This is a genomic window from Pseudonocardia sp. DR1-2 (genome assembly GCF_023717215.1).
Lineage (GTDB): Bacteria > Actinomycetota > Actinomycetes > Mycobacteriales > Pseudonocardiaceae > Pseudonocardia > Pseudonocardia alni.
Map to the genome: position 1 here is coordinate 342,161 of NZ_JAMQOF010000006.1, position 56,101 is coordinate 398,261.

Here is a 56,101-nt window from a genome sequence, read left to right on the forward strand (position 1 = left end):
GCTGGTCGGGCCGATGCGCAAGCTCGCCGAGGGCTACAGCGCGCTGGTCCCGCACGACGTGCGGTCCTACTTCCGCGACGTCGACGACCACCTCGGCGGCGTCGCCGAGCAGGTGGCCGGTTTCAACGAGCTGCTGACCACCCTGGTCGACGCGGTCCTCGCGAAGATCAGCATGCGGCAGAACAACGACATGCGGAAGATCACCGCCTACGCGGGCCTCATCTCGGTGCCGACGATGATCGCCGGCGTCTACGGCATGAACTTCGACTCGATGCCCGAGCTGCACTGGGACTTCGGCTACCCGATGGTCCTGATCGTCATCGCGACGCTGTGCGGGCTGCTGTACCGCAACTTCCGCCGCAACGGCTGGCTGTAGGCGCGGGACGCCCGCCGGTCAGACCCGGCGGGTGCCCGTCGGCGGGGTCGGCGGCTCGTCGTCCCCGGCGGGCGGGGGCGCGTCCCCGGGGCGCGGCCGCGGGGGGCCGGGGCGCCGGAGCCCGACCGGGCGGCGCGGACGGGGGCCGGGCGCCGGGCGCCGGGGGCCCGCGGCGGCGGGGCCGGCAGGCCCGGGCTCGGCAGCGCCGCGGTCGGGTCCGGCGGCGCCGGGGTCGGATGCGGTGCCACCGGGCTCGGGTTCCGTGGCGCCGGGGCCTGCGGCGCCGGGGCCGGGTTCCGCGGCGCCGGGGCCGGGGGGCTCGGGACGGGGGTCCGGCAGCCCGTACCGCAGCGCCCGGGCGACGGCGTGTCCGCGCGGGCGGGTGTCCGGGTCGTCGTCCTCGGTCGGGGCGGGGTCGTCCGCCGCACCGGACGGGGCCGGGTCCGCGGCGACGTCGGCGTCACCCTCCCCCACCTCGACCCCGTCGTCCTCGAGCACCTGCTCCGGGAGCGTCTCGGCGTAGCCGGGGTCCTCGGGGCCGCCCTCGTCGACGGGTCCGGTCGTGTCCTCGGGAGCCGGGGCGGGCTCGTCCCGGAGGGGCCGCCACCCCGCGGCGGCGATGGCCGAGCGGCGGGCGCGGCGTTCCTGGCGCTCCCCCACCACGTCGGGCTCGTCGGGGCGCCGTCCCAGGAACGTGTGCACGAGGTGCTGCTGGACCCCGCCGACGGTCTGGACGCGGACGTCGTCGAACCCGGCCCGTTCCATCCGGTGCACCATCTGCTCGGGCCCACCGGCCGTCGCGATCCGCCTGGCCCGGTAGCGGGCGAGGTCCGCGGCCCCCCAGCGCAGCGAGGCCATCGGGAGCATCCAGGTCCAGTTCGCCGTCGTCCAGCGCATCCGGCTCCGGCCGCCGACGGCGTAGTCGTGCACCGCCAGCGGGGCGCCGGGCGCGAGCAGGCTCAGCAGCCGGCGCAGGCCGTGCTCGGCATCGGGCAGGTTGGACACCAGGAAGGACGCGAGGATCCCGTCGAACGGGCCCTCGATGCCGGCCTCGGCGAGGGTCTCCAGCCGGGAGTGCACGAACGTCACCCGGGGCGACCAGTTCTTCTTCCGGGCGACGGCGAGCATCTCCGCGGACGCGTCCACCGCGACCACCTCGGCACCTCCGACGCTGGTCAACAGCGCCTCGGTGGACACCCCGGTGCCGCAGCCGACGTCGAGCAGACGCAGACCGTGGCCGTCGCCCAGGCCCATCCGTGACGCCGACACCCGCAGGTGGGTGCGGTAGCCGGGCAGGGTCGCGACGAAGGCGTCGAAGCCCGCGGCACCCCGCCCGTAGGCACGGTGCACCGTGGCCGGGCGGATCTGGTCGCTCTCCTGCCACGCCTCGCCGCTCACGGGGCCTGATCCTGCCCGCAGCAGCCCGTGTCCGGAACCCGACGCGCCCTCCCCGGTGGGGTGTGACACCCACCCGGGAGGGCGCGCTGGGCCGAACGTGGAGCTCCGGCCACCCGTGCGGCGCAGCGGATCCGGCCGGAGACGGGGTGCCGCCTCAGCAGCAGCGGCCCTGCGGGTTGCTCTCCTGGTACGCGGTGCGGGCCCGCCAGTACTCCCGCTCGGTCATCGGCGGGTGGTCGTGCCCGCTGCGACGGTGGTGGTCGAGGTAGCGGTCGTACAGGTCCGCCCCGATCACCCCGCGCCACCAGCCGTGCAGCGCCCGCAGCCGGGCCAGCGTCGCGGCCGCCACGGTCGGTCCCGCCACGGTCAGTGCCCCGACCGGGCCGGGGTGCCGACCGTCTCGGTCCACTCCTTCTCCAGCTCCTTCTCCGCCGGGGTCGCGACCAGGCCGGCCGGGGCGTAGAGCCGCGAGGGAACCGGCTCCTCCTCGTGGTCCGGGCGGCCGCCCGTCGAGATCGACGTCCAGGCGGCCAGGACCGCGGCGACGATCACGACGAGCGCGAGCGTCACGAACAGGATCGACAGCGTGCCCTGGACGAAGGTGTTGCGGACGACGGCCGCCATCGCCTGCGGGGTTCCCGCGGTGCCGAAGCTCGTCTCCCCGGCGGCGATGGCCTCCCGGAAGGCGAAGTGCTGCGCCCAGTACCCGATCTTCGGGTTCGAGGAGAAGATCTTGTACATCGATGCCGTGACCGTCACGACGGCGGCGAACGCCAGCGGCACGACGATGATCCACAGGTAGCGCACGTGCCCGCGCCGGGCCGCGATCGCCAGGCACACCGCGAGCGCGATCGCCGCCAGCAGCTGGTTCGCGATGCCGAACAGCGGGAAGAGCGTGTTGATCCCGCCCAGCGGGTCGGTCACGCCCATCAGCAGGATCGCTCCCCAGGCACCGACCATCAGCCCGGTGCAGATCCAGGCGGCCGGCCGCCACGAGGTGTCCTTGAACCTCGGGGCCACGGTGCCGATCGCGTCCTGCAGCATGAAGCGCGCCACCCGGGTGCCGGCGTCGACGGCGGTGAGGATGAACAGCGCCTCGAACATGATCGCGAAGTGGTACCAGAAGCTCATCATCCCGGGCCCGCCGATGAACTGCTGCATGATGTTCGCCAGGCCGACCGCCAGCGTCGGCGCACCGCCGGTGCGGGAGACGATCGACTCCTCGCCGACCAGTGCCGCGGTCGTCGCGAGCTGGTCGGGGGTGACGTTCACGTTCATCAGGCCGAGCGAGTTCACGAACGCGGCCGCGCCCTCGACGGTGCCCTCGGTCAGCGACGCGGGCACGTTCATCGCGAAGTAGAGCCCGCGGTCGATCGACAGCGCCGCGACCAGCGCCATGATCGCCACGAAGGACTCCATGAGCATGCCGCCGTAGCCGATGAAGCGGGTCTGGCGCTCCTTCTCGACCAGCTTGGGCGTGGTGCCCGAGGAGATCAGGGCGTGGAAGCCGGACAGCGCGCCGCAGGCGATCGTCACGAACAGGAACGGGAACAGCGACCCGGCGACGACGGGGCCGTCGTCCCGGCCGGCGAACTCGCTGAACGCGGGTGCCGCGATCTCGGGGCGGACGACGATGATCGCCACCGCGAGCAGCACGATCGTGCCGATCTTCATGAACGTCGACAGGTAGTCGCGCGGGGCGAGCAGCAGCCAGACCGGGAGCACCGCGGCCACGAAGCCGTAGACGATCACGCCCCAGGCGATGGTGGTCCGGTCCAGGGTGAACAGCGCCTGGCCCCAGCCGGTCTCGGAGACCCAGCCGCCGGCGACGATCGCGCCGATCAGCAGCACGAAGCCGATCCAGGAGACCTCGGAGACCTTCCCGGGCCGCAGGTACCGCAGGTAGACGCCCATGAACAGGGCGATCGGGATGGTCAGCGCCACCGAGAAGACGCCCCACGGGCTCTCCCCGAGCGCGTTCACCACGACCAGCGTGAGCACCGCGATCAGGATGATCATGATGGCGAGGGTCGCGATGATCGCCGCGATCCCGCCGACCCGGCCGAGCTCCTCGCGGGCCATCTGGCCCAGCGAGCGCCCGCCGCGGCGCATCGAGAAGAACAGCACCAGGTAGTCCTGGACCGCGCCGGCGACGATGACGCCGACGATGATCCAGATCGTGCCGGGCAGGTACCCCATCTGCGCGGCCAGGACCGGTCCGACCAGCGGACCGGCACCGGCGATCGCGGCGAAGTGGTGGCCGTAGAGGACCCGCCGGTCGGTCGGCAGGAAGTCCTGGCCGTTCTCCTTGTACTCGGCCGGGGTGGCGCGCCGGTCGTCCGGACGCAGCAGCTTGTTCTCGATGTAGCGGGAGTAGAACCGGTACGCGATCGCGTAGGTGCTCACCGCGGCGAACACGAACCAGATCGCGTTGACCGTCTCCCCGCGCACCAGCGCGAGCATCACCCACGCCAGACCGCCCAGCAGGGCGATCCCCGCCCACACCGCGATCTTCCACGGTGTCCACGCCCGCTGTTCGGCGAGGAGCACCTCCTCGTCCACCGCCGCCGGCGGGAGCTCACGCCCCGCCGGTCCGCCCGACACCTGTGTCATCGCGCCCCTCCGATATGTCCGACGCGCGAACTATAGGAGGCGGTGTGCCCTGTGGGAACCGATGTCCGCTTGCCGACGCACGACGGCCGCCGCCACCCGGTCGGGTGACGACGGCCGCGGGGTCGTGCGGGCGGGGCGGGAGCCGGTCAGAAGCCCCCGCCGGGGCCGCCCATCGCCAGCTTGGCCAGCATCTCGCGGGCCCGCTCGGCGTTGCGCGGCTCGCACAGGACGTCGTAGCGGCCCGCCACCATCTGGCTGGCGGACTGGAAGTCCCGGCGGCCCTTGCTCGCGCTGTAGCTGACCGCGGCGAAGGCCATGAAGAACACCGCCCCGGACACCAGGCCGACGACGATGGGCAGGAAGTTGCCGTCCGGGGAGAACACGAACAGCAGGACACCGACGAACAGACCCAGCCAGGCGCCCTGCGCCGCGCCGGAGGCCAGCACGCGACCCCAGGTCAGGCGGGCGATGACCCGCTCGACGAGCATCAGGTCGACGCCGACGATCGTCACGTCGGCGACCGGGAAGTCGGAGTCGGCGAGGTGGTCGACGGCCCGCTGCGCCTCCTCGTAGGTGGCGTAGGAGCCCACCGGCCACCCGGTCGGCGGAGTGGGCAGCTGCGGCAGGCCCGGAGCCGGACGAGTCTGGCCGCCGAAGGGGTTGGTCATGGCGTGCTCCTCGTGGAAGATGTCCTGTCTCGTCGTCGGTGCAACGTTCGACCCGACCGCGACGTGCCCCGAACACTAGTCGCGGAGCCGCAGGTCACACCCCACCGACCGGACGACACGGCCCCGCACCCCGGGACGGGGTACGGGGCCGTGGACGCGGGTGCGGTCAGCGCAGCTTGTAGTCGCGCAGCAGACCCCGGGAGATGATCGTCTTCTGGATCTCCGAGGTACCCTCGCCGATGAGCAGGAACGGCGCCTCGCGCATGAGGCGCTCGATCTCGTACTCCTTGGAGTAGCCGTAGCCGCCGTGGATGCGGAACGCCTCCTCGGTGACCTCCTTGCAGTACTCCGAGGCGAGCATCTTGGCCATGCCGGCCTCGACGTCGTTGCGCTCGCCGCGGTCCTTGAGGCGCGCGGCGTTGACCATCATCAGGTGCGCGGCCTCGACCTTGGTCGCCATCTCGGCGATCTTGAACGCGATCGCCTGGTGCTGGACGATCGGCTTGCCGAAGGTCGAGCGCTGCTGGGCGTACTCGACACCCAGCTCGAACGCCCGGATCGCGATGCCGCAGGCACGGGCGGCGACGTTCACGCGGCCGACCTCGACGCCGTCCATCATGTGCGCGAAGCCCTTGCCACGCTCCCCGCCGAGGATCTGCTCACCGGAGATCCGGTGGTCCTTGAACACCAGCTCGGTGGTGTCGACCCCCTTGTAGCCCATCTTGTCGATCTTGCCCGGGACGATCAGGCCGGGGGCGACCTCGCCGTAGCCGGTGGGCTTCTCCACCAGGAACGTGGTGAGGTTCTGGTGCGGACGCTCGGCGCCCTCGTCGGTCTTCACCAGCACGGCGGTCAGGTTCGACGTGCCACCGTTGGTCAGCCACATCTTGGCGCCGTCGATGACGTAGTCGTCGCCGTCCTGCTTCGCGCGGGTCTTGATCGCCGCGACGTCCGAGCCGAGGTCGGGCTCGGACATCGAGAACGAGCCACGGGTCTCGCCCGTGGCCATCCTCGGCAGGTACTTCTCCTTCTGCGCCTGCGTGCCGTGCTGGCGGAGCATGTACGCCACGATGAAGTGGGTGTTGATGACGCCGGAGACGCTCATCCAGCCGCGGGCGATCTCCTCGACCACCAGGGCGTAGGTGAGCAGCGACTCGCCGAGGCCGCCGTACTCCTCCGGGATCATGAGGCCGAACAGCCCCATCTCCTTCATCCCGTCGACGATGTCCTGCGGGTAGGTGTCCGCGTGCTCCAGCGCCGTCGCGTGCGGGATGATCTCCTTGTCCACGAACGTGCGGACGGTGGACAGGATCTCGGTCTGGATGTCGGTCAGACCGGCGGTCTGGGCGAGCCGGGCCATGCTGGTTACTCCTCGGTGAGCGTCGTCGGTGGCGGGCGGTCGGGGCTCAGGCCTCCGGCGGGGTCCACTTGTCGGTGCGGGTCATGCCCGCCGCGCGGCCCTTGCCCGAGATCACCAGCGCCATCTTGCGGCTGGCCTCGTCGATCATCTCGTCGCCGATCATCGCCGCGCCGCGCTTGCCGCCGGCCTCGGAGGTGAAGTACTCGTAGGCGTCGAGGATGTTCTCGGCGTGGTCGTAGTCGCTCTGCGCCGGGGAGAAGGTCTCGTTGGCGGCGTCGATCTGGCCGGGGTGCAGCACCCACTTGCCGTCGAAGCCCAGTGCCGCGGACCGGCCGGCGACCCGGCGGAACCCGTCGACGTCCTTGATCTGCAGGTACGGGCCGTCGATGGCCTGCTTGTCGTGCGCGCGGGCCGCCATCAGGATCGACATGAGGATGTGGTGGTAGGCGTCGCCCACGTCGTAGCCGGGGGGCTGCTCGCCGACGACCAGCGACTTCATGTTGATCGAGGCCATGAAGTCGGCCGGGCCGAAGATGATCGTCTCGACCCGCGGCGACGCGGTGGCGATGGCGTTGACGTTGGTCAGGCCCAGCGCGTTCTCGATCTGCGCCTCGATGCCGATCCTCCCGACCTCGAGACCGTTGGTCTTCTCGATCTGGGTCAGCAGCAGGTCGAGCGCGACGACCTGCTCGGGGGTCTGCACCTTCGGCAGCATGATCGCGTCGAGGTTGGCGCCGGCGCCCTCGACGACCTCGACGACGTCGCGGTAGGTCCACTCGGTGGTCCAGTCGTTGACCCGGACGACGCGGATCTTCTCGCCCCAGCCGCCCTCGTTGAGGGCCTCGACGATCGTCGTCCGCGCACCGGGCTTGGCCAGCGGGGCGCAGGCGTCCTCCAGGTCCAGGAAGACCTGGTCGGAGTTCAGCGTGCGAGCCTTGTCGATGAACTTCTGGCTCGATCCGGGCACGGCCAGGCAGGACCGGCGGGCGCGGAGGGTGGTGCTCACAGGCGGGCTCCTCGTCGAGATCGTCCTCGCCCGCGTCGCGGCGACGACGTCGTCACGACACGGGCGCTCGGGCTGAGGACTGATGCTGGCACGACGACGGCCGCGGCGCCCCGTCCAGGTGATTGGTTTCTCACCCGCCGGTGGTCAGGAGGGGTTACCCGTCGGTCACCCCTGTTCGGGAGGTGGGGTCAGGGAACCCCTGGCCACCGCGACGACGGTCCCGCCGACCCAGCTGCCGACGGCCCGGCCGCCCTCGGTGCGGACGCCGGCGTACAACGTGGACGGACGGCCCATCTCCACCCCCTGGGTCACGACGAAGGAGTGCTCGCCGTCGTCGGTGACCAGACCGCGGTCGGCGAGGAAGATCCCGAGCGCGACGGCGGCCGAGCCCGTCGCCGGGTCCTCGGGAACCCCGATCCCGATGCCGAACATGCGGGCGTGGACCCGCTCGGCGGTGGCGTCGACGGCGGCGACGAGCAGCCCGGTCGCGCCGCTGTCGGCGACCGCGGCGGCCAGCGCCGCGGGGTCGGGCACCGCGCGGGCGACCGCGCCGGCGACGACGAGCAGGATCGCGAAGTCGGTCCCGGCCCCGGCCACACCCGGCACGGCGGCGCCGTCGACGTCGTCGGGGCCGAGGCCGAGCGCGGCGGCGAGGCGGACGGCGTTCAGCTCGGGGCCGACCGACGGCGCGCCGCCCCACACCCGGGCGCCGGTGTCGTCGACCCGCACGGGCAGCAGACCGGCCCCGCACTCCTGCACGCGGTCGCCCTCGCCGATGGCGCCGTCGCGGGCCAGCACCCAGGCGGTGCCGACGCTGGGGTGCCCGGCGAAGGGCAGCTCGGCGAGCGGGGTGAAGATCCGCACCCGGTAGTCGGCGCCGCCCTCGCCGTCGCCGGTCGGGGCCAGCGGGAACGTCGTCTCCGACAGGTTGAACTCGCGCGCGATCGCCTGCATCCGGGCCGTGGACAGCGCCTCGGCGCCGTGCACGACGGCGAGCGGGTTACCGGCGTACGGACGGTCGGTGAACACGTCGACGATGTCGTAGCGGAGGGGTTCGGGGCCCTGGCCGGGATCGTGCTGCGGCTCGTTCACGGCGGGGGAGCCTAGTCACACGGCCGGGGCGGTCGCGGTACCGCCGGGGGTTCTAGTCTCGGCCCCATGGCCTCGGTACGGGTGTTCGTCGCGCGGATGGCCGGCCTGGCCGTCTACGGCCCGGACGGTGAGCGGATCGGCAAGGTCCGCGACGTCGTGGTGTCGCTGCGCGTGGACAGTCATCCACCGCGGGTGCTGGGCCTGGTCGTGGACCTGTCCGCGCGCCGCAGCATCTTCGTGCCGATGCTGCGGGTCGCCGACATCGCGCCGACCGCGGTGACGCTGGCCAGCGGCTCGGTGAACCTGCGCTCGTTCGACCAGCGCCCCAACGAGACCCTCGTGCTCGGCCAGCTGCTGAACTCCCCCGCGACGGTGCGCGAGGGCGGGATCGAGGGCTCGGTCGTCGACGTCGCGGTCGAGCCGAGCCGGACCCGGGACTGGGTGATCACCAAGGTGGCGCTGCGGTTCCGGCGGACCCGGCTGGCGCGCAGGCCGCGGGTCGAGGTGTACGGCTGGGAGGCCGTGTCCGGGCTCGACGTCGCCGCCGCGCAGGGCGCGGACCGGCTGCTCGCGGTGTTCGACTCGATGCGCCCGGCCGACGTCGCCGCGGCGCTGTCGCGGCTGCCCGACGACCGGCAGCGCCACGTCGTCGACGCCCTGGACGACGAGCGGCTCGCCGACGTGTTCGAGGAGCTGTCCGAGTCCGACCAGCGCGAGCTGCTCGGCTACCTCGACGACGACCGTGCCGCCGACGTCCTGGAGGCGATGAGCCCGGACGACGCGGCGGACCTGCTCGGCGAGCTCGACGACGACGAGGCGGGCCGGCTGCTGGAGCTCATGGAGCCCGACGAGTCCGAGCCCGTGCGCCGCCTGCTGCGCTACGAGTGGGACACCGCGGGCGGCCTGATGACCCCGGAGCCGATCACGCTGGGGCCGGACGTGACCGTCGCCGAGGCGCTCGCCCGGGTGCGCAACCCGGAGGTGCCCCCGGCGCTGGCGTCGATGGTGTTCGTCGTCCGCCCGCCGACCGCGACCCCGACCGGGCGCTACCTGGGCTGCGTGCACGCCCAGCAGCTGCTGCGGGCGGCGCCGTTCGAGCTGGTCGCGGGGATGGTCGACGCCGACCTGCCGCAGCTGGGGCCCGAGGCCGGGCTCGGCGAGGTGACCCGCTACTTCGCCAGCTACAACCTGGTGGCGGGCCCGGTCGTCGACGCCGAGGACCACCTGCTGGGCGCGGTCACCGTCGACGACGTGCTGGACCACCTGCTGCCGCAGGGCTGGCGCGACCGCGACCTCGCCCCGGGCGAGGTGCACGGCGGCGCGGCGCGGGCCGCGAACGGCGCCCGTACGTACGACGGGGAGGTGCACGGTGCCTGAGCCCGGGATCGGACGGCGGCTGGACCAGCCGCGCGTCGGGCGTCGGCGGTTCGAGGTGGACCCGGACGGCTTCGCCCGCTTCTCCGAGCGGATCGCCCGGTTCCTCGGGACGGGCCGCTTCCTCGCGATCCAGACGGTGATCGTCGTCGTGTGGATCGCGCTGAACCTGGTCGCCTGGTCGATCCAGTGGGACCCCTACCCGTTCATCCTGCTCAACCTGGCGTTCTCCACCCAGGCCGCGTACGCCGCACCGCTGATCCTGCTGGCCCAGAACCGGCAGGACGACCGGGACCGGATCGCGCTGGACGAGGACCGGCGGCGCGCCGAGCGGACGAAGGCCGACACCGAGTTCCTCGCCCGGGAGCTGGCGGCGCTGCGCCTGGCCGTCGGGGAGACCGCTAGCCGGGACTACCTGCGCGGCGAGCTGGAGAAGCTGGGCGACCGGCTCGACGACGCCGTGGCCCGCAGCCGCGGCGAGGAGCTCCCGGTCGAGCCGGGTGCCCGGAAGAAGATGCGCAAGAAGGAACGCTGAGCGCTCAGGAGCGCTCAGGGACCAGGCGGCCCATGATGCGCTCGAGCGCCGCGAGGTCGTCGGCGTCGAGCCGCTCGACGAAGTGCGCGCGTACCCCGCGCAGATGGGTGACCGCGGCGGTGCGCAGGCGGTCGTAGCCGGTGTCGGTGAGCCGGGCGGTGACCCCGCGGCCGTCGTCGGCGACCTTGGCCCGGGCGACGAGCCCGACCCGTTCCAGCCGGTCGACGAGCCGGGTGACCCCGGAGCGGGAGAGCAGCACGGCGTCGGCCAGCTCGGTCATCCGCAGCCGGTGGCCGGGCGCCTCGGACAGCTGGACCAGCACGTCGTAGGCGGCCAGGGACAGCTGCTGCTCGCCCTCCAGCTCGGTCTCGAGCTGTCTGGTGACGCCCGCGTGCGCGCGCAGGAAGCTGCGCCACGACGCGAGCTCGGCCGGGGTCGGGACCACGCGGCGGCGCGCCGGGTGCTCGCGCGTCGGGGTGCCACTCGTGTCGTCCATCGCAGGAATGCTAGAGACACCCGCACCACCTCGTCAGCGCGGACGTGCCGGGCGACACCGCCGGTGACCCGGAGACCGCGGAAGCACCCACGTAGCATGGGGTGACGCGAGAGGAAAGAGGTCGTAGGAGCCCATGTCCGTCACCGGCAGCACCAGCACCGTCGTCGAGGCCGTGCGCGCAGCCCTCGGCACCGTCGAGGACCCGGAGATCCACAAGCCGATCACCGAGCTGGGGATGGTCAAGAGCGTCGACGTCTCCGCCGACGGCCTCGCCCACGTCGGGGTCTACCTGACCGTCGCGGGCTGCCCGATGCGCGAGACGATCACCTCCCGCGTCACCGAGGCGGTCTCGAAGGTCCCCGGCGTCGAGCGGGTCGAGGTCGAGCTCGACGTGATGAGCGACGAGCAGCGCACCGAGCTGCGCCGTTCGCTGCGCGGCGACGCCGACGAGCCCGTCATCCCCTTCGCCCAGCCCGGCTCGCTGACCCGCGTGTTCTGCGTGGCGTCCGGTAAGGGCGGCGTCGGCAAGTCCTCGGTCACCGTCAACCTGGCCGCGGCCATGGCCCGGCGCGGGATGAAGGTCGGCGTGGTCGACGCCGACATCTACGGCCACTCGGTCCCGCGCATGATCGGTGCCGCGGACCGGCCCACCAAGATCGAGAACATGATCATGCCGCCGCAGTCGCACGGCGTGAAGGTCATCTCGATCGGCATGTTCACCGACGGCAACACCCCGGTCGTCTGGCGTGGCCCGATGCTGCACCGCGCGCTGCAGCAGTTCCTCGCCGACGTGTTCTGGGGCGACCTGGACGTGCTGCTGCTCGACCTGCCCCCGGGTACCGGCGACGTCGCCATCTCCACCGCCCAGCTCGTGCCGAACGCCGAGCTGCTGGTCGTGACCACTCCGCAGCAGGCCGCCGCCGAGGTCGCCGAGCGGGCCGGGTCGATCTCCACCCAGACCCGCCAGCGCCTGGCCGGGGTCGTGGAGAACATGTCCTGGATGGAGATGCCCGACGGCTCGCGCAACGAGATCTTCGGCTCCGGTGGCGGGCAGATCGTCGCGGACTCGCTGAGCCGCACGGTCGGCACCACGGTGCCGCTGCTGGGCCAGATCCCGCTCGACGTCGCGCTGCGCGAGGGCGGCGACGCCGGCACCCCGATCGTGCTCGGCAAGCCGGAGTCGGCCGCGGCGCAGGCCCTCGACGCCATCGCGGAGAAGCTGACCGTGAAGGCCCGCGGTCTGGCCGGGATGAGCCTGAACATCTCCCCCGTCGGGCGCTGACCCGCACCTCCGACGACGACGAGGCCCCGCACACCGGCAGGTGTGCGGGGCCTCGTCCGTTCCCCCGGGGGCGGATCTCAGGACAGCGCGTCGTTCAGTGCCTTGGTCCAGAGCGCCAGGGCCTCGTCGACCTGCTCGGCGGTCACGACGAGCGCCGGGATCATCCGGACGACGTTGCCGTACACGCCGCAGGTCAGCAGGAGCAGGCCCTGCGCGGCGGCCGCGGCGTGCACCTTCGCCGCGGTCGCGCCGTCGGGCTTGCCGTCGGCGTCGACGAACTCGATGCCGACCATCAGGCCCCGGCCGCGGACGTCGCCGATGGCGGCGATGCCCTGCGCGGCGTCCCGGACGCCGGCGAGGAGCTTCTCGCCCTGCACGCGGGCGTTCTCGACCAGGCCCTCGCCCTGCACGACCTCGAGCGTGGCGAGCGCGGCGGCACAGGCGACGGCGTTGCCGCCGTAGGTACCGCCCTGCGAGCCGGGCCACGCCTTCTCCATGAGGGCCTTCGGCGCGGCGATGGCCGAGAGCGGGAAGCCGGACGCGAGCCCCTTGGCAGTGACGATGATGTCCGGCGTGAGGCCCTCGGCGTGCTGGTGGCCCCAGAACTTCCCGGTGCGGCCGTAGCCGGTCTGCACCTCGTCGGCGATCAGCAGGATGCCGTGCCGGTCGGCGCGCTCGCGCAGCCCGTGCAGGAACGCGGGCGGGGTCGGGACGTAGCCGCCCTCGCCGAGCACCGGCTCGACGATGAACGCGGCGACGTCGGACGCCGGCGCGGTGCTCGCCAGCTGCCGGTCGAGCTCGGACAGGGCGAACGCGACGGCCTGCTCTTCGGACCAGCCGTAGCGGTAGGCGTAGGGGAAGGGCGCGAACGCGACCCCGCCCATCATCGGGGCGATCCCGGCCCGGATCTTCGCCCCGGAGGTGGTGAGCGCCGCGGCACCCATGGTGCGCCCGTGGAAGCCGCCGTCGAACGCGACGATCAGCTGCCGGCCGGTGGCCTGGCGGGCCAACCGCACCGACGCCTCGACGGCCTCGGAGCCGGAGTTGGTGAAGAACACCGAGTCGATGCCCTCGGGCAGCACGTCGCCCATCCGCTCGACCAGCGTCAGCAGCGGCTGGTGCATCACGGTCGTGTACTGGCCGTGGATCAGCGTGGCCACCTGCTCCTGGGCGGCCGCGACGACCGTCGGGTGGCAGTGCCCGGTGGAGGTGACGCCGATGCCGGCGGTGAAGTCGAGGTGGCGGCGCCCATCGGTGTCGTACAGGTAGACGCCCTCACCGCGGGCGGCCTGGACCGGGGTGGCCTGCTTGAGCAGCGGGGACAGCTGTGCCATGGGTTCGCAGCTCCTGATGCGTCGAGGGTGGTGCGTCTCGGGTTGTCGAGTTGTCGACAATCCTAGGGAAACACGGGCGGGTGGGTCCGGGCAAGGGTCGGTCGGGCCCGCCTTTGCTCTGCTCACCGATACGCAGCACGCGCCCGGAACGCCCCGGCGCTGCGACCCCGGGCGGGCCCGCGCTGCCGGGCGGACAGCCCTCGGCGGCGTCGAGATGCAGCTCGACGGGAGTTGTCGATCTCCACCGCCCGCTGGGATGCATCTCGGCGCACGCTCGACGCGGGTGGCCGGCCCGTCGTGCGGCCGCCCGGCGCCGGCGCGGGGCCGGTGCTGCGTATCGGTGAGCAGAGCAAAGGGACGGGCGAAGGACCCCCACGTCCCGGACGTGGCGACGAGGAAGCCCTGGTCAGGCCAGTAGTGCGGCGATCACCAGCAGCACCGGGACGGCGACGACGGTCGAGGCCAGCGCCACGTCGCGGGCCAGCGGGACGGCGCGGTCGTAGCGCACGGCGTAGCCGAACACGTTCTGCGCGGTGGGCAGGGCGGCCAGCACCACCGCGGCGAGCAGCGCCGGGCCCGTCAGGCCGAGCACACCCGCGGCGAAGGCCCACGCGATCAGCGGGTGCAGCACGTTCTTGATCAGGACGGCGGTCCACACCGAGCCCGCGGTCTCCCCCGTCCCGGGGCGACGGGCGCCGTGCAGGGAGATCCCGAACGCGAGCAGCATGGCGGGCACCGCGAGGTCGGCGAGCAGCTCGACCGGGGCGGTCACCGGCTCGGGCAGCACGACGCCCGTCGCGGAGACGGTCAGCCCGGCGGCGGTGGCGATCGCGATCGGGTTGCGCAGCGGGGCGAGGGCGACCCGGACCCACCCGGGGCGTTCGCCGCGGCCGTCGCCGGGCAGGACGTCCATCAGGGTGGTGAACAGCGGGGTCAGGATCGCGAGCTGGAACAGCAGCACCGGGGCGACGGCGGCGGAGTCGCCGAGCACGTAGGCCGCGATCGGGATGCCGAGGTTGCCCGCGTTGACGTAGCCGGACGCCATCGACCCGACGACGACCTCGCCTGCCGGGCGGCGGCGCAGCAGCGCGACCGGCACGAACAGCAGGCAGGCCAGGGTGCTGGTGAGCGCGGTGACGACCAGCCCAGAGGACAGGACGGCGCCGACGTCCGAACGGCTGAGCGTGGTGAACAGCAGCGCGGGCGTCGCGACGAAGAAGGCGGTGCGGGCGAGGACCTTCGAACCCTGGTCACCGAGCAGGCCTCCGCGGCCGAGGACGTACCCGACGACCACGACGACGCCGATGACCAGGAAACCTTCGAGGACACCCACCACGTGCCGACATGTTACGTATGCGAACTAGTCCCCGGGGTGTCCGGCGGTTCGGTTCACAGGCGCTCAGGCCGCCCCGGGCATCGCGGCGAGGATGCGGGTGACGGCGTCGTCCATGTGGGCGGCCAACCGGTCGAGCAGCAGCTCGGTGCGGCCGTCGCGCAGGGCGTCGCGCAGCCGTTCGTGCTCGGCGAGCAGCGCCCGGGCGGGCGGGGCCGTCTGCTGGAACGCGGCGAGGCACATCCGGGTCTCGACGAGCAGACCCTCGGTCATCCGGCGCAGCCGCGGGCTCCCCGACGCGGCGACGAGCGCGGCGTGGAAGTCGTGGTCGGCGTCGGCGAGGGCCACGGCGTCGCCCGCCTCGGCCGCGGCGGCCATCACGCCGAGCGGGATCTCCAGCGCGACGACGGCCGCCGCCCGGTCACCCTCCAGCACCTTGAGCGCCGCGGCCCGCTCGACGGCGGTGCGGGCCAGGTAGACGTCACGGACGTCGTCGGGACCGAGCTCGCGCACGAACAGACCGCGGTGGCGTTCGCTGCGCAGCAGACCCTCGGCGACGAGGCGCTGCATCGCCTCGCGCAGCGGGCCGCGGCTCACCCCCAGCCGGTTCGCGAGGTCCACCTCGCCGAGCTGGGTGCCCGGCGCGAACGTGCCGCGCATGATCGCCGCACGGATCCGGTCGGCGACGATCTCCGCGGTGGAGCGCCGGCTCACCGGCTCGAGCTCCGAGACGTCCAGCCCCACGACTCACCCTCTCCGGAACAGTGTCCCCAGGCCGGGACGGTCGACGTCGGCCCCGGCGAGACGCAGTCCCTGCCAGATGCTCACCTGGTTCGCGGTCAGCACCGGCCTGCCCACGCGTGCGTCCAGCGCGTCGAGCACGTCCACGGTGTGCAGCGCGGTGTCGGGCAGCAGCACCGCGTCGGCGCCGGGCGCGTCCGAGGCCACCGCGGCGGCGAACTCCAGCACGGTCTCGGGCGGCAATGTCCCGACCTCGGCGGCGGTGATGATGTCGCGGGCGGACAGCGTGTGCACGGAGATGTCGTGGTGGGTCAGGAAGTGCACGAAGGCGCCGGCGACGTCCGGCGGATAGGTCGCCCCGACCGCCACCGAACGGATCCCGAGCCGCCGGCAGGCGTCGACGAAGGCGAACGACGTGCTCGACGTCGGCACCCCCGACACCCGTTCCAGCGCCGCGACCTGCCGGGCGGCACCCTCGGGGCCGAAGATGAACGACCCCGAGGTGCAGGCCCAGACGACCGCGTCCAGCGGGCCCGCCTCCGCGGCGACCCGGCGCGCGCCGTCGGCGAGGACCTCGTCGCCGCCGATGGTCAGCAGCGCATCCTCGCGGTGGGCGTCCTCGGGCATCGCGGTGTGGACGAGGGCGAGCCGGCTGCCGTCGGTCAGCAGCTTCTCGGCGCGCGGGTAGTCGTCCTCGGCGGAGAAGCCCGGGTAGAGGAATCCGACCGTGCTCATGTTGTCGACAATCCTACAGAGACCGCGTCACCGCAAGGGTCACGACGCCCGCGAGTAGACGAGCCGCTCCCCCACGCTGCCCGCGCGCCACACGTCGTGACAGGCGGTCGCCATCTCCTCGAGCCCGTCGACGATGGTGGCGAACACGTTGCCCGGCACCCAGCCGACGTCGCCGTTGAGCAGCAGGTTGTTGCGCCCGTAGAAGATCGCGAGGTCGATCCCGCCCTCGGCGGCGTCGATGCCCTGGTCGTCCTTGAACGCACTGTCGAGCATCCCGCCGTGGAAGTCGAAGTAGCAGACGTCGCCCGGGATGGGCGTGACCGTCGGGTTCTCCTGCCCGATCCGCGGGCCGAACCGCGGGACGATCGTGTAGACCTCGTTGCGGGCGTACTTGGCGTGCTGCGCGTCGCCACCCCGCGGGCCGTCGGCCAGCGTCTCCCAGACCGCCGCGGCGGTGCGCGGCGCCTCGGCCTCCAGCAGCCTCGCGGTGCACGCGACGCCACGCTTCGCGAGCTCGATCCTGATCAGCTTCGTCATCCGATCCCCCTGTCCGATACGCGGATTGTTGACAATCGTAGGTGCGCTTCCTAGCGTGTCAACGCCGCCCGACCTCCCTACCGACAGGATCTCCCGTTGCCGGTTTCCGCTGGTCAGGACCCCATCACCGTCGCCGTGCTGCACGGCGGGGAGACCCCGCCCGGCCTCGAGCGACACGCCGGTGACGCACGTCTCCGCTTCGCCGCCGACGCCGGCGAGCTCGCCGCCGTCCTGCCCGGCAGCGACGTGCTGCTCACCTGGGACTTCACCTCCGACGCCGTCAAGGACGTCTGGGGGGCCACCGACACCGCGGCGCTGCGCTGGGTGCACACCGCCAGCGCCGGCGTCGACCGGGTCGCGTTCCCCGCCCTGCTCGCCTCGGGTGCGACGCTGACGAACTCACGCGGGGTGTTCGACCGCCCGATCGCCGAGTTCGTGCTCGGCGCGGTGATCGCGTTCGCCAAGGACACCGCCCGCTCGCTCGCGCTGCAGCGGGAGCGGACCTGGCGCCACCGCGAGACCGAGACCGTCGCCGGGAAGGTCGCGACGGTCGTCGGGAGCGGGCCGATCGGGCGCGCCGTCGCCGACCTGCTGGGCGCGGTCGGGATGCGGGTGCGGCTGGTCGGCCGGCGCGCCGCGGACGGCGTGCACGCCTTCGACGAGCTGCCCGGCCTGCTGCCCGACACCGACCACCTGGTGCTCGCCGCCCCGCTGACCGACGCCACCCGCGGGATGCTGCACGCCGGGACGATCGCCCTGCTGCCCGAGCGGGCGCGGGTCGTCAACGTCGGCCGGGGCGCGCTCGTCGTGCAGGACGACCTGACCGACGCGCTCGCGACCGGGCGGCTCGCCGGCGCCGCCCTGGACGTGTTCGAGGTCGAGCCGCTGCCCGCGACCTCGCCGCTGTGGACGATGGAGCACGTGCTCCTCTCCCCGCACATGTCCGGTGACGTCGTCGGCTGGAAGGACATGCTCGTCGAGCTGTTCGCCGACAACCTCGCGCGCTTCCGGGACGGCCGGGAGCTGCGCAACGTGGTGGACCCCGAACGTGGGTACGTGAGCTCATCCGCAGGAAAGGTGTGACTGCCGTGACGACCGCAGACCTCAGCGCCACCGAGCTGCTGGCGGGCTACCGCAGCGGCGAGATCTCGCCGGTGCAGGCCACCCGCGACGCGCTGGACCGGATCGAGGCCCACGACGGCGCGGTGAACGCGTTCTGCCTGGTCGACGCCGACTCGGCGCTGTCGCAGGCGAAGGACTCCGAGGCGCGCTGGCAGGCCGGGGAGCCGGTCGGGCCGCTCGACGGCGTCCCCACCTCGATCAAGGACATGCTCCTGACGATCGGCTGGCCCACCCGCCGCGGCTCGACGACGACGTCGCCGGACGGGCCGTTCGAGGTCGACGGCCCGCCGGTGGCCAGGGTCCGCGCCGCGGGTGCGGTGCTGATCGGGAAGAACACCACGCCCGAGCTGGCGTGGAAGGGCGTGACCGACTCGCCGCTGACCGGCGTCACCACCAACCCGTGGGACCCGACGAGGACGGCCGGTGGCTCGTCCGGGGGCTCGGCGTCGGCGGTCGGGCTGGGGATGGGCCCGCTGTCGCTGGGCACCGACGCCGGCGGCTCGGTCCGCATCCCGGCCGCGTTCACCGGCACCGTCGCGCACAAGCCGACCTACGGCCGGATCGCCCACTACCCCGGTTCGGCGTTCGGGACGCTCGCCCACGTCGGCCCGATGACCCGCACCGTCGACGACGCCGCGCTGCTGCACGACGTCGTCGCCCAGCCCGACACCCGCGACCCGTGGGTGTTCGACGTGCCCCGCGAGTCCGCCGTCGAGCGGCTCGCCGGGGGCGCGCAGGGCCTGCGGATCGCGTTCTCCCCCACCCTCGGCTTCGTCGACGTCGACCCGGAGGTGGCGGCGCTGGTCGCCGAGGCGGTCGCGGTGTTCGCCCGTGAGCTCGGCGCGACCGTCGAGAACGCCGACCCCGGTTTCGCCGACCCGATCGAGCCGTTCCACACGCTCTGGTTCGCCGCGGCCGCGAAGTCCCTGGAGCCGATCGGCGCCGAGGCCAGGAAGGCCATGGACCCGGCGCTGGTGGAGATCGCCGAGCAGGGCGCCGGGGTCTCGGCGCTGGACTACCTGGGCGCGATGGCCGTGCGCAACGAGCTGGGGACGCTGATGGGCGCCTTCCACTCCGAGTACGACCTGCTGCTCACCCCGACGCTGCCGATCACCGCGTTCGAGGGCGGCCGGGAGGTCCCCGAGGGCTGGCACGACCCACGCTGGACGTCGTGGACGCCGTTCACCTACCCGTTCAACATGACCCAGCAGCCCGCGACGTCGGTGCCGTGCGGCTTCACCTCCGCCGGGCTGCCGGTGGGGCTGCAGGTCGTCGGGCCGCGGCACGCCGACGCCACGGTGCTGGCCGCCGCGCACGCCTACCAGCAGGCGACGACGCACCACCTGCGCAGGCCCCCGCTGCTGGGCTGACCCCGTCCCGTACGACGCCGGCGCCGCACCCCGGGATCGGGTGCGGCGCCGGGGGCGTCGGAGCGGGTGGGCTCAGGTGGCGTCCCAGTCGACCGGGGGCTTCTCGCCCGAGGCGAGCGGGGGCTGCGGCTCCCGGACGGGCGGCGGGGTGCTCGCCGCGGCCGCGCCCCCGGCCGCCGCCGCGCCACCGGCCGCCGCGGCGGTCCCGGCGCCGGGGGCGAAGCCGTTCGGCTTGACCGGGCCGGCGAACCCGTCGTCGGAGAACAGGCTGCGGGTGATCGCGGTGCGCGGGTTGAGCGAGCGCAGGCTGCGCAGGTCGTTGAGGGGCTGCTGGATCTGGTCGAACTCCGGGCCCAGCTCCTTCTTCAGGTGGTTCTGGGCGCCGCTCGCGAACTCCTTGACCTGGCGGACCGCGCGACCGACCCAGGCTGCGGCCTCGGGCAGCCGTTCCGGGCCCAGGATGAAGAGCCCCGCCACGACCAGGACGAGGATCTCCGGCATGCCGATGTTCTCGAACACAGCGCCAGCGTACGGGTACTAGCGCTGCCCGAGCGTGACGGTCACGGTGAGCGGTCGTCCCTGGCGGACGAGACCGACCGGGACCTGCTCGCCGGGGGCGTGTTCGCGGACGGCGACGACGAGCTCGTCGGCACTGGCGATGGGGCGCCCGGCGACGTCGACGACGACGTCGCCGTCGGCGATCCCGGCCGCGGCCGCCGGTCCCCCGGCGACGACGTTCTGCACCTGGGCGCCGTCGGTGGCGCCGTCGGTGACCGAGCGGGCGTTGACACCGAGGTCGGCGTGCGCCACGCGGCCGGTGCGGATGAGCTCCTCGGCGATGGCGCGGGCGTCGTCGATCGGGATGGCGAAGCCCAGGCCGATCGAGCCGCCCTGCGCCCCGGACTCGGCGCTGCCCGCGCTGCGGATCGCGGTGTTGATGCCGACGACGGCGCCGGTCGCGTCCACCAGCGGGCCGCCGGAGTTGCCGGGGTTGATCGCGGCGTCGGTCTGCACGGCGTCGATCACCGCGTCGCCCGCACTGCCCTCGGGGTCGAGCCGCACCGGGCGGTCGACGGCCGACACGATCCCCGTCGTCACCGTGCCCGCCAGGCCGAACGGCGACCCGATCGCGATCACCGCGTCGCCGACGGCGAGCTCGCCGGAGCGGCCGATCGCGGCGACCGTCGGGTTCGCGACGGGCACCTTGACCACCGCGAGGTCGGTCATCGGGTCCGCGCCGACCACGGTGGCCGGGACGCGGGAGCCGTCGGAGAACAGGGCCTCGATGGTGCCCTGGCCCGGTCCGGTCGCCGGCGCGACGACGTGGTCGTTGGTGAGCACGTAGCCCGCGGGGTCGATCACGACGCCGGAGCCGTTGCCCGCCTGGTTGCCGACGGTCACCTCCAGCGAGACGACCGCGGGCAGCACCCGCGAGGCGACCTCCGACACCGAGCCGGGCGGCCGTTCCCGGGCGGGCTCGGTCGCGCTCAGCACGGCCCCGGGGCTGGTCAGTGCGCTCGCCGCGGTGGCCGTCCAGTGACCGATCAGGCCGCCCGCCGCACCGACGACGAGGGCGAGCACGCCGAGCAGCGCCAGTGCGCGCGGCTGCACCCGCCTGCCGAACAGGACCTCGCGGACGCTCAGCCGGGGGCCGTCGGGCCGGGGACCCTCACCGGGGCCGTCGCCGTCGCCGGGCGGTGGGGCGGCGACGACCGGCGTGCCCGGGTCGCGCCACGGGTCGCCGGTCGAGCCGCCGGGCCAGAACGGGTCCTGCTCGGCGCTCTGCTCACCCCCGCGCAGCGCGTCGCCCGACGCACCGGGCGGACGCTGCAGACCACCGGCGGGGTCGCCGTCGGGTGTGCGGTCCGGGCGGCCGAACGCGCGGGCGACCGCGGCGGTCGGTGGGGGCACCGTCGGCAGCGATCCGTTCGACCCGAGGTGCGACGACGGCGGCGCGAAGGAGCTGCCGACACCGTCCGGGCGGCCGAAGGCGGCCTGCTCGCCGGGATCGGTCGCGGGACGGTCCAGCGGGCGGGGTCGCAGCCGCGGCGGAGCGGAGCCGTGGGCCTCCGGGTCGGCTGCGCCGTCCGGGCGGGTGCCGCGGTCGTCGCTCACCGGGTCACCCCGGAGCCCGGGGAGACTGCTCCCGACGATCGATCAGCCGGCACGGCGTCCACCCAGTACACCCGCACAGCCTGCCCGGCGGGCGGTGAAGTCGGTGTATCGGTGACGCGTCAGGGCGTCGGGGAGATGTCGGCGTCACCGGTCGGCGTGGCCGAGGTCGTCGGCGACAGCGGCGCACCGGTCGAGCCCACCGTGGTGGCGGCCGGGACGGCCGTCCGCCGCGACGAGGCGGGCACCGGGGTGGCCGCGAACCGGGCGACGGCCGCGGCACCCGGGCCGGGGACGACCGGCCCGGCCGGGGTGGCGGTCGTGGCGGCGGGCAGACCGAACGCGAGCGCGCCGAGCGCCAGCCCGGACACGGCGGCGCCGGTGCCCAGACGCACCCGTCGCGACCGGCCGGCGCGACGGCCGTGGTCGCCCTCGACCGGCGCCGGGCGCAGCACCGACACGAGCTGGCCGTCCGGGGTGAGCGACAGGCCCGCCGGCGGCGGGGGCAGCTCGGTGTCCTGCGGGATCGCGCGCAGCGTCGACATCAGCGACGGCGGCAGCGTGGGGGCGTCGGCACCGCGCAGCGCGGTGCGGGCCCGCCGCTGCTCGGCGACCTCCACCGCGCAGTCGGGGCAGCGCTCGAGGTGGCGGGTGGCGCGGTCGTGCGGACCGGCGGCCAACTCGTCGTCCACGAAGGCGACGACCGCCTCGAGCGTCAGGTGGGTCGTCCCCCAGTCCGGGGGGACGACCTGGAAACGCCGTCGCTCGGTCACGGGACCAACTCTGCCACCGGACCGCGGTCGGATGCCACCGCCTGCTCCTCCGCCGCGGCCGCGCGGTGCCGCTCCAGCGACGCCCGCAGCGCGGTCCGGCCCCGGTGGATGCGGCTGCGGACGGTGCCGAGCTTCACCCCGAGGGTGGCGCCGATCTCCTCGTAGGACAGGCCCTCGACGTCGCACAGGACGACGGCGACCCGGAAGTCCGGGGGCAGCTCGTCCAGCGCGGCCTGCAGGTGCGGGTCGAGGTGGTTGATCGCGAACACGGTCTCGGGCTCGGGGCCACCGCCCGGGAGCCGGTCGGTGTCCTCGGGCAGCCCCTCCATCCGCAGCCGGGCGCGGCGGCGGACCATGTCGAGGAACAGGTTCGTGGTGATGCGGTGCAACCAGCCCTCGAAGGTGCCCGGCTTGTAGGACGCCAGGGACCGGAACACCCGGATGAAGGTCTCCTGGGTGAGGTCCTCGGCGTCGTGCTGGTTGCCGGACAGGCGGTAGGCGAGTCGGTAGACGCGGTCGGCGTGCTCCCGGACGACCTCGTCCCAGGTGGGCGGGGTCCAGTCGGCACCCTCACCGGGGCGGGTACCGGCGGCGGCGTCCCGGAACGGGGCGTCGTCGGTTGCGCGAGGGGCGGACATCGGGGCGGGGCACCTCCGTGGAGTCGCGACCGTGTCGTGGTGTCGATCGGCCGCGAGGCTTCGTTCGTTGCACCACAGACTGCCCGCCACCCATGAGGAGGATGTGAAACCCGTCTGAGAGAAGTCTGTGAAACCGACGACGGATCATGCGGCGATAATCTTGCGCCATGAGCACACCCGCGGGGGCGGCCGCGTACGCCGAGGGCTACCTCGCCGAGGACGACGCGTGCGGCGAGGCCCGCGCACTGGGCACGGCGGCGGGCGCGCACCCCATCTCCGCGGCGGGCGGGGCGGCGCTGTCGGTGCTGGCCGCGACGGTCTCCGCGCGGGCCGTCGTCGAGATCGGGACCGGAGCCGGGGTGAGCGGGCTGTACCTGCTGCGCGGCATGGCCGGCGACGGGACGCTGACCACCATCGACGTCGACCCGGAGCTGCAGCGCTCGGCCCGGCGCACCTTCCTCGCCGCCGGGTACGGGCCCGGGCGCGCGCGGCTGATCAACGGGATGGCGCTGGAGGTGCTGCCGCGGCTGACCGACGGCGGCTACGACCTCGTCGTCGCCGACGCCGTCCCCGCCGAGTACCCCGGCTACCTGGCCGAGGCGATCCGGCTGCTGCGGCCCGGCGGGGTGCTGGTGCTGGAGGGTGTGCTCGACGGCGGCCGGGTCGCCGAGCCCGGTACCGCGCACGGCCCGGGTACGGCCGCACTGCGCGAGACCGCCGCGCTGGTCCGCGACGACGAGCGCCTGCTGTCGGCGCTGCTCCCGGTCGCGGACGGGATGCTCTGCGCCGTCCGCAGGTGAGCGGAGCGAACGCGGCACCGACACCGCAGGTGAGCGGAGCGAACGCGACATCGACACCGGCAGGTGAGCGCTACTGCGCCGTGACGCCCTTGCCCAGGACGACGACGCCGCCGTTGGAGACGGTGTAGCGGCTGCGGTCGAGGTTCAGGTCGACGCCGATCAGGGCGCCGTCGGGGACGACGACGTTCTTGTCGAGGATCGCCCGGCGCACGACCGCGCCCCGGCCGATCCGGGCGCCCGGCAGCACGACCGAGTCCGAGACCTCCGCACCGCCCGACACCGACACGTTCGGGCTGATGACCGACCGGCGCACGATCGCCCCGGAGATGATCGTGCCCGCGCCGACGATCGAGTCCTGCGCGATGCCGCCCTCGACGAACTTCGCCGGCGGCAGCGCGGGCACCGCGGTGCGGATGGGCCAGCGCTGGTTGTAGAGGTTGAAGATCGGGTGCACCGAGACGAGGTCGGTGTGCGCGTCGTAGTAGGCGTCGATGGTCCCGACGTCGCGCCAGTAGCCGGCGTCGCGCTCGGTGGCGCCGGGGACGACGTTGTCGGCGAAGTCGTAGACGTGCGCGTCACCCTTGGCGACGAGCGCCGGGATGATGTCCCCGCCCATGTCGTGGTCGGAGTCGGCGTTCGCCGCGTCGGTCTTCAGCGCGTCGAGCAGTGCCTCGGTGGTGAACACGTAGTTGCCCATCGAGGCGAAGGTCACCTCGGGGTCGTCCGGCACGTGCGGCGGGTCGGACGGCTTCTCGAGGAACTCGGTGATGCGGCCGGTCTCGTCGGAGGCGATGCAGCCGAAGGCCTTGGCCTCGGCCCGCGGCACCCGGATCCCCGCGACGGTGACGCCCGCGCCGGACTCGGCGTGCTGGGCGATCATCTGCGCCGGGTCCATCCGGTAGACGTGGTCGGCGCCGAACACGGCGATGTACTCGGGCTGGTCGTCGTAGACCAGGTTGAGGCTCTGGAAGATCGCGTCCGCCGAGCCGGTGTACCAGCGCCTGCCGAGCCGCTGCTGGGCCGGGACGGTGGTGATGTACTGGTCGAGCACCGACGACAGCCGCCACGTCGTCGAGATGTGCCGGTCCAGCGAGTGCGACTTGTACTGGGTCAGCACGCACAGCCGGTCCATCCCGCAGTTCACGAGGTTGGACAGCACGAAGTCGATGAGCCGGTAGTTGCCACCGAACGGGACGGCGGGCTTGGCACGGTCCGCGGTGAGCGGCCAGAGCCGCTTCCCCTCGCCACCGGCCAGCACGATGCCGAGAACCCTTCCGGGAAGACGTCCGGACGCGGTCGGTCGCATGGCGTGAACACTAGTGGGCGCCCGGTGGCGGGGCCATACGTCCGGGCGCGCCGGGCAGGGTCGGACCGGATCGGACGCAGCGATCGCCCGGCGGACTCCTCGCGCCGCGTCCGCCCGCCCCGGTAGCGTCCCGGCCCGTGCGCGTCGGCCTTCTCACCCGTGAATACCCGCCCGCCGTCTACGGCGGCGCCGGAGTCCACGTGGGACATCTCGTCCCCGCCCTGCGGGAGCTCGTCGACGTCGACGTGCACTGCTTCGCCGAACCGGGCAGCGACGCCCCGGCCGACGCGCGCGCGCACTCCGCGCCGCCGCTGCCGGACGGGGCGAACGCGGCGCTGACCACGCTCGGGGTGGACCTGTCGATGGCCGCCGAGCTGGAGCGCTGCGACGTGCTGCACTCCCACACCTGGTACGCCAACATGGCGGGCCACATCGGCGGCCTGCTGCACGGGCGCCCGCACGTGGTCACGGCCCACTCGCTGGAGCCGCTGCGGCCGTGGAAGGCCGAGCAGCTCGGCGGCGGGTACCGGCTGTCGTCGTGGGTGGAGCGGACCGCCTACGAGGCGGCGGACGCCGTCATCGCGGTCTCCCACGGCATGCGCCGCGACGTGCTGAACGCCTACCCCGCGATCGACCCGGACCTGGTGCACGTGGTGCACAACGGCATCGACACGCAGTTCTACGCGCCCGACCCGGCCCGCGACGCGCTGCTGGCGCACGGCGTCGACCCGGACCGGCCGCTCGTGGTGTTCGTCGGCCGGATCACCCGGCAGAAGGGCCTCGGGCACCTGGTCGCGGCGGCGCACCGGTTCGACCCGTCGGCGCAGGTCGTGCTGTGCGCGGGCGCCCCGGACACGAAGGAGATCGCCGCCGAGACCGAGCGGGCGGTGGCGGAGCTGTCCGCCTCGCGCGACGGCGTCGTGTGGATCCAGCGGATGCTCGCCACCGCCGAGGTCCGCCAGCTGCTGTCGGCGGCGACGGTGTTCGTGTGCCCCTCGGTCTACGAGCCGCTGGGCATCGTGAACCTGGAGGCGATGGCCTGCGGTACGGCCGTGGTCGCCTCCGACGTCGGCGGGATCCCGGAGGTCGTCGACGACGGCGTGACCGGCCTCCTCGCGCACTACGACCCGGCCGACACCGCCGCGTTCGAGGCGGCACTGGCCGAGGCGGTCAACGGGCTGGTCGCGGACCCGCGGCGGGCCGCGACGATGGGCGAGCGGGGCCGGGAGCGCGCGGTCGCCGAGTTCGCCTGGGCCGAGATGGCCCGGCGGACGCTGGAGGTCTACGAGTCGGTGGCCTGAGGCCCGTCACCGAGGCCCGGGTACGACGACGGCGGGACCGGTTCCCCGGTCCCGCCGCGTCGTGTCCGTTCCGTCGGCCGTCAGCCGACGGTCGACTTCAGCGCCTCACTGAGGTCGGTGGCCTCGTCCGGGGTCATCTCGACGACGAGACGCCCGCCACCCTCGAGCGGGACGCGCATCACGATGCCCCGGCCCTCCTTGGTGACTTCCATGGGCCCGTCGCCGGTGCGGGGCTTCATCGCGGCCATTCGTCCGTCCTCCGTCAACATCCACAACTGTCGTTCCCCGGTGCGCGCTCGGGGCACGCGCCGACCGTGGGACCACATTGTCCCCCATCACCGGCGCCGAGGTGCAACCGAGGCGATCACGGCTCGGCAGCGATACCCGCGGCGTTCACGCAGCGCAACGGCCCGGCGACGCTACGGCGACCCCGGTCCGGTCCCCCGCGGGCCCTCCGGGGCGGCCCCGGCACGCCAGCAGTACGCGACGTGGTCGTCGACCAGACCGGTCGCCTGCATGAGTGCGTAGCAGGTGGTGGGACCGACGAACCGGAAGCCGCGCTTCTTGAGCGCCTTCGACAGCGCCGTCGACGCGGGTGTGGAGCCGGGGACGTCGGACAGCCGTGCCGGGCGCGGGTGGTCGGCCGGGTCGGGTGCGTAGGAGGCGAGGAACGCGCCGAGGTCGTCGCCGGCGTCGAGGAGGTCGAGCACGGCGCGGGCGTTGGAGATCGTGGCCTCGATCTTCATCCGGTTGCGCACGATCCGGGCGTCGCCGAGGAGGCGGGTCACGTCGTCGTCGCCGAAGCGGGCGACCGTGTCCGGGTCGAAGCCGGCGAAGACCTCGCGGAACGCCGGGCGCTTGCGCAGCACGACGATCCAGGACAGCCCGGACTGGAACGCCTCCAGGCTCATGCGCTCGAACCAGGCCGCGGTGCCGTGGACGGGGCGGCCCCACTCGTCGTCGTGGTAGGCGACGTAGTCCGGTGCCGAGAGCGCCCAGTCGCAGCGGGGGCGGTCGTCGTGGGCCGCGGGGTCGGGCGATGTCACCGGCCGGCCCGGTAGCGGTCCTCGGTCCGCTCGGCCATCCCGCGCAGCGAGTGCGCGACCCCGGCCCGGAACGCGGGGCGCACCAGCGGCCAGCCGAACCGGCCGAGCGCGCCGAGCGGCAGGTCGAGCAGCTCGGTCCACAGGAACCGCGACCGCGCCGGGCCCAGCTCCACGACGACGAACACGCCGTCGCCGCGGATCACGGTGCCGGTGTGGGTGACGACGATCCGCCGCTCCCCCGTCGCACCGGCGGGCGGTTCGGTCCACTCGGTGACCCGCATCGTGTCGGCGACGCCGAGCGGCCCGACCCCGGTGACCGCGCGCAGCTCGGTGCCGACCGAGCGGCCGTCGCCCGCGGTGATCTCGACGGTCGTGCCGAGCATCCAGTCCGACTGGCCCTCGAGGTCGGAGACGACCTCCCACAGGACGTCGGCGGGCACGTTGACGTCGACCGGGACCGTCAGCTCCACCCGGCCGCCACCGGCCGGCCGCACGCCCGGTGTGCGGTCGCCGACCCCGCCGTCGCGACCGTCCCCGCTCCTGCCCGCGGTACCGCCGTCACCACTGCCGTCGTTGCTCGTCACCCGGGTCCTCCTCGGCGCGCATCCGCGCGATCGTCGCCTCCAACCGGGCCACCCGGTCGGCCAGCTCGTGCCGGTCGGTCCGGACCCGGTCCAGCTCGCCGGCCAGCCGGTCGAGTGCCCAGTCCACCTCAGCCATCCGGTATCCGCGCAGCACCTGCTGGAAACGCAGATCACGGACGTCGGTTCCGGAGACCTCGCGGGCGGGCAGCCGGGTGGGTGTCGCGTCCGGGGCGAGCGGGGCGAGCTCCTCCCCGCGGCCGAAGACCGCGGCCGCCAACACGAACACCAGCGCGGCGACGCCGGCCAGGACGATCACGTACGCGAGGGCGGTCCCCATGCCGCCATCTCATCACGCCGGTCCGACGACGGGTCTCACCCCACGCGGGCGGCGGGTGCGACCACCGGCTCGGCGGACCCCCCGTCGCGCACCCGGCCTGGTGGGGGCCGGTCCACCTGGCGCAACGGACGGGTCTCGGTGCGCCATCCCGTCTCCGTACCGTGGCCGGTGCGCACGTGGCCGGGGAGGACGTCGTCGGGGAGGAACGCGGTGAGTCCCGCGCCGGAGTCCTCGACCCCGCAGCGGGCCAGGGCCGTGGCGAGGACCTCGCGGGAGGTGCGGCCGAGCTCGTGCAGCGGGCGGTTGCGGTGCCGGCGCACGCCGAGGTCGACCTGCGCGATGGCCGCGGTCCCGCCGACGACGGTGTCGGCGTCGGTGTCGAGCAGCAGGCCGATGTCGACGCCGTAGCCGGTCGCGAACGGGAGCCGGTCGAGCAGCTCGCGGGTGGCGGCGTACTCGCCCCCGATGGGCTGGCGGACGTGCCGCAGCCCGGGGCGGAGCGCGGCGAGCAGGGGGCGGGCGAGCAGCTCGGTGACGCGGCCGCCCTCGTGCCCGCTCGCCTCGTCGGGGCCGCAGGCACCGCCGGGGCCGGTGAGCGGGCGCCGGTGGTAGCCCTTGACCAGCGCGGTCCCGGGCCGGGTGAGCAGCGGCGCGAGGAGCCGTTCGACGAGCTCGGGGTGCGGGTCGACGAGGTCGGCGTCGACGAAGCAGACCAGGTCGGCCGGGCGCGGCCCGTTCCCCAGGGCGACGACGGCGCGCCACATCGCCTCGCCCTTGCCCGGCAGCACCCGGACGCCGGGCACCGCACGCTCGCGGCCGAGCACCCGTGCCCCGGCCGCCGCGGCGCGCTCCGCGGTGCGGTCGCTGCTCCCGGAGTCGAGGACGACGAGGTCGTCGACCAGCGGGGACGGGCCCTCGCACAGCCGGGTCAGCCCGGCGACGAGCGCACCGACCGTCGCCTCCTCGTCCAGGGCGGGCAGGACGACGGCGATGCGACGGCCGTCCTTGCGGGCGGCGAGCCGGGCGGAGAGGGTCACGGGCTCAGGTGAGCGGACGGGCGCACTCGTCGAGCGCCGCCCCGGCCAGCCCGGCGGGGTCGGCCGGGGCGGAGTCGTCACCGCGGACCTGCCGCAGCCGCTCGATCGGGCCCCGTGAGGCGAACCCGCGGTCGGCGAGGCCGGCGACCCAGTCGACGAGGCCGTCCCAGTGGCCGTCGGGGTCGAGCAGCACGACCGGCTTGCCGTGCAGGCCGAGCGATCCGGCCGTCCAGACCTCGAAGAGCTCCTCGCAGGTCCCGATGCCGCCGGGCAGCGCGAGGAACGCGTCGGCGCGGTCCTCCATCTGCTGCTTGCGCTCGCGCATGCTCTCGACGACGAGCAGCTCGTCGCTGTCGTGGTCGGCCCACTCGCGCTCGACCATGGACCGCGGGATGACCCCGACGGTGCGGCCGCCCGCCTCCCGGGCGCCGGCCGCGACCGCACCCATCATCGACTTGCGGCCCCCGCCGGACACGAGTGTCCAGCCGCGGGCGGCGACGGCACGGCCGACCTCCCGGGCGAGGTCGAGGTAGTGCGGGGCGACGCCGTCGGAGCTGGCGCAGTAGACGCAGACGGCGAACCCGGGCTCCGGACCGGCCATCAGTGCGTCTCCTCCCAGGCGTGGTAGGCCTCGTTGACCACGTCGACGGCGTCGTCGATGTCGTCGGTGACGTGCAGCAGGTCGAGGTCCTTCTCGCTGATCTTGCCGTCGGTGAGGACGGTCTTGGCGATCCAGTCGTAGAGGCCGCCCCAGTAGGCGCTGCCGAGCAGGACGACCGGGAACTTCGTGACCTTCTTGGTCTGCACGAGGACGAGCGCCTCGAACAGCTCGTCGAGCGTGCCGAACCCGCCGGGCAGGCAGACGAACGCCTGCGAGTACTTCACGAACATCGTCTTGCGGGCGAAGAAGTAGCGGAAGTTGATCCCGAGGTCGACCCACGGGTTCAGGCCCTGCTCGAACGGCAGCTCGATGCCGAGCCCGACCGAGAGCCCGCCCGCCTCGGAGGCACCGCGGTTCGCGGCCTCCATCGCGCCCGGGCCGCCCCCGGTGATGACGGCGAACCCGGCTCCGGCGAGCCGCGCCCCGAGCTCGCGGCCCAGCTCGTACTCCGGGGAGCCGGCCTGCGTGCGGGCCGAGCCGAACACGGTCGCCGCGCGCGGGAGTTCGGCGAGCATCCCGAACCCCTCGACGAACTCGGCCTGGATCCGGAGCACCCGCCACGGGTCGGTGTGCACCCAGTCGGCCGGGCCCCGGGAGTCGAGCAGCCGCTGGTCGGTGGTGGTCGGCTCGATGCTGCGTTCGCCGCGCAGCACCACCGGGCCACGCTGCTTCTCGGGCTGCTTCTCGTGCAGCGTCCGGGGATCGGCGTTCTCGTCGGCCATGGCGATCACGGTATTCGGGCGGCGACGACCCGCCCCCGCCGGTGGGGTCGTCGCCGCTGTCGTCGGCGCTGTCGTCGGCGCTGTCGTCGGCGCTGTCGTCGGCGCGGGCCCGGCCGGCCGGCTCCGGTCAGGCGGGGTGGCCCGCGAGGTAGCGGCGCAGCACCTCGGTGCAGGCGGTGATCGCGTCCTCGGCGACGTGCTCCTCGCGGGTGTGGGCGAGGTTCGGGTCGCCGGGCCCGTAGTTGACCGCCGGGATGCCCAGCGCGGCGAAGCGGGAGACGTCGGTCCAGCCGTACTTCGCCCGCGGCACGGCCCCGGTCGCGGCGACGAACTCCGCGGCCGCCGGCGCGGACAGGCCCGGCAGCGCACCCGGCGAGAGGTCGGTGACGACGAGCGGGAACCCGTCGAACACCTCTCGGACGTGCTCGACGGCCTGCTCGGCGGACCGGTCCGGGGCGAACCGGAAGTTCACGGTGACGACGCACTCGTCCGGGACGACGTTGCCCGCGACCCCGCCGCCGATCCGCACGGCCTGCAGACCCTCGCGGTACTCGCAGCCGTCGATGTCCACCCACCGCGGCCGGTACGCCGCCAGCCGCGAGAGGATCTCCCCGGCCCGGTGGATCGCGTTGTCCCCCAGCCACGACCGCGCCGAGTGCGAGCGTCGTCCCGCGGTCCGCAGCTCGACGCGGAGGGTGCCCTGGCAGCCGGCCTCGAGGGTGCCGTCGGTGGGCTCGCCGAGGATCGCGAGGTCGGCGTCGAGCCAGTCCCGGTGCTCGCGCTCGATGCGGCCGAGCCCGTTGCGCTCCGCCTCGATCTCCTCGCAGTCGTAGAACACCAGGGTGAGGTCGTGCCTCGGCTCGGGCAGCGTGGCCGCGAGATGCGCGAAGACGGCATCGCCGGACTTCATGTCCGAGGTGCCGCAGCCGTGCACGATCCCGTCGGCGCGGCGCGACGGCACGTTGTCCGCGATCGGCACGGTGTCGATGTGCCCGGCCAGCAGGACGCGGTGCGGACGCCCCAGATCGGTGCGCGCGAGCACCGCGTCACCGGACCGCAGCACCTCCAGGTGCGGTGCCTGGGTCCGCAGCGCGGCCTCGAGCGCGTCGGCGAGGCGCCGCTCGTCCCCGGACACACTGGCGATGTCGACCATCGCGGCGGTCAGGGTCACCGGGTCGGACGTGAGGTCCAGCGCGGGCAGCGTCGTCGTCACCGGCCCGACGCTACCGACCCGCCCGGGCGCCCCTCCCCCGCGACCCGGCCGCGCGGGCACTCCGGACCGACCGCCGCGGCGCCGGATCGACGTCCCGGCCCGGGTGCCGCGCCGGGGGTGGGCTCGCCGGTCGTCGCTTTGCTCTGCTCACCGATACGCAGCACGGGCCCGCGGGCGCCTCGCGCGCCCCCTGCCGTCGCCCCCGGATCGGGGCAGGGTCGGGGCGTGAACGGTCTCCGTTCGCCTTCTGGGGGCGTCCCCGGGCCTGCCCGCTGCGTATCGGTGAGCAGAGCAAAGCGACGCACGGACGACCACCTCCGGGCGACCGATCCGGCCGCGGGCCCGCCGTGTCGATCATCGCCGGCACCGGCGACGGCCCGGTTGTCCACAAGTGCGCGAGTTGTCCACAGGTTCGCAGGTCACCGGTGCGTTCCGGGCTCGCGGACGCAGGCTCGGTGCATGGACATCATCGAGGGCGACCGGTTGCCCGCGGAGCCGCCGCCGGCACCGGTCGACGTCGTCGTCCCGGATCTGTCCGGCCTGGTCCGGCGGGTGCGGCGGAGCGCGGACCTGTCGCAGCGGGAGCTCGCGGAGCGGACGGGGCTGGCGCCGTCGACGATCGCCCGGATCGAGAGCCGGTCGCTCGCGCCGGCGCTGGACACGCTGGCCGCGATCCTGTCGGTCGCGGGGCTGCGGCTGGTCGTCGTCGACGCTGAGAACCGGCGGGTGCCACCGATGGAGGACCCGCCGGGTGACCTGCGGGACGGGGCGGGGCGCAGGTTCCCGTCACATCTGGACGTGATCCTCGACCCGCTGCCCGGCGAGTGGTGGGGCGACCGGTACGGCTGCGCCCGACCGCCGGAGACGTTCCACCGGGATCGGCCGCTGCGCGACGCGATGCGGCGGCGCAGCGTGTGGGAGGTGCGGGTCGCGCAGTTCCGCACGGTGCCGCCACCGCCGACCATCGAGCACTGGATGATGCTGCAGGCCCGGTGCCGGGCGTGCGGGCGGCTGCCCGACCCGCCACCGCCGCCGTTCGCGCCGGCCGCGGTGCTCCGCTGTCTGCAGGCCGCGGCCCTGCTGCTCTCGGTACGGGCAGCCGATCATGACGACGTGTCCCGGCGCACCCACCGCGACGCGCCGTGGGCGACGGCGGGACGGTAGGTTCGGGGCCCGTGAGCACCGAGTACCGCCGCGAAGGCGCTTCCGGAACCGGCCTGGCCACGGTCACGACCGACGGCACCGTCCTCGACGTCTGGTACCCGGCGCCGGTGCTGGCCGGGGGCGCGTCCGACGACGCCGTCGACCTGGCGCCCCTCGCCGGGACCGACGAGCTGCGTGGGGTCCGGACCGAGGTCGTGCGCACCGAGATCGCCTCGCTGGCCGACGCGCCCGCCGACGCCGCCGACGTCTACCTGCGGCTGCACCTGCTCAGCCACCGCCTCGTCCAGCCGCACCAGGTCAACCTCGAGGGCCAGTTCGGGCTGCTCACCAACGTCGTCTGGACCAACCACGGCCCGTGCCCGGTGCCCGGGTTCGAGCTCACCCGGGCGAAGCTGCGCGGCCGCGGCCCGGTGACCGTCACCCATGTCGACAAGTTCCCGCGGATGGTCGACTACGTGATCCCCGCCGGCGTCCGCATCGGTGACGCCGACCGCGTCCGGCTCGGCGCGCACCTCGCCGAGGGCACGACCGTCATGCACGAGGGCTTCGTCAACTTCAACGCCGGCACCCTCGGCGCGTCGATGGTCGAGGGCCGGATCTCCGCCGGTGTCGTCGTCGGGGACGGCTCGGACGTCGGCGGCGGTGCCTCGATCATGGGGACGCTGTCCGGTGGCGGCAAGGAGGTCATCTCGATCGGCCGCCGCTGCCTGCTCGGCGCGAACGCGGGCCTGGGCATCTCCCTCGGCGACGACTGCGTGGTCGAGGCCGGTCTCTACCTCACGGCGGGCACCAAGGTCACGCTGCCCGACGGCAGCACCACCGCGGCGCGCGAGCTGTCCGGCCGGAACGGGCTGCTGATGCGCCGCAACTCGGTGTCCGGCGCGGTCGAGGCGCTGGCCCGTACCGGCGACGGCATCGCCCTCAACGCCGCGCTGCACGCCAACTGACGGCCCGGCAGCGGTTCGCGGCGGAACGACCCACAGAAGCAGGACGGCGGGGACATGGTGGGTATGGACGGGGCTGCGCAGCCTCCGGGGAACCTCTACGGCGCCGCGGACCTCGGTGAGCCGCTGACCGCGGGACCGCAGGACCCGGCGGTGGCGCACGTCCGCGCGCTGCTGGACAAGCGGCTGCGCGCGATGCTGCGACACGAGCCCGGTGTGCGCGACGGGTCCGAGATCGAGGACCTGCACCAGATGCGGGTCTCCGTGCGGCGGATGCGGGCGGCGCTCAAGGCCGCCCGCCCCCTGCTCGACCACACCTGGGCGGACCTGCTGCGGGCCGAGCTCGGCCGGCTCGGCCGGGCGCTCGGCCCGGTGCGCGACCTCGACGTGATGATCGACCGCCTCCGCGGTGAGGTGGCCACGCTGCCGTCGGCCGAGCTGGCCGCCGGTGAGCGACTGGTCGCGGTGCTGGAGGCCGAGCGGGTCGGTGCGCGGGCCGAGATGCTCGACGAGCTCGACTCCGACCGGCACGCGGCACTGCGTCGCTCGCTGGTCGAGGCCGTCTCCGCTCCGCTGCCGGAGCCGCCGGAGGAGGTCGCGCGCCCCGAGCTGATCGAGCTGGTCCGGGCGGAGACCCGCAAGCTCGTCAAGGCGGTGCGCCGGGCCGGGCCGAACCCGCCGGACATGACCCTGCACGACCTGCGGATCCGCACCAAGCGGCTGCGCTACACCGGTGAGCTCGTCGCACCGGCGATGCGCGACGCGGACGGGTCCCGCACCGACGACGCCCGCCAGGTCCGCCGGATGCTCAAGGCCGCGGCCGGGCTGCAGGAGGTCCTGGGCGACCACCAGGACGCCTGCGTCGCCGAGCACCGCATCCGCGCCCTGCTCGACGAGCTGGGCCCCGGCCCCGACGCCCACGAGGTCTTCGTCGGCGGCCGGCTGGTCGAGCGCGAGCGGGCCCGCGCCGAGGCGCTGCGCGCACAGTGGTGGGCCGCGTGGGAGCACCTGGCCGAGCAGGCCGAGGCTCTCTGAGGCGGCGCCCGCTCAGCGCGGGCGGTCCCCGATCCGGACCACCGCGACGCCCTGCAGCACCGCACCGACCAGGAGCAGCCCGATCGCGGGCGGGAACCCGGCGGAGTCGATGACCACGCCCATCACCAGCGGCCCGATCCCGGCCGAGAGGTAGCCGATCCCGAGGCCGAAGCCGCTCACGGCGGCGCTGCGGGCCGGGGTCGGCGTCCGCCACGCGATCACCGTCAGCCCCAGCGGGAACCCGGCGCCGACGCCGATGCCGATCAGGACCGCCCACAGCCACGGCAGCGGCGTCCCCGGTGCGGGGGCCAGCAGCACCCCGAGCGTCCCGGCGGCCGAGCTGACCACGGTCAGCGCCGCCCAGAACCGCCACCGGCGTCGTCGCTCGGCCGCGGCCGGGAACAGCAGGGCCGCGGGGATCTGGGCGATGCTCCACGCCGCGAGGAGCAGCCCGGCCGCCTGCGGTGACCAGCCCTGCGACTCGTAGAACGGGGACAGCCAGGTCAGCCAGCCGTAGAAGATCGTCGACGAGCCCGCCAGGTAGCAGGCGATGCGGCGGGCGAACGGGTCGTGGCGGGCCCGGACCTCCTCGGCGACCGACGGGCCGTCGTCGGCCGCCCCCGGGGCGCCCGCGGGGGCCGGACGGGCGTGACCGATGCGGCTCGCGACCGGCGCCCACACCGCGACGGCGAGCACCGCGGGCACGGCCCACACCGCGAGTGAGAGGGACCACCCTCCCAGGGCGACGGCCAGGGGCACCGCGACGGCGGAGGCGACCGTCGCGCCGATCATCATCGAGACGACGTAGGCACCGGTCACCGCGCCCGCCCGCTCGGCCAGGTGCTCCTTCACGACCCCGGTGAGCAGCACCCCGGACACCCCGATGCCGAGCCCGACCAGCACCGAGCCGCCGACGAGCGCGGGCAGCGCCACGACCGACCGCAGCAGGCTGCCCACCCCGATCGTCGCGACGGCGACACCGAGCAGCCGCTCACGACCGACCCGGGCGGCGACGGCGGCGGCACCGAACGAACCCGCCGACATCATCAGCACCGCACCGGCCTGCACCAGACCCGCCGCGCCCGCCCCGATCCCGAGGTCGGCCCGCGCGGTCTCCAGCAGCGGCGGGTACCCGGCGAGCCCGGCGCGCAGGTTGACCGCGAGCGCGAGCACCCCGAGCAGGACCAGCGCGGGCCGGACGACCGGCCGGGACCGGGCCACCGGGGCCTCGGGCCCGGCGCCACCGGGCGCACCCGGACCGCCGGGACGCGGTGCCTGCATTCGACGGCTCCTTCGCCTGCCGGGTCCGCCGGATCGCTGCACCGGCGTCGTCGCTACCGGGCCGATCCTCTCCCGGGTCCTTGCCTATCGCAACGACAGCCGGGGTCAGGCGGCCCCGAGACGCTCCACGGCGGCGTCGATCCGCTCGTCCGGCGCGGTCAGCCCGACCCGGACGTGCCGGGCGCCCGCGGGACCGTAGAACTCACCGGGTGCGACGAGGATCCCCAGGCCGGCGAGCCGGTCCACGGTCTCGCGGCACGGCTCGTCCGCGCTCGCCCACAGGTAGAGCCCGGCCTGCGAGTGCTCGACCGTCAGCCCGGCCTTCTCCAGCCCGGCCCGCAGGCGGGTGCGACGGGCGTCGTAGCGGGCGGCCTGCTCGGCGACGTGCGCGTCGTCGGAGACGGCCGCCTCCAGCGCGGCCTGCACCGGACGCGGCACGATCATGCCCGCGTGCTTGCGCACCTCGAGCAGCCCCGACACCAGCGCCGGGTCCCCCGCGACGAACCCGGCGCGGTACCCGGCGAGGTTCGACACCTTCGACAGCGAGTGGACGGCCAGCAGCCCGGTGGTGTCGCCGTCGCAGACGTCGGGGTGCAGCACCGACCGCGGGGCCGGGTCGGCGTCGCCGGGCAGTCCGAGGTAGCACTCGTCGGAGGCGACGACCGCGCCCCGCTCCCGTGCCCAGGTCACGACCTTGCGCAGGTGCTCGACCGGCAGGACCCGGCCGGTGGGGTTCGACGGCGAGTTCAGCCACACCAGCCGGACCCGGGCCGGACCCGCGGCGGTGAGGCCGTCGGAACGGACGTGCCCGGCCCCCGCCAGCCGCGCCCCGACCTCGTAGGTCGGGTACGCGAGCTCCGGGATGACGACGGTGTCGCCCGCGCCGAGGCCCAGCAGCGTCGGCAGCCACGCGACCAGCTCCTTGGAGCCGATCGTGGGCACCACCGCGGCCGGGTCGACCCCGGACACGCCGAAGCGCCGCTGCAGCGAGGCGACGACCGCCTCGCGCAGCGACGCCGGGCCGTGGGTCGTCGGGTAGCCGGGCTCGGCGGCGGCCGGCCCGGCCACCGCGTCGCGCAGCACCCCGGGGACCGGGTCCACCGGGGTGCCGACCGACAGGTCGACGATGCCGTCCGGGTGCGCCGCCGCGCGCTCACGCGCACCGGTCAGCGAGTCCCAGGGGAAGTCGGGGAGGTCGAGCCTGCTCACTCGTCGTGTTCCTGCGGGGGCAGGCTCTTCGCCGGCTCCACGTCACGGTCGACCTTGCCGAGCTTCGAGGCGCCGCCGGGCGAGCCCAGCTCGTCGAAGAAGTCCACATTGGCCTTGGTGTAGGCGGCCCACTGGTCGGGGACGTCGTCCTCGTAGTAGATGGCCTCGACGGGGCAGACCGGCTCGCAGGCCCCGCAGTCGACGCACTCGTCGGGGTGGATGTAGAGCATCCGTCCACCCTCGTAGATGCAGTCCACCGGGCATTCCTCGATACACGCCTTGTCGAGCAGGTCGACGCAGGGTTCGGCGATCACGTAGGTCACTTCGGTGGTCCTCCACTCGGAGCAGCGGGCACCCGGAGATCATGTGGTGGCGGGGTGCCCGGTCAAACTGGGACGCCCGCAGGTTAACCCGCGCCCCCCGGCGGGGCAGGAGTGAGGTGGTCGGCTTCATGCTCGACGAGCTGGCAGGACGGCGGGTGGCCCTGCGCCACCGCATCGCGCCGGAGGGCGCACCGGGCCCCGGACTGACCGACGCGGTCGGTGAGCTGGAGCCCGACGGGCCCGACGCCGTCGTCGTCCACACCCGGTCGGGTGCGGTCCGGGTGCGACGCGACGCCGTCGTCGCCGTCCGGGAGGTGCCGCCCGCCCCGGCCCGGCGGGCGTCGCGTGCGGCGGTGGACCGGCTGGAACGCGTACGGGCGGCGGCCTGGCCGGCGCCGGTCGTCGAGGAGCTGGGCGGCTGGCTGCTGCGTGCGGCCGGCGGCTGGACGCGGCGGGCGAACTCCGCGCTCGCGCTCGGCGCCCCGGGGATGCCGGTCGAACGAGCCCTGGACCGCGTGCGGGAGTTCGCCGGGCGGCACGGCATCGCCCCGACGGTGCAGGCCCCGGTGGACGCGCCGTGGTCGAACCGGGTGGCCGAGGCGGGCTGGGTGCGGGCCGAGGCCCCCGGGACCTGCACCGTGCTCGTCACCCGCGCCGCGTCCGACGGCCCGGCGCCGCAGTGGCCCGCGACGCCCGGACCGGACTGGTGGGCCGCGCAGGGCGAGCCGGAGCCCGGGCCCGGCGCGCCCGCGTGGGCGGTGCTGACCGGGGCGCTGCGTCCCGGTGAGCAGAGCGGAGCGTCGGGCACGGACCGCGTCGAGGTCGGGTTCGGCACGCTCACCGGCGCCGACGGGGCGCCGGTCGCGTCGGTGCGCGCCGCCGTCGTCGACTCCCACGTCTACGTGTCGCGGCTGTGGGTCGTCCCGGCCGCGCGGCGCGGGGGTCTCGCGGCCCGGCTCACCGGGCAGGCGCTGTCCTGGGGCGCGGCGCACGGGGCGCGGCACGGGATGCTCGACGTCGCCGACGACAACACCGCCGCGCTCGCCCTCTACCGCGCCACCGGCTGGACCGGCCACCACCGGTACCACTACCTGGTCCCCCCGGATCCGGCCTGACCGGAGGGGCAGGGGCTCAGGCGAACCCGCGGCGGAGCAGCCAGGCGCGGGCCTGCTTGGCGGCGCGCTTGAGCCCCGACCACTCCCCCAGGTACTTCCCGACGACGCCGACGACCGGCAGCAGCCCGAGCCACTGGTGGTAGAAGCGGCCGTGCGGACGCTTGCCCAGCTCGTCCTCGACGCCCCACAGGGCCCGCCCGAGACGCCACACGGCGCTGCCGACGCGCTTGAGCGTGGCCCGCTTGCCGTCGCCGGCGAGATCACCGGTGAGCTCCTCGGCGCGGGCGTCGGCATCGGCGTCCTCGGCCGCGGTGAGCTCCCGGGCGGCGAGGTCGAGCTCACGCTGGAACAGCACCGACGCCAGCAGCTCGACGAGCCGGTCCTCCGAGCGGACGCCGTGCTCGCCCGCGATCGCGACGAGCAGCAGCCCCTCGCCCGCCGCGCCGACCGCGTCGGACACCGGCAGGGTGCGGGCCAGTGCCCCGCCCAGACCCGGGATCGCGGCGATCAGCGTGGTGAACCGGCCGACCCGGTAGACCCACCAGTCGGTGCGGGCGGGGACGTCCATCGCCGCCCAGGCCGAGGTGCCGGGGACCTTCACCGACGCCAGCGCGTCGAGGATCTTGTCGGCGAGCGAGCGTTCCTCGTCGGTCGCGTCCTCCGGACGGTCCGAGCCGGGCGTCACCCGGGCCCGCAGGCCGAACGGGTCGGACTCGCGCAGCCCCTCGAGCACCGGCCGGGTGGCCCGCACGAACGGGCGCAGGACCCGCACCAGGTCGTCGTCGGAGATCGTCATCGGGTCACCCTCCGGTCGTTGCGGCCGGCCGCCAGCCGGTCGAGCGCCCTGCGGAACGACACGACGCCGGTCACGGCGCCGGCGACGAGCAGCAGCAGCGACTCCCAGTTCACCGGGAGCAGGAGGTCCCCGCCCGGGCCGAAGAAGCCGAGCACGAGCACCGCCGCGAACCACACGACCAGCGGGGCGGCCGCGCCCGCCGGGGTCGGGAGGATCTCGGTGGCCGTGGTGTGGATCAGCCACGGCAGCGAGACGACCACGATCACCGTGCCCAGCGGCACCGGGACCGGCCCGATGTAGAGCATCTGGAACATCAGCTCGAAGGCCACCAGCAGCAGCGAGATCACCAGCAGCACCAGCGCGAGCGGGAGCCTCGTCACGTCGCTCACCCGTCGACCCCCTCGAACAGATCCGTCTCCGTCGTGCCGGGCGGCGCGCCGGCGAGCACGTACTCCTCGACCCCCAGCAGCGGCTGGACGATGCCGTTGCTCATCGCGAACGCGACCCAGCCGTCGCCGCCGCGGACGTCGATCTGGGTGGCGTGCGCCCGCATCGCCGCGACCCGCTCGTCGTCGTGGGCGTCGACGTCGACCCGGGTGGTGACGGCGGCGGCGTCGTGGCCGGGGTGCTCGTCGGGCTCCGGCCAGCGCAGCCCGGTGCGGTCCGGGTCCCCGCCGAGCGCGGAGAGCAGCTCGGTGAGCCCGTCGTCGAGCAGCGCGCTCGACCGCACCGCGAAGTACAGCTTGGCGACGACGTCCGGGCGCGCCCCCGCCGCGGCGACGACCAGCTCGTGCGCCCGGACGTGGTCGGGATGGCCGTAGCTGCCGTCGGAGGCGTAGGAGACCAGCACCTGCGGGCGGACCTCGTCGATGATCTCCAGCAGCTGGGCGAGCTGGGTGCCGAACGGTTCCGGGGCGGCGAACGCCCGCGGGTGCAGCTCCGGCGGGAGCGCGGCGCGGGTGCCGTGCCCGGCCAGCACCATGCCGGAGTCGCGCCAGCGCCCGGGGCCGCCGAGCCAGCGGTGCCGGGGCCCGCCGAGGGCGGCCAGCGCGGCGTCGAGCTCGCGGATGCGGTAGCCGCCGAGCTGGTCACCGCGGTCCGGGGCGAGCTCGGCCAGCTCCGGACCGATCACCTCGCCCTCCTCACCGAGGGTGCAGGTCACCACGGTGACCTCGCAGTCGGGGTCGGCGGTGTAGCGGGCGATGGTCCCGCCGGTGGTCAGGGTCTCGTCGTCCGGGTGGGCGTGGACGAGCAGGAGGCGACGAGCAGGCACGCCGGGAGCCTACGGGGCGATGATCGACCCCGCCGCGGCGTGGGGGACGACGGGCAGCGGGAACTCCGCCGCCTCCCCCGTCGCCGGGGGGAACGTGATCGTCGCGCCGGTCAGGGGGACGGTCGGGACCGCGGTCCCGGCCAGCCCCGCGGGTTCGACGCCGTCGCGGACCAGCAGGTCGCCCAGGGCCGCGATCATCGCGCCGTTGTCGGTGCACAGCCGGGGCACGGGCACCCGCAGGGTGATCCCGGCGCCCGCGCAGGCGCGCTCCATCTCGGTGCGCAGCACCCGGTTCGCCGCGACCCCGCCGACCATGAGCAGGGTGTCCGCGCCGCGCTCGGCACACGCCCGCAGGGCCTTGCGGACCAGGACGTCGACGACGGCCATCTGGAACGACGCGGCGACGTCCGGGACCGGGACGGCGCGGCCCGCGTCCTGGGCGGCCTCGACGTGCCGGGCCACGGCGGTCTTGAGCCCGGAGAAGGAGAAGCCGAACGCGGCGTCGCGCGGACCGGTCATCGGGCGCGGGAACGCGATCGCGGCCGGGTCGCCGTCGAGTGCGGCCCGCGAGACCGACGGGCCGCCCGGGTAGGGCAGGCCCAGCAGCCGGGCGACCTTGTCGAAGGCCTCCCCCGCCGCGTCGTCGACGGTGTCGCCGAGGTGCTCGACGGGGTCGCGGGCCAGGTCGCCCAGCGCCAGCAGCGAGGTGTGCCCGCCGGAGACGATCAGGCAGACGCAGCGGTCGGGCAGCGGCCCGTGCTCCAGGACGTCGACGGCGGCGTGCCCGGCCAGGTGGTGCACCCCGTAGAGCGGCACGTCCAGCGCCGCCGCGTACGCCTTGGCCGCCGCGACGCCGACGTGCAGCGCGGGCGAGAGCCCCGGCCCCGCGGTGACGGCGACGGCGTCGACGTCGGACAGCGACACCCCGGCCGCCTCGACCGCCGCGCGCACCATCGGCGTCACCGCGCTCACGTGGGCGCGGGCCGCGACCTCCGGGACCACACCGCCGAAACGGGCGTGCTCGTCCGCCGACGACGCCAGCCCCTCGCCGAGCAGCACCCCGTCCCGGACGAGACCGGCACCGGTCTCGTCGCACGACGTCTCGATCCCCAGAACCAGCGACACGCCACCCAGTTTCGCACCGGGTGGCGTGTCGTGGCCGTGGGGTCCTGCTCGGACGGGTCGTGCTCGGTCAGGTCCGCAGGAGCGCGCGCTCCTCGGCGAAGTGACAGGCCACCCGGTGCCCCGGGCCGGACGCGATCTCCAGGACCGGCTTCTCGTCGATGCAGCGCGCCTTGTCGGCGTCGGGCAGCTCCAGGTGCTTCCAGCACCGGGTGCGGAACCGGCAGCCCGACGGCGGGTCGGCCGGGTTGGGCACGTCCCCGGTCAGCACGATCCGCTCCCGCACCCGCTCGACCTCCGGGTCCGGGACGGGCACCGCCGAGATCAGCGCCTGGGTGTAGGGGTGCTGCGGCCGGTCGAACAGGTCGTCGCGGTCGGCGACCTCGACGACGTTGCCCAGGTACATCACCGCGACGCGGTCGGAGATGTGGCGCACCACCGACAGGTCGTGGGCGATGAACAGGTAGGTCAGCCCAAAGTCGCGCTGCAGCTGCTCGAGCAGGTTGAGCACCTGGGCCTGGATGGACACGTCCAGGGCCGAGACGGGCTCGTCGAGCACCACGAACTTCGGGTTGAGCGCGATCGCCCTGGCGATGCCGACGCGCTGGCGCTGCCCGCCGGAGAACTCGTGCGGGTAGCGCTCGGCGTACTCGGCCGAGAGCCCCACGGTCTCGAGCAGCTCCGGGATCGTGGAGTCGGTGAGCTCGCCGCCGAGCAGCTCGTACTTCTCCGAGAGGATCGACCGGACCGTCATGCGCGGGTTCAGCGACGCGTACGGGTCCTGGAAGACGATCTGCATGTCCTCCCGGGCCGAGCGCAGCTCGGACTGCCCGAGCGCGGTCACGTCGCGGCCGTTGATGTGCACGCTGCCGGCGGTGGGCTCGTGCAGCCGCAGGATCGCCCGGGCCGCGGTCGACTTGCCGCAGCCGGACTCGCCGACCAGCGACAGCGTCTGCCCCTCGGGGATCTCCAGGTCGATGCCGTCGACGGCCTGCACCACACCGACGGTGCGCTGGAACAGCACGCCGGAGCGGATCGGGAACGACTTGGTCAGCCCCGCGGTGCGCAGCATCGGCTCGTCGGTCGCCGTCTCCGCGACGTGTGCCTCGGACCCCGGCACGACCGGCTCGCGCGGCGTGGCGGCGGCCTCGCCGACCTCGTCGGAGTGCAGGCAGGCGTGCAGGTGGCCGGGCCGGTCGGTGAGCTGGACCAGCTCCGGGGTCCTCTCCGCGCAGGACGACGTGGCGAACCGGCAGCGCGGGTGGAACGCGCAGCCCGACGGGACGTGCGCGAGGTTCGGCGGCTGCCCGGGGATCGGCTCCAGCTTCTCCGGCCGGGCCTGGTCCATCCGCGCCAGCGACGACAGCAGGCCGTAGGTGTAGGCGTGCCGCGGTTCGGCGAAGATCTCGTCGTTGGTCCCGGTCTCGACGACCCTGCCCGCGTACATGACCATGATCCGGTCGGCGTGCGCCGCGACCAGGCCCAGGTCGTGGGTGATCAGGACGATCGCCGTCTCGCGCTGCTCCTGGAGCTTCTCGAGCAGGTTCATGATCTGGGCCTGCACGGTGACGTCGAGCGCGGTGGTCGGCTCGTCGGCCAGCAGGACCTTCGGGTCGTTCGCGAGCGCCATCGCGATCATCGCGCGCTGGCGCATCCCGCCGGAGAACTCGTGCGGGTACTGCGACGCCCGCGCGGCCGGGTTCGGGATGCCGACCTCCCCGAGCAGGTCGACGGCGCGGCGGCGGGCGGTGACCTTACCGGCCTGCCGGTCGTGCGCCCGGATCATCTCGGCGATCTGGTCGCCCACCTTGTAGACCGGGTTCAGCGCGGTCAGCGGGTCCTGGAAGATCATCGCGATGTCCTTGCCGCGCAGCTTGCGCTGCTCGGACTCCGACATCGTCAGCAGCGAGCGGCCCTCCAGCAGCACCTCGCCGCTGGGGAACGTCGCCGGCGGGGTCGGGACGAGGCCCATCAGGCTCATCGCCGACACCGACTTGCCGGAGCCGGACTCGCCGACGATCGCCAGAGTCTCGCCACGGTCGACGTGCCAGCTGACGCCGTCGACGGCCTTGACCACACCGGCGTCGGTGGAGAAGTGCACCCGCAGGTCGCGGACCTCGAGCATGTGCTCGCTTCGGTTCTCGGTCACGGGTCAGTTCCTCCCGCGCAGCTTGGGGTCGAGGGCGTCGCGCAGGCCGTCGGCCACGAACGCGAAGCCCAGCGTGGTGATCGCGATGGCGGCGGACGGGAAGATCCACAGGAAGCTCTTGCCCGGCACCGACAGGTACTGGGAGGCCTGCGAGATCAACCGGCCCCACTCGGGGACGTCCGGCGGGACGCCGACGCCGAGGTAGGACAGGGTCGCCATCGCGACGACGACCACGCCGATCGAGGTGAACGAGTACACGAGCACCGGAGCCACGGCGTTGGGCAGGATGTGCCGGGTCAGGATCCGCCGGGTGCCCGCCCCGATCGAGCGGGCCGCCTCGACGTACTCGGCCTCCCGCAGGGCCAGCACCTGGCCGCGCATCAGCCGGGCGGTCGTCATCCAGCCCAGTGCGACGAGCGCGATGACGACCGGCAGCGTCCCGCCGCCGACCGCCCGGACGATCACCAGTGCGCCCACCAGCGGCGGGAACGCCAGGAAGATGTCGATGATCCGGGCGATGACCGCGTCCCAGGCGCCGCCCTTGAACCCGGCGAGCGCACCGAGCGTGAGCCCGAGGACGAGGGAGAAGAAGACCACGGACAGACCGACGATCATCGCCAGCCGGACGCCGTAGATGATCCCGGAGTACAGGTCGCGGCCGAGGACGTCGGTGCCGAAGAAGTGCGCCGACGACGGCGGCTGCAGGGTGTTGAGCAGGTTCTGCTCGAACGGGTCGTAGGGCGTCGAGAACGGCGAGATGATCGCCATGACGATCTCGAACGCGACGATGACCAGCCCGGCCATCGCGAGCTTGTTGCGGCGGTAGCGCCGCCAGATCTCGGCGAACTGGCCGTTGGACCGCGCGCGACGGGGACCGTCGGGCGCCGGTGTGACGGCCTCGGCGGGGTCGCCGCCCGGCAGTCCGAGCGCGGCGGCCGGATCGGTGGCCGGCGCGCCGGGGGTGGGTGGTGGGTTCATGCGAGGGATCGCCTCACTCAGTCAGCTCAGGCGGATGCGCGGGTCGAGGTAGGCGTAGAGGATGTCGACGAGCATGGAGAGCAGCACGTAGGCCACCACGCTGTAGACGACCACCGCCATGATGACCGGCGCGTTGTTGTTCGTGATCGCGCGGGCCAGCAGGAATCCGGCGCCGTTGTACTGGAACACCGTCTCGGTGACGATCGCGCCGCCGATGTAGGTGCCCAGGGTGAGCCCGACGAACGTGACGACGGGCAGCAGCGACGTCCGCATGGCGTGCCTGCCGATGACCGTCCGCTCGGACAGCCCCTTGGCGCGTGCGGTGCGGATGTAGTCGGCCTGCAGGACCTCCAGCATCGACCCCCGCATCAGCCGGGCGACGAACGCCGACTCGATGATCGCGAGGGTGAACGCGGGCAGGATCACGTCCCAGTACCAGGGCACCTCCTCGAGGAAGCTGCGCGGTACCGGCGGGAACGGCCCGACCCCGGAGACGTTCGCGACCAGGAAGATCGCGACGACGAACACCGGGACACCGATGCCGATGGTGGAGACGACGGTGACGAACACGTCCCAGAACGAGTAGCGGCGCACCGCGGCGATCACGCCGGCCGTCACCCCGAACAGGACGAGGAACAGCAGCGCCACGACGGCGAGCAGGATCGTGTTCGGGACGGTCTCGGCGAGAAGCTGGGAGACCGGGCGCCGCTGGTCGAAGTCGAGACCGAAGTCGCCGGTGACCATGTTGCCGAGGTAGTTCACGAACTGGACCGGCAGCGGCTGGTCGAGACCGAACTTGGCGCGGTTGATCGCGGCGACCTCGGGCGGGACGACCTTCTCCCCGGTGGAGGCGAAGGGGTCGCCGAGCGAGAACGTCGCGATGAAGATCAGGAACGCGGTGACGACGACGACCAGGATCCCCTGGAGCAGCCGCCGAAGGATGAATCTGCCCATGGAAGCACGGACTTTCGTGTGGTGGGAACGCCGCACGACGGCCCGCGTCCCGGGGTCACCGGGACGCGGGCCGCGTCAGCGGGACGTCACTTGAGGGTGATCGTGTCGAACGTCGGGTCCTCGGAGAAGTCCATGTTCACGTTGCCGAACTTCTCGGTGTTGACCAGGCGGGACTGCTGGCGGAACCAGAGCGGGATCAGCGCGAGGTCGTCGCCGATGGCGATCTTCTCGGCCCGCTTGTAGAGGTCGTTGCGGGCCGCCTCGTCCTGGGTCTGCGCGGCCTGCGCGAGCAGCTTGTCGAACTCCGGGTTGGAGTAGCGGCCACGGTTGTCGCCCTGGGCCGGCTCGCTCGGCGAGGCGGCACCGATCGACTGGGTGGCCAGCAGCGGGAACAGGTAGTTGCCCGGGGTCGGGTAGTCCGCGCTCCACGCCGCACGCCAGAGGCCGGAGGCCTCGGGCTGCTGCTCGTTGTCGAGCAGGTCACGGAACGGCACACCGGTGTAGGTGACCTTCAGCCCGAGGTTCTGCTCCAGCTGCTGCTTGACCGCCGCGGTCCACTCCTCGTGACCGGCACCGGTGTTGTACTGCAGCTTCACCTCGGTGCCGGGGGTGAGACCGGCCTGCTGCGCGAGCCGCTTCGCCTCGTCCGGGTTGTAGGTGCACGCGGTGCAGACGCCCGGGGTGTACGCGTCCGGGAAGTTCGGCGGGATGAGCGCGTCGGCCGGCGAGGTCGAGTTCTGCAGCACACCCTGCACGATCGCGTTGCGGTCGATCGCCATCGAGACGGCCTTGCGGGCGTCCGCGCTGTTCAGCGGCGTGGTGGTGACCGAGACCAGCAGGTAGTTGTTGCCGTTGGTCTTCTTGTTCAGCCACTTGCCCTGGGGCTCGTAGGTCGACTTGGCCTGGTTCAGGACCGGGGTGGGCATGCGCGCCCAGTCGAACTGGCCGTTCTGGAAGCCGTTGTACTCGGCGGTGACGCCGCCGCCCTCACCGGACGGGACGATGGTGATCTCGACGGCGTCGAGGTTCGCCTTGGTCCCCGCGGTGTAGGCGTCGTTGCGGACCAGGCGGATGCCGCGGTCGTGCTGCCACGGGCCGTCCATCTTGAACGGGCCGTTGCCGACCGGCAGGTCGTTGTAGGTCTTGTTGTCCGCCGCGCCCGCGGTCGAGGGGACCGGGCTCAGCGCCGGGTGGTAGGTCCGCAGCTCGAACTCGCAGTCGGGCTTGGACAGCGTGACCTTGAGCTGGTTCGGGTTCGTCGCGTCCACGCCGGACAGCGCGTTGGCGGTCCCGGCCTGGATCTGGTCGTAGCCCTGGACCTCGTCCAGGTGGTACGAGACCTCCGACGCCGAGGCCTTGGCCGCGGTGCGCTCCCAGCCCCGCTTGAACGAGGTGGAGTTCAGCACCTCGCCGTTGGAGAACTTCTGGTCCGGCTTGAGGTCGAACACCCACTGCGTGCAGTTCTGGTTGGGCGTCCACTTCGACGCGACGCCGTCGTAGACGTCGCCGTTGGGCTTGACCCGGATCAGGCCCGTGAACAGGGCACGGTTCACCAGGGTCCCCTCGGACTCCTGGGTGTTGTACGGGTCGATCGCGGTCGGTTCGGTGATCGCCAGCCGGAACGTGCCGCCCGGCTTGCCGGGCACCTCCGGCTGGTCAGGGGTCTCCTCGAACCCGGCGGCGGTGTTGCCGCTGCCCCCCGTGTTGCTCTGCTGGCTGCAGCCGGTGAGGACGAGCCCCACGACCGCGGTCAGGGCGATGGCCGAGGCGGCCGCCCTTCTTCCCCTCATCTGCCGTGCCTCTCGAGATGTCGTGGGTGCACGCCGTTGTCGCACCCGTCCGGGACGCGACGGACCGCCGGATGTGTGCCGGGGCCCGTCGGGAGGCACGCTAGGAATCGCGGCCCTCCAGCAGCGAGGTCCGACGCCGATCGTGGCGAAACGGTGACCATTGAACGGCGTAACGGGCTCGCAGCCGAACCGGACAGTAACAACGGGACCGTTGCGTCGCACAGCCCTCGATGCATGCCGAAACACAGTTGGTACTTACGTACCACTCGCCGTCACCGTGCAGCAGCGGAGTGCGTCCGAACGGACGCGTCCGACGGTGTCAGTTCGGGTCGTCGTCGCCGGTCGGGCGCTCGCCCGAGCCCTCCGGCTCGGCCCAGGTCCGGGCGCCCGACATCGGGCCGGTCGCGATCGGGCCGGGCGTGACCCGGGTGGCCGCGTCGGTCTGCGGGTTGCTGACGACCAGACCCTGCGCCTGGTACAGCGGCAGCGCGGGCAGCTGGCGCCACAGCACCCGCTCGGCCTCGGCGACGACGGCCGGGTCCGGGCTCTCGGCGACCAGCAGCTCGTCGAGCAGCGGCTGCAGGGCGGGGAAGCAGGCCACGCCCGGCAGCTCCCCGGGCACCGCGTCCGCGGGGCAGCCGTAGTCGGAGTCCAGTCGCGGCCCGATCGCACCGTAGGCGGCACGGGGTGCGACGAGCACGTCGACGGCGACCGGGGTCCCGGAGTCGGGGGAACCGGACGTCGTCGGGGCGGCGGTCGCCGTGGTCGGGGCCGCCGGGGGCGTGGTGACCGGTGCGGCGCTGCCGCCGGGGACCGGGCCCGCACCCGGGGCGGGGGTGGTGGTCGGGGTCGGCGTCGTCGGGGCGACGCTCGGGTCGGTCAGCAGGTCCGGTGCCGACGGGGCGACGATCGTGGCGCCGATGCCGCCGGCCTTGAGCTGCTCGGCCACGACGCGGGCGACGTTCACGTCCTCGGTCCGCTCGGCCCCGGCGCCGATGACCACGCCGAGCGGGCGCCCGCCGAGGGTCCACCGGCCGTCCTGACCACGGACGTAGCCCGCCTCGGTGAACGCGGCCGCGGCCGCCGCCGCATCGGGCCGGCCGGGGGCGCCGGCGGGAGCGGTCGGCGCGTAGCCGGGATCCGACGGGGCGGCGCCGAAGGCGTTCACGGCCACGGCGTCGGGGTTGACGCGCTCGCGGATCGCGTCGCGGTCCAGCAGCGCAGCGACGCCCTCGCGGACCCGGGGGTCGGCCAGCGGACCGTCGGTGGTGCGGAACTCCAGCTGTTCGACGGCCGGGCGCGGCCCGCGCTGCACCGTCGGCGGCCGGGGGCCCCGGGCCAGGACGTCGAGGGCCTGGGTGATCTCCGGCCGGGCGTCGGGCAGGGCGAGGTCGACGCCCTGGCTCTCCAGCGCCGTCGGCAGGGTGTTCGCCGGGATGCGGCGCAGGATGATCTCGTCGACGACCGCGGCGGTCGCCCAGTACGGGTCGTTGCGGGCGAGCAGGACCTCGCCGCGGAGGCGGTCGACCTGCATCAGCCGGAACGGGCCGCCCGAGGCCGGCACCCCGCCCGCGAACGGGGCGGTCCAGCCGCCCGGCGCGTCCTTGAGCAGGTGCGCGGGCAGCAGGTTGCCGAACAGCTCCCGCCAGTGCGGGTAGGGCTCGCGGAACACGACGTCGACGGCCTTGCCCGCGGCACGCGAGCGCACGTCGGTGATCTCGCGGTAGCCCGCGGCGCCGATCGTGTTGGGCCGGCTGCGCATCTGCTGCCAGAGGTAGACGAAGTCCTCGGCGGCGATCGGGGCGCCGGTGGACCACCCGGCGTCGCGGTTGAGCTCGTAGCTGACGGTGAACGGGCTCTGCGAGGTGACCGTAGCGGACGTGGCGACGGTCGTGTCGAGCTGCGGTACGCCGCGGTCGTCGGGCCGGAACACCGACGGCAGCGTCATCGACGCGATCGCCGTGGTGACCGCCGACTGGTCCGACCGCAGGTGCGGGTTGAACCCGGGCCCGAGGTCGTCGACGCCGACCACCACCCGGGTGGGGGCGGTGACCGGCTCGGTCGGGCGGTTCGTCTCCGGCGGGGGTGCCGGCTGCGGGTCCGCCGCGCAGCCCGTCAGCGCCAGCAGGGCGACCAGCAGGAGCGCCGGGAGCGCCCGGAAGCGTCGACGTGCTCTCACGTCCGCAGTATCCCCACCGGGGCGGGCACGCCCGCCGGACGGGGTCCGGCGGGCGCCACCGCTCTGCTCACCGCTACGCAGGAGGGCCGGGTGTCGGTGAGGCTGTGCTCTGCTCACCGATACGCGACACTGCAGCGCACGGGCCGTACGGGTCACTTCGTGGCGTTGGCCGCGGCCTTCGCGCGGGACCGGGCACGGGCCCGCAGGTTCGGGTCCAGCTCGATCTTGCGGATCCGGACGTTCTCCGGGGTGATCTCGACGCACTCGTCGGTCGCACAGAACTCCAGCGACTGCTCGAGGCTCAGGATCGTCGGCGGGATCAGCTTGACCAGCACGTCGGAGGTCGACGAGCGGATGTTGGTCAGCTTCTTCTCGCGGGTGATGTTGACCTCGAGATCCTCGTTGCGGGTGTACTCCCCGACGACCATCCCGCCGTAGACCAGCGTGGTCGGCCCGACGAACAGCGTGCCGCGGTCGGCGAGCTGGTCGATCGCGTACGGGGTGACCGGCCCGGAACGGTCCGAGATCAGCGAGCCCTTGTTCCGGGTGCGGATCTCGCCGACCCAGGGGCCGTAGCCGTCGAAGACGTGGCTGGCGATGCCCGCGCCGCGGGTGATCGTCAGGAACTCGGTGCGGAAGCCGATCAGGCCGCGGGACGGGACGCGGAACTCCATCCGGACCCGGCCGTCGCCGTGCACCATGTCGCCCATCTCGCCCTTGCGGGCGGCGAGCAGCTGGGTGACGGCGCCGAGGCTGTCCTCGGGCACGTCCACCGACAGCTGCTCGAACGGCTCGTGCAGCGTGCCGTCGACGGTCTTGGTGACCACCTGCGGCCGGCCGACGGTCAGCTCGAAGCCCTCGCGGCGCATGGTCTCGACCAGGATCGCCAGCGCGAGCTCGCCGCGGCCCTGGACCTCCCAGGCGTCGGGGCGCTCGGTCGGCAGCACGCGGATGGACACGTTGCCGACCAGCTCGGCGTCGAGCCGGCCCTTCACCAGGCGGGCGGTCAGCTTCTTGCCCGGGTGCGGGTCGCGGCCGGCCAGCGGCGAGGTGTTGGTGCCGATCGTCATCGAGATGGCGGGCTCGTCGACGTGGATGCGCGGCAGCGCGACCGGGGACTCCGGGTCGGCGAGGGTGTCGCCGATGGTGACCTCGGCGATGCCCGCGACGGCGACCAGGTCACCGGCGCGCGCCTCGTCGGCGGGGACGCGGGTCAGCGCCTCGGTGCGCAGGAGCTCGGTGATCTTCACCCGCGGCGTGGTCCCGTCCTCGCGGCACCAGGCGACCTGCTGGCCGCGGCGCAGCACGCCGGCGCGGACGCGGCACAGCGCGATGCGGCCCAGGAAGCTGGACGCGTCGAGGTTCGTGACGTGCGCCTGCAGCGGGGCGTCGACGTCGTCGGCGGGCGGCGGGACGACGTCGAGCAGGGTCTCGATGAGCGGCTCGAGGTTGTCGGAGTCCGGGAGCTCGCCGTCGGCCGGACGGATCCGCGAGGCCTTGCCGGCGCGGCCGGACGCGTAGACGACCGGGAGGTCGAGCAGGTGGGCGGTGACCGACTCGTCGAGCTCCAGCTCGTCGGCCAGCTCCAGCAGCAGCTCGAGGGACTCGTCGACGACCTCGGCGATCCGGGCGTCGCCGCGGTCGGTCTTGTTGACCACGAGCATGACGGGCAGGCCGGCGGTCAGGGTCTTGCGGAGCACGAAGCGGGTCTGCGGCAGCGGGCCCTCGGAGGCGTCGACCAGCAGCACCACGCCGTCGACCATGGACAGGCCGCGCTCGACCTCGCCGCCGAAGTCGGCGTGGCCGGGGGTGTCGACGACGTTGATCGTCGTGCCGTGCCAGTTCACCGCCGTGTGCTTGGCGAGGATCGTGATGCCCTTCTCGCGCTCCAGGTCGTTGGAGTCCATGACCCGGTCGACGAGCTCGGCGCGCTCGGCGAAGGCACCGGACTGGCGGAGCATCGCGTCGACGAGCGTGGTCTTGCCGTGGTCGACGTGCGCGACGATCGCGACGTTGCGCAGCTCGGGTCGACCGGCCCGATCGGGCACGGCGTCGCTCTCGAGCGAGGAACGAGCGTCGAGGGCCGAGGCGGAACGAGGGATGGTCACACCTCAACGGTATCCGCTGCAAGTCCTTCACCCCGCCCCGGGCGCAGGTTAGCCTGACCTCATCATGAGCAAGGTCAAGAAGAAGTGCTGCCGGTCCAAGCCGAAGCGGTGCAAGAGCTGTCCGGTCGTCGCACTGCGGCTGCGCAAGGCGGGTGCGGACGATCTGAGCGGCAAGGCACTCACCCGCGCGATCAAGATCGCGCGCATCTACTGAACGGACGTATGACCCGCTGACCTGCGACGACGTCGCACTGCGGGGTGCGTGCGCACCGCCTGTCCGGCAGGAGGGCGGCAGGCGTGTCGACGTCGTCCGGCAGGTCCGGGTCGTCGTGCGCCCGGACCCCGGACCGGCCTTCATGATCACCCCGTACGCTGCGACGACGCGTCCGCTGCGCGGTGCCGGCATGGCCGGAATCACAGTCGTCCGAGTGGTCCGGTGACACCGTGTGTGGTGGCGTTCGCCGGTCGTTCACCCCGCGGCCCGCCCCGCGGTACCGCCGGGCCCCGCCGGGTGCCCGGTCACCGCCTCGCGGAGGCGGTCCAGGAGCTCGTCGGGGCACCGGAGCTCCGCCGGTTCGACGACGAGCGTCCGCCACCCGTGCCGGCGCAGCACCGCCCGCCGCCACGCGGGGCCGCAGCCGTCGGCGCCGGTCCCGGGGTCGACCGGGTCGTGCACCTCGACCGCCAGCCGGGCCGCGGGGAACGCGAGGTCGAGCAGCACCCCGGCCACGGTGACGTCGGTGCGCCAGGCCCGCACCCCCCTCCGGGCCAGCAGCGCCCGCAGCCCGTGCCGGGCCCGGACGGCGCCCCGGCGCGACGCCTCCGCCAGCATCCGGCCGACCGGGCCCGACCCGTGCGCACCGAGGTTGCGGGCGTGCGCCTCGACCAGCTCGGCCGCACCGACGGAGCCCGTGGTGAGCACGTGGTCGAGCAGCGCGTCCCCGGGGACCGACGGATCGGCCGCGGCCTCCAGCACCGCGGCCGTGGGACGGGCGACGACCGCCCCGTCGTGGGTGACGACGTCGCGCGGGTCCAGGTCCCGGCGCCGGACGAGGACCCCCGCCCGCGACCGCGGAGCCCGCCGGCGCGGCACGGTGACCGTGACGACCGCGGGTGCCGACGGGATCAGCCCCCACCACCAGGCCGCGGCGGCACCGGTCAGCACGGCGTCCTCCCCCGCCCAGAGTGCGGCGGCGCGGACCCGGGACCGTTCGCTCGGCGGGTGGGCGGTGTGCCGGTACACGCGGGGGTGCACGGGGATCCAGCGCCGGGCGGCGAGCCTGCGGTCGACCTGGTCGGTCGACAGGCCGTGGGCCAGCGCCTGCGCCCGGGTGACCAGGCCGTCCTGCGCGGCGACGAGCCGGGCGAGCGGGTCGGTGCCGCGCGACGTGCGGCGGCGGGCCGCCCCGTGCGCGGCGGTCGGGAGGACGGACGGGACGGGGGCGGTGGTGTTCCGGTTCATGCGGCTTGGACGACGCCCGGCCCGGATCGGTTCCACCGATCCGACGGTGATCGTCGTTCCGGCACCGGGGACCGCGCGTCAGGTCCGCAGCAGGTCCACCAGCTCGGCGACGACGGCCCGGTCAGCGTCGAGCCAGCCCAGGGCCGCCACCTCGTGCGGCCCCACCCAGCGCAGCGCCCGGTGCTCGCGGGCCTCCGGCTCCGGGGAGCCGGCCGCCGCCCGGGCGGTGTGGATCCGCAGCACGCGTCGCCCGATCGGCAGGTCGGTGCCCAGCCGCTCCCCGACCACCACCCGGGCGCCCAGCTCCTCGGCACACTCCCGGACCAGCGCCTGCTGCTCGCTCTCGCCGTCCTCGACGCCGCCGCCGGGCAGCTCCCAGCGTCCGGCCAGCTCGGCCGGGTAGGAGCGCTGGGCGACGAGCAGCCTGCCGTCGCGGACGATCGCCGCTCCCACGACCACCCCGGCCCGGCCCAGCTCCCCGACCCGCTCGGCGAGCACGTCACGGCGGGCCCGGAGCAGCCGCGCACCGTAGTGACGCAGCACCGGGTCGGAGAGGCGGCCGAGCACACCGAGGGGCGGCTCCCAGGTGAGCTCGTCGTGGACGTGGCTGCCGCCGCCGTCCGCGGGCGTGACCCGGGTCGAGTGCCGCAGCACCGCCGCGGGCCCCGCCGCCAGCTCCGACCACAACCCGTCGGCCCCGGCGCGGGTGATCCGGGTCCGGCAGGCGGGGAACCCGCCGGGCAGCGCGACCCGGATCTCGTCCCCGGCCACGAGCAGCGCCGACGGCGCGGTGAACCGGGCTCCCACCCGCGCGACCGCGCGGGCCGAGGGGGCGGACTCACGCAGCACCCCCGCGACGAGTCGGGGCGGTCCGTCCACATGATGGTCCAGGCTCAGCACCGGCACACCGCTGATCCTCGCAGCCGGACCCGCACCCGGCCGGGCCGACCGATCTCGCCGAAACGGCCCGCTCGCGGCGCCGCACGGTCACGCTGGGTCCCGTGTACCGGACGTCCGCCCCCGCCGACTCCCCCGAGCCGACCGCCGCGCCCCGCCCACCGGCCGTGCGCGCGATCGGCCTGTCCCGCGGCTTCGGCGCGGTGCGCGCGGTCGACGGGGTGGACCTCGACGTGCCGATGGGCGCGGTCCTCGGGCTGCTCGGCCCCAACGGCGCGGGCAAGACGACGCTCATGCGGATGCTGCTCGGGCTGCTCGCCCCCACCGACGGCGAGGTCGAGCTGCTCGGACGGCGGCTGCCGTACCGCGCGTCGGAGGTGCTGCCGCACGTCGGAGCCCTGGTCGACGCGCCCGCGCTGCACCCGCACCGCACCGGCCGGCAGAACCTCCTGCGGGCCGCGGCCGCCGAACCGCTGCTGGACTCGGCACGGATCCCGGCCGCCGTCGACGCCGTGCTGCGCCGGGTCGGGCTCGCCGAGGCGGCCGACCGCCGCGCCGGTGAGTACTCCTCGGGGATGCGGCGGCGCCTCGGTCTGGCCGTGCCGCTGCTGACCCGGCGACGTCTGGTCGTGCTCGACGAGCCGACCGACGGGCTGGACCCGGCGGGGACCCGCGAGGTGCGCCGGCTGATCGCGGAGATGAACGCCGCGGGCGCGACGGTGATCGTCAGCTCGCACCTGCTCGGGGAGATCGAGGCGACCTGCAGCCACGTCGCGGTGCTCCGGGCCGGGCGCCTGCTGTGCGCCGGCCCGCTCGACGAGCTCGTCGACTCCGGCCCGTCGGCGCTGGTGGTGACGACGCCGGACGGCGAGCGCGCCGTCGCGGCCCTGCTGGCCCGGGGCATCGACGCCGAGCCGGGAGCCCGGGACCGGGTGTTCGTGCCGGCCGGGCCCGCCGCGCCGGACGTCGTCGCGACGCTGGTGCACGCGGGTGTCGCCGTGCACGGGGTGACCCGGCCCGCCGCCCGGCTGGAGGAGTTCTTCGCCCGGCTCACCGAGGAGCCGGCCCCGGCGGGTGCCGGGTACGGAGCGGGACGGTGAGCGCGGGCGTGCGTCCCGAGCACACCCGGGGCACCGCGGCTCCCCGGCCCGACGACGACTGGGCCGCCGCCCCCCTCCCCCGGACCGGGCCGTCCCCCTCGGAGGCACCGGCACGGGTGCGGTCCGCGGGCTCGCGCTCCGGCCCCACGGCCGGCCGGGCGGCACGCCGCCCCACCTCGGCGCCCTTCGGCCGGCTGCTCCGCTCGGAGCTGGAGCTGGCCCTGCTGCGTCCGCGCACCGCGGTCGTCCTCGCGGCGGCCGCGCTGGTGCCGCTGCTGGCGACGATCGCGCTCGCCACCGACGCCGGCCGCCTGTCCTTC

Annotated in this window: 56 protein-coding genes (2 of these 56 cut by a window edge); 15 read left to right on the forward strand and 41 right to left on the reverse strand. The window is 74.2% G+C overall.

Features of this window, described 5'->3' with window-relative positions; genetic code table 11:
* A protein-coding gene (corA, locus tag ND486_RS19735; RefSeq protein ID WP_062404203.1) for a magnesium/cobalt transporter CorA crosses the window boundary here: on the forward strand, positions 1-376 show its 3' portion. The gene continues 731 nt to the left of window position 1, outside the view; only the last 376 of its 1,107 coding nucleotides appear in the window; the start codon falls outside the window, past its left edge; its stop codon occupies positions 374-376.
* A gap of 18 nt (positions 377-394) precedes the next feature.
* Here corA and ND486_RS29280 read toward each other — a convergent pair whose 3' ends face one another.
* From ND486_RS29280 to ND486_RS19770, 7 genes are all read right to left on the reverse strand, one after another.
* Complete coding sequence (locus ND486_RS29280; protein WP_308215864.1) at positions 395-1,774, reverse strand: methyltransferase domain-containing protein; 1,380 nt, start codon at positions 1,772-1,774, stop codon at positions 395-397.
* A gap of 154 nt (positions 1,775-1,928) precedes the next feature.
* Positions 1,929-2,138, reverse strand: a complete 210-nt coding sequence (locus tag ND486_RS19745; RefSeq protein WP_202968085.1) for a YbdD/YjiX family protein — start codon at positions 2,136-2,138, stop codon at positions 1,929-1,931.
* A 2-nt stretch (positions 2,139-2,140) separates the two neighbouring features.
* Positions 2,141-4,387 (reverse strand): carbon starvation CstA family protein, encoded by a 2,247-nt coding sequence (locus ND486_RS19750; RefSeq protein WP_251785683.1) that lies wholly within the window; start codon positions 4,385-4,387, stop codon positions 2,141-2,143.
* Between the two features lie 146 nt (positions 4,388-4,533).
* Positions 4,534-5,055 (reverse strand): general stress protein, encoded by a 522-nt coding sequence (locus tag ND486_RS19755; RefSeq protein WP_062400497.1) that lies wholly within the window; start codon positions 5,053-5,055, stop codon positions 4,534-4,536.
* Between the two features lie 166 nt (positions 5,056-5,221).
* Positions 5,222-6,415, reverse strand: coding sequence for an acyl-CoA dehydrogenase family protein (locus tag ND486_RS19760; RefSeq protein ID WP_251785684.1), 1,194 nt, complete (start codon positions 6,413-6,415; stop codon positions 5,222-5,224).
* Positions 6,416-6,461: 46 nt separating this feature from the next.
* Positions 6,462-7,421, reverse strand: coding sequence for a CoA ester lyase (locus tag ND486_RS19765; RefSeq protein ID WP_062400493.1), 960 nt, complete (start codon positions 7,419-7,421; stop codon positions 6,462-6,464).
* Between the two features lie 165 nt (positions 7,422-7,586).
* Positions 7,587-8,513: a PhzF family phenazine biosynthesis protein gene (locus ND486_RS19770; RefSeq protein ID WP_251785685.1), complete on the reverse strand. Its 927-nt coding sequence runs from the start codon at positions 8,511-8,513 to the stop codon at positions 7,587-7,589.
* Positions 8,514-8,579: 66 nt separating this feature from the next.
* On the opposite strand from ND486_RS19770, the gene ND486_RS19775 reads away from it, so the two are divergent.
* Together ND486_RS19775 and ND486_RS19780 are read left to right on the forward strand one after the other, a co-directional pair.
* Positions 8,580-9,890, forward strand: a complete 1,311-nt coding sequence (locus ND486_RS19775) for a magnesium transporter MgtE N-terminal domain-containing protein (protein WP_251785687.1) — start codon at positions 8,580-8,582, stop codon at positions 9,888-9,890.
* Positions 9,883-10,422 (forward strand): DUF1003 domain-containing protein, encoded by a 540-nt coding sequence (locus tag ND486_RS19780; protein WP_224403477.1) that lies wholly within the window; start codon positions 9,883-9,885, stop codon positions 10,420-10,422. The genes ND486_RS19775 and ND486_RS19780 overlap by 8 nt, the downstream gene beginning before the upstream one ends.
* Before the next feature lie 4 nt (positions 10,423-10,426).
* Here the strand turns inward: ND486_RS19780 and ND486_RS19785 are convergent, their stop codons facing one another.
* Positions 10,427-10,918: a MarR family winged helix-turn-helix transcriptional regulator gene (locus ND486_RS19785; RefSeq protein WP_251785689.1), complete on the reverse strand. Its 492-nt coding sequence runs from the start codon at positions 10,916-10,918 to the stop codon at positions 10,427-10,429.
* A 133-nt stretch (positions 10,919-11,051) separates the two neighbouring features.
* On the opposite strand from ND486_RS19785, the gene ND486_RS19790 reads away from it, so the two are divergent.
* Positions 11,052-12,200 carry an Mrp/NBP35 family ATP-binding protein gene (locus ND486_RS19790; RefSeq protein WP_062400483.1) on the forward strand — a complete coding sequence of 383 codons (1,149 nt, stop codon included), beginning with the start codon at positions 11,052-11,054 and terminating at the stop codon, positions 12,198-12,200.
* A gap of 77 nt (positions 12,201-12,277) precedes the next feature.
* On the opposite strand, the gene ND486_RS19795 is transcribed toward ND486_RS19790, so the two are convergent.
* From ND486_RS19795 to ND486_RS19815, 5 genes are all read right to left on the reverse strand, one after another.
* Positions 12,278-13,534, reverse strand: a complete 1,257-nt coding sequence (locus ND486_RS19795) for an aspartate aminotransferase family protein (RefSeq protein WP_251785690.1) — start codon at positions 13,532-13,534, stop codon at positions 12,278-12,280.
* A gap of 406 nt (positions 13,535-13,940) precedes the next feature.
* Entirely contained in the window at positions 13,941-14,870 is a 930-nt protein-coding gene (locus ND486_RS19800) for an AEC family transporter (RefSeq protein WP_251785693.1), read from the reverse strand.
* Between the two features lie 63 nt (positions 14,871-14,933).
* A complete protein-coding gene (locus ND486_RS19805) occupies positions 14,934-15,605 on the reverse strand; it encodes a GntR family transcriptional regulator (protein WP_202416334.1) in 672 nt (223 codons plus the stop codon).
* A 9-nt stretch (positions 15,606-15,614) separates the two neighbouring features.
* Positions 15,615-16,343, reverse strand: a complete 729-nt coding sequence (locus ND486_RS19810; RefSeq protein WP_251785694.1) for a maleate cis-trans isomerase — start codon at positions 16,341-16,343, stop codon at positions 15,615-15,617.
* Positions 16,344-16,382: 39 nt separating this feature from the next.
* A complete protein-coding gene (locus ND486_RS19815; protein WP_251785695.1) occupies positions 16,383-16,880 on the reverse strand; it encodes a DUF3830 family protein in 498 nt (165 codons plus the stop codon).
* 96 nt (positions 16,881-16,976) lie between these two features.
* Between ND486_RS19815 and ND486_RS19820 the strand changes: the two genes are divergently transcribed.
* A complete protein-coding gene (locus ND486_RS19820; RefSeq protein WP_251785701.1) occupies positions 16,977-17,963 on the forward strand; it encodes a D-2-hydroxyacid dehydrogenase in 987 nt (328 codons plus the stop codon).
* Positions 17,964-17,968: 5 nt separating this feature from the next.
* Entirely contained in the window at positions 17,969-19,372 is a 1,404-nt protein-coding gene (locus ND486_RS19825) for an amidase (RefSeq protein WP_224403481.1), read from the forward strand.
* Positions 19,373-19,444: 72 nt separating this feature from the next.
* Here ND486_RS19825 and tatB read toward each other — a convergent pair whose 3' ends face one another.
* The 4 genes from tatB to sigE all read right to left on the reverse strand — a co-directional run bounded on the left by tatB (position 19,445) and on the right by sigE (position 22,895).
* Positions 19,445-19,891 carry a Sec-independent protein translocase protein TatB gene (gene tatB, locus ND486_RS19830; protein ID WP_251785702.1) on the reverse strand — a complete coding sequence of 149 codons (447 nt, stop codon included), beginning with the start codon at positions 19,889-19,891 and terminating at the stop codon, positions 19,445-19,447.
* Positions 19,892-19,909: 18 nt separating this feature from the next.
* Entirely contained in the window at positions 19,910-21,487 is a 1,578-nt protein-coding gene (locus tag ND486_RS19835; protein WP_251785704.1) for a S1C family serine protease, read from the reverse strand.
* Positions 21,488-21,606: 119 nt separating this feature from the next.
* On the reverse strand, positions 21,607-22,257 hold the full coding sequence (locus ND486_RS19840) for a zf-HC2 domain-containing protein (protein ID WP_251785706.1): 651 nt from the start codon (positions 22,255-22,257) through the stop codon (positions 21,607-21,609).
* A complete protein-coding gene (gene sigE / locus ND486_RS19845; protein WP_062400471.1) occupies positions 22,254-22,895 on the reverse strand; it encodes an RNA polymerase sigma factor SigE in 642 nt (213 codons plus the stop codon). Before sigE ends, ND486_RS19840 begins: the two co-directional genes overlap by 4 nt.
* 167 nt (positions 22,896-23,062) lie before the next feature.
* Between sigE and ND486_RS19850 the strand changes: the two genes are divergently transcribed.
* Positions 23,063-23,695 (forward strand): O-methyltransferase, encoded by a 633-nt coding sequence (locus ND486_RS19850; RefSeq protein ID WP_251785707.1) that lies wholly within the window; start codon positions 23,063-23,065, stop codon positions 23,693-23,695.
* 70 nt (positions 23,696-23,765) lie between these two features.
* Here ND486_RS19850 and glgC read toward each other — a convergent pair whose 3' ends face one another.
* Positions 23,766-25,001 carry a glucose-1-phosphate adenylyltransferase gene (gene glgC, locus ND486_RS19855; RefSeq protein WP_251785709.1) on the reverse strand — a complete coding sequence of 412 codons (1,236 nt, stop codon included), beginning with the start codon at positions 24,999-25,001 and terminating at the stop codon, positions 23,766-23,768.
* A gap of 137 nt (positions 25,002-25,138) precedes the next feature.
* Between glgC and glgA the strand changes: the two genes are divergently transcribed.
* A complete protein-coding gene (glgA, locus tag ND486_RS19860; RefSeq protein WP_251785711.1) occupies positions 25,139-26,302 on the forward strand; it encodes a glycogen synthase in 1,164 nt (387 codons plus the stop codon).
* Positions 26,303-26,382: 80 nt separating this feature from the next.
* Here the strand turns inward: glgA and ND486_RS19865 are convergent, their stop codons facing one another.
* The 8 genes from ND486_RS19865 to dapE form a co-directional block, all read right to left on the reverse strand.
* Positions 26,383-26,550 carry a DUF3117 domain-containing protein gene (locus ND486_RS19865; protein ID WP_010241564.1) on the reverse strand — a complete coding sequence of 56 codons (168 nt, stop codon included), beginning with the start codon at positions 26,548-26,550 and terminating at the stop codon, positions 26,383-26,385.
* Positions 26,551-26,721: 171 nt separating this feature from the next.
* Positions 26,722-27,348 (reverse strand): DNA-3-methyladenine glycosylase I, encoded by a 627-nt coding sequence (locus tag ND486_RS19870; RefSeq protein WP_208819304.1) that lies wholly within the window; start codon positions 27,346-27,348, stop codon positions 26,722-26,724.
* On the reverse strand, positions 27,345-27,932 hold the full coding sequence (locus ND486_RS19875; RefSeq protein ID WP_374107440.1) for an SRPBCC family protein: 588 nt from the start codon (positions 27,930-27,932) through the stop codon (positions 27,345-27,347). Before ND486_RS19875 ends, ND486_RS19870 begins: the two co-directional genes overlap by 4 nt.
* Complete coding sequence (locus ND486_RS19880; protein WP_178374339.1) at positions 27,907-28,269, reverse strand: DivIVA domain-containing protein; 363 nt, start codon at positions 28,267-28,269, stop codon at positions 27,907-27,909. The genes ND486_RS19875 and ND486_RS19880 overlap by 26 nt, the downstream gene beginning before the upstream one ends.
* A gap of 35 nt (positions 28,270-28,304) precedes the next feature.
* Positions 28,305-29,306 carry a glucosyl-3-phosphoglycerate synthase gene (locus ND486_RS19885; protein ID WP_251785712.1) on the reverse strand — a complete coding sequence of 334 codons (1,002 nt, stop codon included), beginning with the start codon at positions 29,304-29,306 and terminating at the stop codon, positions 28,305-28,307.
* Between the two features lie 4 nt (positions 29,307-29,310).
* Complete coding sequence (locus ND486_RS19890) at positions 29,311-29,907, reverse strand: TIGR00730 family Rossman fold protein (protein ID WP_062400459.1); 597 nt, start codon at positions 29,905-29,907, stop codon at positions 29,311-29,313.
* The gene (locus tag ND486_RS19895) at positions 29,907-30,689 is read right to left on the reverse strand and encodes a TIGR00730 family Rossman fold protein (protein WP_251785713.1); all 783 of its coding nucleotides are present in this window, start codon (positions 30,687-30,689) and stop codon (positions 29,907-29,909) included. Before ND486_RS19895 ends, ND486_RS19890 begins: the two co-directional genes overlap by 1 nt.
* 127 nt (positions 30,690-30,816) lie before the next feature.
* A complete protein-coding gene (gene dapE, locus ND486_RS19900; RefSeq protein ID WP_251785946.1) occupies positions 30,817-31,890 on the reverse strand; it encodes a succinyl-diaminopimelate desuccinylase in 1,074 nt (357 codons plus the stop codon).
* A gap of 471 nt (positions 31,891-32,361) precedes the next feature.
* Here dapE and ND486_RS19905 point away from each other — a divergent pair, with 471 nt between their 5' ends.
* The 3 genes from ND486_RS19905 (at position 32,362) to ND486_RS19915 (ending at position 35,045) form a co-directional block, all read left to right on the forward strand.
* Positions 32,362-33,066, forward strand: coding sequence for a helix-turn-helix transcriptional regulator (locus ND486_RS19905; RefSeq protein WP_251785714.1), 705 nt, complete (start codon positions 32,362-32,364; stop codon positions 33,064-33,066).
* 11 nt (positions 33,067-33,077) lie between these two features.
* Complete coding sequence (gene dapD, locus ND486_RS19910; RefSeq protein ID WP_251785718.1) at positions 33,078-34,013, forward strand: 2,3,4,5-tetrahydropyridine-2,6-dicarboxylate N-succinyltransferase; 936 nt, start codon at positions 33,078-33,080, stop codon at positions 34,011-34,013.
* A gap of 63 nt (positions 34,014-34,076) precedes the next feature.
* A complete protein-coding gene (locus ND486_RS19915) occupies positions 34,077-35,045 on the forward strand; it encodes a CHAD domain-containing protein (protein ID WP_208819315.1) in 969 nt (322 codons plus the stop codon).
* Between the two features lie 12 nt (positions 35,046-35,057).
* On the opposite strand, the gene ND486_RS19920 is transcribed toward ND486_RS19915, so the two are convergent.
* From ND486_RS19920 to fdxA, 3 genes are all read right to left on the reverse strand, one after another.
* Positions 35,058-36,326: a CynX/NimT family MFS transporter gene (locus tag ND486_RS19920; RefSeq protein ID WP_251785719.1), complete on the reverse strand. Its 1,269-nt coding sequence runs from the start codon at positions 36,324-36,326 to the stop codon at positions 35,058-35,060.
* Positions 36,327-36,431: 105 nt separating this feature from the next.
* Positions 36,432-37,535 (reverse strand): succinyldiaminopimelate transaminase, encoded by a 1,104-nt coding sequence (gene dapC / locus ND486_RS19925; RefSeq protein WP_224403484.1) that lies wholly within the window; start codon positions 37,533-37,535, stop codon positions 36,432-36,434.
* Positions 37,532-37,858 carry a ferredoxin gene (fdxA, locus tag ND486_RS19930; RefSeq protein ID WP_020626080.1) on the reverse strand — a complete coding sequence of 109 codons (327 nt, stop codon included), beginning with the start codon at positions 37,856-37,858 and terminating at the stop codon, positions 37,532-37,534. Before fdxA ends, dapC begins: the two co-directional genes overlap by 4 nt.
* Positions 37,859-37,974: 116 nt before the next feature.
* On the opposite strand from fdxA, the gene ND486_RS29875 reads away from it, so the two are divergent.
* Positions 37,975-38,973: a GNAT family N-acetyltransferase gene (locus ND486_RS29875; protein WP_251785721.1), complete on the forward strand. Its 999-nt coding sequence runs from the start codon at positions 37,975-37,977 to the stop codon at positions 38,971-38,973.
* 16 nt (positions 38,974-38,989) lie between these two features.
* Here ND486_RS29875 and ND486_RS19940 read toward each other — a convergent pair whose 3' ends face one another.
* From ND486_RS19940 to typA, 10 genes are all read right to left on the reverse strand, one after another.
* A complete protein-coding gene (locus ND486_RS19940) occupies positions 38,990-39,769 on the reverse strand; it encodes a hypothetical protein (protein ID WP_062400446.1) in 780 nt (259 codons plus the stop codon).
* Positions 39,766-40,158: a hypothetical protein gene (locus ND486_RS19945; protein WP_251785722.1), complete on the reverse strand. Its 393-nt coding sequence runs from the start codon at positions 40,156-40,158 to the stop codon at positions 39,766-39,768. Before ND486_RS19945 ends, ND486_RS19940 begins: the two co-directional genes overlap by 4 nt.
* On the reverse strand, positions 40,155-41,042 hold the full coding sequence (mshB, locus tag ND486_RS19950; RefSeq protein ID WP_178374349.1) for an N-acetyl-1-D-myo-inositol-2-amino-2-deoxy-alpha-D-glucopyranoside deacetylase: 888 nt from the start codon (positions 41,040-41,042) through the stop codon (positions 40,155-40,157). The genes ND486_RS19945 and mshB overlap by 4 nt, the downstream gene beginning before the upstream one ends.
* A 9-nt stretch (positions 41,043-41,051) precedes the next feature.
* The gene (tsaD, locus tag ND486_RS19955) at positions 41,052-42,167 is read right to left on the reverse strand and encodes a tRNA (adenosine(37)-N6)-threonylcarbamoyltransferase complex transferase subunit TsaD (RefSeq protein WP_226367184.1); all 1,116 of its coding nucleotides are present in this window, start codon (positions 42,165-42,167) and stop codon (positions 41,052-41,054) included.
* A gap of 67 nt (positions 42,168-42,234) precedes the next feature.
* Entirely contained in the window at positions 42,235-44,313 is a 2,079-nt protein-coding gene (locus tag ND486_RS29290) for an ABC transporter ATP-binding protein (RefSeq protein WP_308215865.1), read from the reverse strand.
* A 3-nt stretch (positions 44,314-44,316) separates the two neighbouring features.
* The gene (locus ND486_RS19970; RefSeq protein ID WP_062400437.1) at positions 44,317-45,291 is read right to left on the reverse strand and encodes an ABC transporter permease; all 975 of its coding nucleotides are present in this window, start codon (positions 45,289-45,291) and stop codon (positions 44,317-44,319) included.
* Between the two features lie 21 nt (positions 45,292-45,312).
* Positions 45,313-46,245, reverse strand: a complete 933-nt coding sequence (locus tag ND486_RS19975) for an ABC transporter permease (RefSeq protein ID WP_062400435.1) — start codon at positions 46,243-46,245, stop codon at positions 45,313-45,315.
* An 86-nt stretch (positions 46,246-46,331) separates the two neighbouring features.
* Positions 46,332-48,035 carry an ABC transporter substrate-binding protein gene (locus ND486_RS19980; RefSeq protein ID WP_251785727.1) on the reverse strand — a complete coding sequence of 568 codons (1,704 nt, stop codon included), beginning with the start codon at positions 48,033-48,035 and terminating at the stop codon, positions 46,332-46,334.
* 319 nt (positions 48,036-48,354) lie between these two features.
* The gene (locus tag ND486_RS19985) at positions 48,355-50,214 is read right to left on the reverse strand and encodes an ABC transporter family substrate-binding protein (protein ID WP_251785729.1); all 1,860 of its coding nucleotides are present in this window, start codon (positions 50,212-50,214) and stop codon (positions 48,355-48,357) included.
* A 152-nt stretch (positions 50,215-50,366) separates the two neighbouring features.
* Entirely contained in the window at positions 50,367-52,262 is a 1,896-nt protein-coding gene (gene typA, locus ND486_RS19990) for a translational GTPase TypA (RefSeq protein ID WP_208819368.1), read from the reverse strand.
* 124 nt (positions 52,263-52,386) lie between these two features.
* Here typA and ND486_RS19995 point away from each other — a divergent pair, with 124 nt between their 5' ends.
* Positions 52,387-52,536 carry a hypothetical protein gene (locus tag ND486_RS19995; protein ID WP_208819333.1) on the forward strand — a complete coding sequence of 50 codons (150 nt, stop codon included), beginning with the start codon at positions 52,387-52,389 and terminating at the stop codon, positions 52,534-52,536.
* A 255-nt stretch (positions 52,537-52,791) separates the two neighbouring features.
* Here the strand turns inward: ND486_RS19995 and ND486_RS20000 are convergent, their stop codons facing one another.
* Both ND486_RS20000 and ND486_RS29295 read right to left on the reverse strand, forming a co-directional pair.
* Complete coding sequence (locus ND486_RS20000; RefSeq protein WP_251785731.1) at positions 52,792-53,784, reverse strand: hypothetical protein; 993 nt, start codon at positions 53,782-53,784, stop codon at positions 52,792-52,794.
* Between the two features lie 78 nt (positions 53,785-53,862).
* Positions 53,863-54,690: an NUDIX domain-containing protein gene (locus tag ND486_RS29295; protein ID WP_308215866.1), complete on the reverse strand. Its 828-nt coding sequence runs from the start codon at positions 54,688-54,690 to the stop codon at positions 53,863-53,865.
* A 95-nt stretch (positions 54,691-54,785) separates the two neighbouring features.
* On the opposite strand from ND486_RS29295, the gene ND486_RS20010 reads away from it, so the two are divergent.
* Both ND486_RS20010 and ND486_RS20015 read left to right on the forward strand, forming a co-directional pair.
* A complete protein-coding gene (locus ND486_RS20010) occupies positions 54,786-55,781 on the forward strand; it encodes an ABC transporter ATP-binding protein (protein WP_374107531.1) in 996 nt (331 codons plus the stop codon).
* Positions 55,778-56,101, forward strand: partial view of an ABC transporter permease gene (locus tag ND486_RS20015; RefSeq protein ID WP_251785736.1) — the 5' portion only. Its footprint extends 606 nt past the window's final position; 324 of the gene's 930 nt are visible here — the first part of the coding sequence; it begins with the start codon at positions 55,778-55,780; the stop codon falls past the right edge of the window. Before ND486_RS20010 ends, ND486_RS20015 begins: the two co-directional genes overlap by 4 nt.

What these genes read in the sequence shown, in the direction of transcription:
- ND486_RS19750 (WP_251785683.1), bottom strand. Translation starts at nt 4,387, where the DNA reads ATGACACAGGTGTCGGGCGGACCGGCGGGGCGTGAGCTCCCGCCGGCG.
- ND486_RS19755 (WP_062400497.1), bottom strand. Translation starts at nt 5,055, where the DNA reads ATGACCAACCCCTTCGGCGGCCAGACTCGTCCGGCTCCGGGCCTGCCG.
- ND486_RS19760 (WP_251785684.1), bottom strand. Translation starts at nt 6,415, where the DNA reads ATGGCCCGGCTCGCCCAGACCGCCGGTCTGACCGACATCCAGACCGAG.
- ND486_RS19775 (WP_251785687.1), top strand. Translation starts at nt 8,580, where the DNA reads ATGGCCTCGGTACGGGTGTTCGTCGCGCGGATGGCCGGCCTGGCCGTC.
- ND486_RS19785 (WP_251785689.1), bottom strand. Translation starts at nt 10,918, where the DNA reads ATGGACGACACGAGTGGCACCCCGACGCGCGAGCACCCGGCGCGCCGC.
- ND486_RS19790 (WP_062400483.1), top strand. Translation starts at nt 11,052, where the DNA reads ATGTCCGTCACCGGCAGCACCAGCACCGTCGTCGAGGCCGTGCGCGCA.
- ND486_RS19795 (WP_251785690.1), bottom strand. Translation starts at nt 13,534, where the DNA reads ATGGCACAGCTGTCCCCGCTGCTCAAGCAGGCCACCCCGGTCCAGGCC.
- ND486_RS19810 (WP_251785694.1), bottom strand. Translation starts at nt 16,343, where the DNA reads ATGAGCACGGTCGGATTCCTCTACCCGGGCTTCTCCGCCGAGGACGAC.
- ND486_RS19815 (WP_251785695.1), bottom strand. Translation starts at nt 16,880, where the DNA reads ATGACGAAGCTGATCAGGATCGAGCTCGCGAAGCGTGGCGTCGCGTGC.
- sigE (WP_062400471.1), bottom strand. Translation starts at nt 22,895, where the DNA reads ATGTCCGCCCCTCGCGCAACCGACGACGCCCCGTTCCGGGACGCCGCC.
- ND486_RS19850 (WP_251785707.1), top strand. Translation starts at nt 23,063, where the DNA reads ATGAGCACACCCGCGGGGGCGGCCGCGTACGCCGAGGGCTACCTCGCC.
- glgC (WP_251785709.1), bottom strand. Translation starts at nt 25,001, where the DNA reads ATGCGACCGACCGCGTCCGGACGTCTTCCCGGAAGGGTTCTCGGCATC.
- ND486_RS19865 (WP_010241564.1), bottom strand. Translation starts at nt 26,550, where the DNA reads ATGGCCGCGATGAAGCCCCGCACCGGCGACGGGCCCATGGAAGTCACC.
- ND486_RS19880 (WP_178374339.1), bottom strand. Translation starts at nt 28,269, where the DNA reads ATGGGGACCGCCCTCGCGTACGTGATCGTCCTGGCCGGCGTCGCCGCG.
- ND486_RS19890 (WP_062400459.1), bottom strand. Translation starts at nt 29,907, where the DNA reads ATGGCCGGTCCGGAGCCCGGGTTCGCCGTCTGCGTCTACTGCGCCAGC.
- ND486_RS19895 (WP_251785713.1), bottom strand. Translation starts at nt 30,689, where the DNA reads ATGGCCGACGAGAACGCCGATCCCCGGACGCTGCACGAGAAGCAGCCC.
- ND486_RS19905 (WP_251785714.1), top strand. Translation starts at nt 32,362, where the DNA reads ATGGACATCATCGAGGGCGACCGGTTGCCCGCGGAGCCGCCGCCGGCA.
- ND486_RS19915 (WP_208819315.1), top strand. Translation starts at nt 34,077, where the DNA reads ATGGACGGGGCTGCGCAGCCTCCGGGGAACCTCTACGGCGCCGCGGAC.
- ND486_RS19920 (WP_251785719.1), bottom strand. Translation starts at nt 36,326, where the DNA reads ATGCAGGCACCGCGTCCCGGCGGTCCGGGTGCGCCCGGTGGCGCCGGG.
- ND486_RS19940 (WP_062400446.1), bottom strand. Translation starts at nt 39,769, where the DNA reads ATGACGATCTCCGACGACGACCTGGTGCGGGTCCTGCGCCCGTTCGTG.
- ND486_RS19970 (WP_062400437.1), bottom strand. Translation starts at nt 45,291, where the DNA reads ATGAACCCACCACCCACCCCCGGCGCGCCGGCCACCGATCCGGCCGCC.
- ND486_RS19975 (WP_062400435.1), bottom strand. Translation starts at nt 46,245, where the DNA reads ATGGGCAGATTCATCCTTCGGCGGCTGCTCCAGGGGATCCTGGTCGTC.
- ND486_RS19980 (WP_251785727.1), bottom strand. Translation starts at nt 48,035, where the DNA reads ATGAGGGGAAGAAGGGCGGCCGCCTCGGCCATCGCCCTGACCGCGGTC.
- ND486_RS19995 (WP_208819333.1), top strand. Translation starts at nt 52,387, where the DNA reads ATGAGCAAGGTCAAGAAGAAGTGCTGCCGGTCCAAGCCGAAGCGGTGC.
- ND486_RS20000 (WP_251785731.1), bottom strand. Translation starts at nt 53,784, where the DNA reads ATGAACCGGAACACCACCGCCCCCGTCCCGTCCGTCCTCCCGACCGCC.